Source organism: Streptomyces sp. NPDC041968, assembly GCF_055589025.1.
On record NZ_JBVJCB010000009.1, the window covers coordinates 113,936 to 171,606 of the forward strand.

Genomic DNA, 57,671 nt, shown 5'->3' on the forward strand with positions numbered 1-57,671 from the left:
TCGCCGCTGTCCGCGACGGTCACGGCCACGTCGACCACGCCGTCGAGTTCCCTGATCGCGGCCTCGACCTCGCCGAGTTCGACGCGGAAGCCCTTGAGCTGGACCTGGTCGTCGGCCCGGCCCGTGAAGAGCAGCTCGCCGTCGAGGGTGCGACGCGCGAGGTCGCCCGTGTGGTACATGCGGGTGCCGTCGCCCGTGAAGGGGTTCGCCACGAACCGGCCCGCCGTGAGCGCCGGCCGGCCGAGGTAGCCGAGTGACACCTGGTCACCGGCGACGTAGAGGGCGCCCTCCCGCCCGGGCGGCACCGGCCGGAGCCGGTCGTCGAGCAGGTAGGTGACCAGTCCCGGCAGCGGACCGCCGATCGGGCTGGCGTCGGCGCCGGGGGCGAAGTCCTCGTCCGTGAGCACCCGGTGGGTGACGTGGACGGTGGTCTCGGTGATGCCGTACATGTTGACCAGTTCGGGAGCTCGGACGCCGTGCCGCCGGACCCAGTCCCGCAGCCGTGCGGTCTCCAGCGCCTCGCCGCCGAAGACGACCAGGCGCAGTGCGGGCAGCGGCTCGCCGGAGTGCCGGTCGGCCTCGGCGAACCGGTGGAACGCGGACGGCGTCTGGTTGAGCACGGTCACGCCGCGTTCCCGGACCAGACGGTGGAAGTCGACCGGGGAGCGCGTGAGCCCGTACTCCGGGACCAGCAGCTCACCGCCGTGCGCCAGGGCACCCCACAGCTCCCAGACCGCGAAGTCGAAGGAGAAGGAGTGGAACTGGACCCACACGTCGCGCGGTCCGAACCCCATGTCCGCGCGGGTGTTGGCGAGCAGTGCCACCACGCTGGAGTGGGGGACGACGACGCCCTTGGGCCTGCCGGTCGATCCGGAGGTGTAGATCACGTAGGCCGGGTCGTGGCTGCCGGGCCCCGACTGCGGTTCCGCGTCGGCCGGTGGAGACTCCTCGCCCTGCACCAGGAGGCGGGCCGTCGGCAGGCCGGCCCGGGACAGCAGCCTGGTGAAGCGGTCGCGGTGTTCCGGGGCCACGAGCACGACCTGCGGAGCGGCGTCGGCGAGGATGTACCGCAGCCGTTCGTCGGGGTACGCGAGGTCCAGCGGTACGTAGGCGCCGCCCGCGCTGACGACGGCGACCAGGGCGACGACCTGCTCGACGGAGCGCGGGACGGCCACGGCGACCCGGGTGCCCGGCCCGACCCCCGCCGCGCGCAGGACCGAGGCGAGTGCGCTCTTCTCCCGTGCCAGGTCGCCGTAGGTGAGGGACCGTGTGCCGCCGTCGAGGGCGCAGTGGGTGACGGCGGTGGCGGCGGGGTCGCGCCGGGCGGCGGTGTCGAAGAGGGCGCCCAGGGTCGTGGGGGCGATCCGCTCGGGCTTGCGGGGCTGCCGGGGCGCCAGTTCACCGACCGGGGCGTCGGGCCGGGTGAGCAGGCCGGTGAGGGCGCGGGTGAAGGTGCGCAGGATCGTCTCGGCGCCCTTGCGCGGCAGCAGCGCGCCGTCGTGGATCAGGTTGAAGCGGGGGCGGCCGTCGGGGGTGCGTTCCGCCACCAGGGTCAACGGGTAGTGCGGGGCGCCCTCGTTCGTGATGCCGGTGACGACCAGTGTGTCACCCGGCCGTCGCAGGTCGCCCACGTCGGCCGCGACGTCGAAGACCACCAGCGTGTCGAAGAGGGGGCCGGCGCCGGCCCGGCGGGTGAGGTCGGCCAGCGAGACGTGCTGGTGCGGCAGGACCGCGCTCTGGTGCTCCCTGACCGAGGCGAGCAGCTCGCGTGCCGTGGTGTCGCCGGTCCACCGGGCGCGCAGGGGGATCGTGTTGATGAACAGGCCCACCATGTCCTCGATGCCGGGCACGTCCGCGTCGCGTCCGGAGACCGTGGACCCGAACACGACGTCCGTGCCGTGCAGGATGGTGCCCAGGGTCAGCGCCCACGCGCTGTGCACGGCCACGCTCAGCGGCACGCCGGCCGACCGGACGGCCGCGTCGAGGTCGTCCGCCGGCTCCACGGCGACGTCGGCGAACCGGTCGGACGGCGTGTGCCCCTCGGCGACCAGCGAGGGGCCCGGGAGGCCGGCCAGCTGGGTGCGCCACACGCGCTCGCTCGCCGCGTCGTCGCGTCCGGCGAGCAGGCGGACGTAGGCGGGAAAGCCGCCGAGCGGGTACACGGACCCCGGCGCGTGGTACTCGGCGAGCAGCGTGCGGAGCATCGGCGGCACCGACCAGCCGTCGGCGATGATGTGGTGCACGGTCTGCACCAGGACGTTCCTGCCGGGCCCCCCGCGGACGAGGATGTAGCGCATCAGCGGGCCGGTGGCCAGGTCGAAGCCGGCGCGGCGGTCCCGTTCGGCGTGCGCGCGGATCTCGTCGTCGGTGATGCCGGGGCGGTCCAGGAGGGTGAAGGGCGCTGCGACACCGCCGTCCAGTACGGAGACCACCCGGCCGTCAGCGAGGGGTACGAAGCGTGCGGCCAGGTTCGGGTGGAGGGCGAGCAGCCGGTCGGCCGCGGCGGCGAGCCGGTCGGCGTCGATCTCGCCGTCCAGGGTCAGCAGCTGCTGCTCGACGTAGCTGCCGGCCGAGTCGTCGTCGTAGACGGAGTGGAAGTAGAGGCCCTCCTGCAAGGGGGTCAGCGGGAGGATGTCCCGCAGCGCCGGCCCGTCCAGGGCGTCGACGTCGGCCTGGGTGAGGGACAGCGGGCGGAAGTCACTGGGTGAGTGACCGCCGTGGTCGAGCGCGGCCAGCCCGGTGAGGGCCTCCGCGTAGTACGCGGCGAGCACCGCGATGTCCTCGTCGGTGAACATGCCGTCGGGCCAGGAGACGGTGGTCACCAGCTCGTAGGCGCCGTCGGCGGTGGGTTCGGCGATCGCGTTGAACTCCAGGGCACGCGGCAGGCGCATCCGCGGGTCGCGCCTCTCGCCCAACTGGTCCGTGGTCCCGGCGAGTTCCCAGTCCCCGGAGCCGCCCGCGTCGAAGCGGCCCAGGTAGTTGAAGAGGATCTGGGGCGCGGGCGCCTGGAACTCGGCGTGGGCGAGGTACCGCAGGGCGCCGTAGGAGACGCCGTTGTACGGCACCCGGGCGAGGTCCTCCTTGACCGCCTTGAGCGCGGTGGCCAGGTAAGCGGGTGCCGTGGGGTCGGGGGCCGCGCCGGGGTCCACGGTGACCGGGAAGAGGGTGGTGAACCAGCCGACCGTCCGGGACAGCTCCGGCTCGAACCCTGCGGAGGGTGCCACGAACCGTCCTTCGCGGCCGTGTCCTTCGAGTTCGACGTGCGCGAACGTCTGGTCCTGGCCGAGGTCCCGGCGCCGACGGGCCAGGGCGACGGCCAGCGCGGTCAGCAGCACGTCGTTGACGCCGGCGTGGAACTTCGCGGGTGTCTCGCCCAGCAGGGCGGCCGTGACCTCGGGGCCGACCGCCACGGTCCGGGTCCTCTCCCGTGCCACGGTGTCCGCATCGCCGAGGGGCCGCCTGCCCAAGGGCAGGTCCGCGCCCGGCAGGGGGCGCCGGTAGCAGGCGCTGTCCGCGTCGAAGGCCGCACGCTCCAGCAGCCGGGTCCAGCGCCGGAACGACGTGCCCACGGCGGGCAGTTCGATCGGCGCGCCCGAGGAGAGCTGCCGCCAGGCGGTGGCCAGGTCCTCCATCAGGACCCGCCAGGAGACGCCGTCGATCACCACGTGGTGGACGACCACGACCAGCTGCCGTGCCTCCCGCCGCCAGACGGCCCGGAGCATCACGCCGCGCTCCGGGTCCAGTCCGCCGGTGGCGAGCGCGACGCACGCGTCGAGGGGCAGGTCGCTCTCCTGCCACCGTACGACCGGCCGGGCCGCCTCCGGGACCACGAAGCTCCAGCGCTCACCGCGCACCAGCTCGGCGCGGAGCATGGCGTGGTGGCCGACCAGCGCGGCGAGGATCTCTTCGAGAGCGGCGGGGGTCAGCGTGGTGGGGGTGTTCAGCACCAGCGACTGCACGAAGCCGTCGATCGCGTCGGTGGTCTCGCCGAGCCACTGCACGATGGGCGATCCGACGACGGAGCCGGTGGCGACGTCGTGGTGGTCCACGACGGCCGTGTCCTCGCGGGTCGCCACCGCCGCCAGCGCGCCCACCGTGCTGTGGGTGAAGATCTGCCCTGCCGTGACGTGCAGCCCCGCGTCGCGCAGGGCGCTCAGCAGCGAGATCGCGAGGATGCTGTCTCCGCCGAGCTGGAAGAAGTCCTGGTCGACACCGACCTGCTCCAGCCGGAGCAGGGTCGCGACCGCCGTGCACACCGCGCGCTCCTCGTCGGTGGCGGGCGGGACGATCGAGGCCGTCGCGAGCGCGGGCTCGGGCAGCGCGTGGCGGTCCAGCTTGCCGTTCGCGGTGAGCGGGAACTCCGTCAGCACGACGATGTGGGCGGGCACCATGTACTCCACCAGGTGCGCGCCGGCCCACGCCTTGACGTCGGCCGCCCGCAGGTCCTCGTGCCCGGCGGCCGGGATGACGTACCCCACCAGGTAGGTGCCGCCGGCGCTGTTCTTCTTCGCGACGACGCAGGTGTGCCGCACTCCGGGGTGCTCGGCGAGGCCCACCTCGACGTCCTCGATCTCCAGCCGCATGCCGCGGATCTTGACCTGGTTGTCGGCCCGGCCGAGGAAGTCCAGCGAACCGTCGGGGGCGAAGCGGGCGAGGTCGCCCGTCCGGTACAGCCGGGACCCGTCGTCCGCGAAGGGGTTCGCCACGAACCGGGACGCCGTCAGGCCGGGTGCGTTCACGTACCCGCGTCCCAGGAGGAAGCCGCCGACGTAGAGTTCGCCGCCGACGCCGACCGGGACCGGGCGCAGTTCGTCGTCCAGGACGTACAACTGGGTGTTGGGGTTGGCCTTGCCGATGGACGTGGACAGGCGTTCGGCGGCGCCCCGGTAGATCACGTGCGAGACGCCGATGGTCGTCTCCGCGGGGCCGTAGCCGTGGTACATGGGGATGTCGAGCCGGGTCCGGAAGCGTTCGTACAGCTCGGGTGTCAGCACCTCGCCGCCGCACCAGACGTGCCGCAGGCTGTCGAGGCGCCCGGAGCCGCCGGCGATCTCCAGCAGCACGTCCAGCATGGACGACACCAGGTACGTGAAGGTGACGCGCTGCTCGGCGATCACGCTCAGCAGGTGGTGCGGGTCGCGTTCGCCCCCGGGGCGCAGGACCACCAGCCGGGCGCCGGACACCAGCGGCAGGAAGATCTCGTTGACGGATATGTCGAAGGACAGCGGCGCCTTGAACAGCGAGGCGTCGTCGTGGCCGAACCCCAGGATCTCGTGGACCTGCCACAGCAGCCGCTCGCTGATCGCCTCGTGCCGGATCATCGCGCCCTTGGGGCGCCCGGTCGAGCCCGAGGTGAAGATCACGTAGGCCAGGGCGTCGCCGGGGACGGCGACTTCGACCCCGTCGGCCGGCCGGGAACCGAACCGCCAGGCACCGAGGTCGACGGCCACGGCCTCCGGCTCCCCCGCCGCGTGCTCGCCGGAGCCGTTGAGCTGGAGCACGACCCGGGCGTCCTCGATGACGACGGCGCGGCGGGCGGCGGGCCAGTGCGGGTCGAGGGGCACGAAGGCGCAGCCGGCCCGGAGCACACCGAGGAGCCCGATCACCATGTCGGCGGAGCGTTCCAGCGAGATGCCGACGACCTGTTCGGCGGTGAGCCCGCGTTCGACCAGGTGGTGGGCCAACTGGCCGGACCTCTCGGCGACCTCGCGGTAGGTCAGCGTCCGGTGCTCGTCGACCACGGCGACGGCATCGGGCCTGGCCCGTGCCTGCTCCAGGAACATCTCCACGAGGGTCGGGCGGACCCGGTCGGCCCGGGTGTCGTTCCACTCGGCCAGTCGCCGGCGCCGCTCCGCCGGGGTGGACGGGCCGATGGTCCCGAGGGGCCGGTCCGGGAAGTCGGCGAGGTCGTCCAGCGCGAGACGCGCGTCGTCCGGTGCGACGCCGGGCGGCAGCGGCACGCTCCGGTCGTCCTCCCCGGCGGGCGGGCCGTCCTGTCCGGCGCCGTTGTCGGCCCAGCCGAGCACGTCGGCGAACAGGGTGGAGGGGGTGAGGTCGAGGCCTTCGGGGCTGCGGCCCGTCGCCCAGTACGAGAGCCCGATGGCGCACGCCCGCGCGATGGTCCGGTCGGGGAAGTCGCCGGTGCGCCGGCGTATGTCGTGCAGGTGCGTGGGAGAAAGCCGTACGAGACGAGCGCTCGGTTCCATCATCGAAGACTCAACGCCCCTTCAAAGGAATGACGGCAGACCAGCAGACCAACGGGATTCAGGCTTCGCTTGCTAACTTCCTTCTCGCCAGGCTCGCCACAGCCGTGCGTAGCGGCCGCCCAGTGCGACCAGCTCCTGGTGCGTTCCCTGTTCCACGACGCGCCCCGCGTCGAGCACGGCGATCCGGTCCGCCGCCATCGCCTGGGTCAGCCGGTGCGCCACGAACAGCGTGGTCCGGCCGGCACAGGCCGCCAGCACGGCCCGTTCCAGCTCGGCGGCGCCCTCGCTGCCCGCCTCCGCGGTCGACTCGTCCAGCACCACCACCGGCGACCGGCTCAGCACCAGCCGGGCCAGGGCGATCTGGGCGACCTTGGTGACGTCGAGGCGCTCGCCGCCCTCACCGACCGGGGTGTCCACTCCCCGGGGCAGCGCGCCGACCCACCCGTCCGCACCGACCGTGCGCAAGGCGTCCATGAGTTCGGCGTCGGTCGCCTCGGGAGCGGCCAGCCGCAGGTCGTCGGAGAGCGGACCGGAGAACACGTGCGTCTCCTGGGTCAGGATGCTCACCAGGGCCCGCGCCCCGGCCTCGTCCAGGTCCGCGAGGTCGGTCGGCCCGATGCGTACCGATCCGGACCGGGGGGTCCCGACGCCCGCGATCAGCGCGGCCAGGGTCGACTTGCCGGCGCCCGTCGCCCCCACGAGGGCGAGCGAGCCCCCCGCCGGGATCGTCAGGTCGACGTCCCTGAGTACCGGCTCCTCGCTGCCGGGGTAGCAGAAGGTCAGTCCCGTGACCGTCACGGGGCGGGGGGCGACGCCGGCCCGCGCGACGGACGCGTCGCCCACCAGCCGGCCCTCGCCGTCCTCCCCGAGCACGCCCACCAGCCGGGTCAGGCTCGCGCCCGACTTCTGCGCCTCGTCGAAGGTGAACATGATGGCGCCCAGCGGGGTGAAGAGCCGGTGGAAGAGCAGGGGGGCGGCCGACACCTCACCCAGGGTCGCGGCGTCGGCCTCCAGGAGGGCGTACCCCACCACGAGGATGAGGGTCAGGCCGATGAACTCGGCGCGGTTCTCCCGGCCGACGAAGCGGCCGAAGAACCGGAACACCTCGATGCCGAGGTTGCGCACCCGCCACGACTCCGCGGTGACCTTCTCGCGGAAGACGCCTTCGAGCCGGTACGCCCGCACCGTCTCGATGCCGTTCAGTCCGCTGATCAGGGCCTGTGCCCGGTCGGCCTGGGCCACCCGCTGCCTGCGGTAGAGCGGGGCGGACCGGGGCAGGTACCAGCGCAGGGCCAGGGCGTAGGCGGGCAGCGCGCCGGCGCCCGCGAGGCCCAGGCGCCAGTCCAGCCCGAACATGCCGGCCGTGGCGATGACCACCAGGACCCCCGCCGAGAAGACGGTGGGGACCGCCGTCCTGATGCCCTTGGAGATCACGGCGACGTCGTCACCGACCCTGGACAGCACGTCCCCGCGGCCGACCTGCTCGACCCGGGTACTGGGCATGCCGAGCACCGCCCGGACGGCGCCCTCCCGCAGCCGGGCGAGCAGGTCGGCGCCCAGCCGGCCGATCAGGTAGGTCGACACCGCGGTGGCCGCCGCGCCGAGCAGCGCCGCGGCCACCATCAGGGCCCCGATCGTGACCAGGACCGACTGCGACCCGCCCTCGACCACCGCGTCGACCACCCGGCCGAGCAGCAGCACCGGGAGTACCTGGAGCGCCGCTCCGGCCACCGTCGTCAGGACGGTGGTGAGGGTCAGCCAGGGCACCTCCCGGCAGTGGGCCGCGACCCATCGGCCGGCCTCGCGTCCGGTCGCCGTACGCAGGGCCGCCGGAGCGACGCGCGTGTCCGTGCCGGTCACACCTACCCGGCCGACTTGACGAGTTCGTCGATGGCGTACGGCATCGACAGCAGCGTCCCCTGGGAGATGGCCGCGCCGACGGCCGGGCCCTCGCTGTCGAGCAGGTACGACACCTTGCCGTTCTTGACGGCGTCCAGGTTGGCGAAGAGCTTGAACTTCTTCAACGCGTCCTGGTCGGCCTTGTCGTTGATGACGAAGACGCGGTCGACGTCGACCAGGTCGACGCGCTCCGGGGAGAGCTTCGTGTAGAAGTTGCCGTCCGCGACCTTGTCGATCTCCGTCTGGTACCCGTAGCCGATGCCCGAGACGAGCCGTCCGCGTACGTCGGTGGAGGTGAAGGGGGCCACCGAGTCCTCGTACCAGGAGAGCACCACGGCGGTCTGTCCGGCGAAGTCGGGGTGGTCCTTCTTGGCCGTGTCGAGCTTGCCCTGGATGTCGGCCACCTTCTTCTCGCCCTCCTCGGCCTTGCCTAGCGCCTTGGCGATGTGCAGCGCGTTGTCCTGCCACGGAGCGCTGAAGGGCTCCTTCTCGGCCTTGGTGCGGCCCACCGTGGGGGCGATCTTCGAGAGCTTGTCGTAGGCGGCCTGGTCGATCTCGGAGTAGACCGCGATGATCAGGTCGGGGCGCAGGGCGGCGATCTTCTCGAAGTTGGGTCCGGAGTCGCCGTTCTTCATGACGACCTCGGGCTGGGTGTCGCCCCACTGTTCCTTCACCCAGGGCCACTGGGTGTTGATGTCGGGGCTCTGGCCCGCCGGGTTCGGGTACTGGTCGACCATGCCGACCGGCTTGATGCCGAAGGCCAGGACCGTCTGGTCGTCCGTGTAGCCCACGGTGACGACCCGCTCGGGAGCCTCGGTGACCTTCGTCGTGCCGAACGCGTGCTCCACGGAGACCGGGAAGGCGCCGGCGGCGGCCGAGGTGTCGTCGCCCGCGTTGTCGGCCGGGTCGTCCGAGTCGGAACCGCAGCCCGCGAGGAGCCCGACACCGAGGGCGGTGGCGGACAGTGCGGCCGCCCATCGCCGCCGGGGCTTCGTACGCGTCGTTCTAAGGAGGAGCATCCGCAGATCCCTTGCTGTCGCGCTGTCCACTGCGCCCCCGTCTAAGGGCAGCAAACCTTACCGCGCCGGAGTGAGGTTAGCCTACCCTCACCGCCTACAACTCCGTTGCCTCTTCGCCGAGTTCATTGTGGGTGCGTCCGATCGGCACGATCAGCGGCCGGTCGCCCACGGGGTCGTCGATCACCCGGGCACGCAGACCGAAGGCCTCGCTCAGCAACTCGGCGGTGACGACGTCCCGCGGGTGTCCCTGCGCCAGGATCGCGCCCTCGCGCATCACGACGAGGTGGTCGCTGTAGCGCGTGGCGAGGTTGAGGTCGTGCAGCACCATGACCACGGTGCGTCCCGACTCGTGCAGGTCGTCCACCAGGTCGAGCACGTCGATGGCGTGCGCCAGGTCCAGGTAGGTGGTCGGCTCGTCCAGGAGGAGCAGATCGGTGCCCTGCGCCAGGGTCATCGAGATCCACACGCGCTGGCGTTGGCCGCCCGACAGCGAGTCCACGGGCCGGTCGGCGAGGTCGGACACCCCGGTCATCGCCAACGCGCTCTCGACCACGGCGGCGTCGTCCGACGACCACTGCCGCAGCCAGCTCTGGTGGGGGTGCCGGCCCCGGGCGACGAGGTCGGACACCGTCAGTCCGTCCGGCGCGACGGGTGCCTGCGGCAGCAGACCCAGCTTCTTCGCCACGTCCCTGGTCCGGAGGGTGCCGATGTCCTCGCCGTCCAGCACGACCGTCCCCCTCGTCGGCTTCAGCAGCCGCGACAGGGTGCGCAGGAGCGTCGACTTCCCGCAGCCGTTGGGGCCGATGATCGTGGTGATCACCCCGGGCGGGATCTCGACGTCGAGCTCGTCGATGACGGTCCGGCCGCCGTACCCGACCGTGACGCCCCTGGCTGTCAGCCGTGAGACGTCGTCGACCCCGGACTCCACGCAGGCGATGGACTGTACGACCACAAGGCCCCCTCTTTAGGCTTGCCTTACTTTGTACCAGCTATCTGCGGTTCGCCCGTACCAGCAGATGGACGAGGAAGGGGCCGCCGATCGCGGCGGTCACCACGCCGACCGGGAGCGAGACCGGCAGCGCCGTGCGCGCGACCAGGTCGGAGCCGATCAGCAGCAGCGCCCCGACCATGCCGGAGGCCGCCATCGGCGGTGTCGGGCACCGCGCCAGACGCATCGCCACCTGCGGCGCCACCAGCGCGACGAACGGGACCGGGCCCGCCGCGCTCACCGCCACGCCGGCGAGCAGCACCGCACACAGCAGCAGCACCGCCCGCACCGCCGAGTACCGCACGCCGAGGCCCGCGGCGATCTCGTCGCCGAAGTGCAGGGGCTTGAACTGGAAGGAGACGCACGCGACGACGACGAGCAGAGCCAGCGTGCCCCAGACGGCCACCCGGACCTCGTCCCACGACCGGTTGTCGAGGGAGCCGACCAGCCACGCCTGGGCCCGGGCCACGTCCCTGATGTCGGCCGTGACCAGCAGCCAGGTGGTGATCGCCTGCATCGCGGCGCTCACCGAGATGCCGATCAGGATCAGCCGGAAGCCGTCGATCCCCCGGCGCCAGGCCAGGAAGTACACGAGCAGGCCGGTACCGAGACCTCCCGCGAGGGCCGCCGCGGACAGGCCCACGGCGTCGGCGATCACCGCGGCGGTGCCGCCGGAGACGGTCACGAGGAACACGGCGACCGCGCTCGCGCCGCTGGTGATGCCCAGGATGTCCGGACTGGCCAGCGGATTGCGGGCGATGGCCTGGGTGAGCGCCCCGGACACCCCGAGCGCGATCCCCACGACGAGCCCGGCCAGCGCCCGGGGCATCCGCAGGTCCATGATCACGAACTCGTCCACCTGCTCGCCCCGGCCGAAGAGGGTCGCGACCACCCGGGACAGGCCGATCGGGAAGTCCCCGACGCCGATGGACAGGCAGAACACCAGGAAGGCCGCCGCCGCCAGCAGCAGGGTGACGCCGGCGATCCGGGGCCGCCACACGAAGGACACCCGGCCGAACCGCACACCCGGTGTCAGCACCGGCCCGGTGCGCGCCGCGTCCCGCCGCACGTCCGCTCCGCTCGACTTCACTTCCGCCCCGTTCACGCGTTCTTGAACTTCCCGAGCCACACCAGGGCCGCGAAGAACGGCGCGCCGAGGAGCGCGACGAGGACTCCCGCGGCCAGCTCCGACGGCCGTACCACCAGTCGCCCCACGATGTCGCAGACCAGCAGGATCACCGCGCCGAGCAGACCCGCGTACGGCACCAGCCAGCGGTAGTCCGGTCCGGTCAGGTACCGGGCCACGTGGGCCACCATGAGGCCGATGAACGCGATGGGGCCGCACGCCGCGGTGGCCGCGCCGGCGAGCAGGGTGATGGCGAGGATGCCGACGGTCCGGGTCAGGGCGACGTTCACCCCGAGGCCCCGCGCCACGTCGTCGCCCAGGTTGAGCAGGTTGACCGCGGGCAGGGTGGTGAGGGCGAGGACCAGTCCGGCCGCCGTGAAGGCGGTCACCGGCCAGATGACGTCGAAGCCGACGCCGGCCACCGAGCCCGCGTTCCAGAACCGCAGCGCGTTCAGCGAGGCCTTGTCCGTCAGCGCGACGGCCGTGGTCATCGCCGCGAGGAACACCGTGACGCCCTGCCCGGCCAGGGCGAGCGTCAGGGGGTTGCCGGCCCCGCGGCCGATGCTGGCCAGGCCGAACACGACGGCACCCGCGACCGCCGCACCGACGAAGGCCAGCCAGACGTACTGCATCGGGTCGGTGAGGCCGAACAGGGCGATCCCCGACACGACGGCGAAGGAGGCACCGGAGTTCACCCCCAGCAGACCCGTGTCGGCGATGGGGTTGCGCGTGTAGCCCTGGATCAACGCCCCGCCGATCCCGAGGGCGACGCCCGCCACCACCGCGAGCACCGTGCGGGGTACCCGCACGGTGCGCACGATGAGCCTGATCTCGGTGAGCCGTTGATCGGCGTCGGGCGCGGAGAACAAGCCGTGCCACACCTCGGCGGGGCTCAGGGCGCGTGCGCCGACGGCCAGCGACGCGGCACCCGCGACCACGAGGAGGAACGCGAGCACGCCCAGCCCCGCCACCCGCTTCCGGCGGGCCTTCGCCGTCCCCCCGGGCGCGGGGCGGGCAACCGCAGTCGTGGTCATGGCGACGTACACTAACGCGCCGTGCTGCCGGTTCCGTCGGCGACCGTACGGACCTCGTCGGAGGCGGCCTTGACGCCCCGGGCGAGGAGCGACTCCAGGATCTCGCCGACCCTGATGGCGGTGTTGGACAGCAGCGACGACGTGATGCCGTGGGTGTGCTCCGTGCCGCCCTGGAGGTAGATGCCGCAGCGCAGGTCCGGGTCCGTCGCGACGCGGTAGTCGCGCTCGACGCGGACCAGTCCGTCGTCGTCGCGCAGGCAGCGCTCCGCGACCTCGCCGAGGAGGCCGAGGGGGTCGGCCGGGCTGTATCCGGTGGCGAAGACCACGACGTCCGCGTCCAGGAGGGTCTCCTCGCCGGTGACGAGGGACTTCACGGTGGTACGGACCCGGTCCGGCGTCTCCTCGACCTCGGTGAGCCGGGACACGTTGAGGAACCGCAGCCGTTCGGTCCCGAGCACCTTCTCCCGGTACATCTGCCGGTACAGGTCGTCGATCAGGTCGATGTCCACCACGGAGTAGTTGGTGTTGCCGTGGTAGTCCATCAGCCGGCGTTTGACGCTCCCGGGTGCGGCGAAGTACTCGTCGACCGCGGCGGGGTCGAAGATCCGGTTGGCGAAGCCGCTGTCGTCGGCGGGGCTGTAGCCGTAACGGGTGAAGACCGCGCAGACCTCCGCGTCGGGGAAGCGGCGGTGCAGGTAGGCGACGTTCTCGGCGGCGCTCTGTCCGGCTCCGACGACGACGAACCGCGAGGGGGAGGTTCCCTCCAACCCGTCGACCCGCGCGAGCAGTTCGGAGTTGTGCCAGACGCGGTCGCCGCGCTCGACGCCCTCCGGCAGGAGGGGGCGCAGCCCGGTGCCGAGGACGAGGTTGCGCGCCCGGTGGACCTCCAGCCCCTCCCCCGAGCGGACCGTCACCTCCAGGTGCTCCACGGCTCCGTCGCGCACGACGGGTGCGACGCCGACCACCTCGTGACCGTAGGAGACCAGGTCGTCGACCTTGGCCGCCGCCCACTCGAGGTAGTCGTGGAACTCCACCCGGAGCGGGAAGAGGTTCTTGTGGTTGATGAAGTCGATCAGCCGCCCCTTGCTCTGCAGGTAGCAGAGGAAGCTGAACTCGCTGGCCGGGTTCCGGAGTGTCACCAGGTCCTTGAGGAAGGACACCTGCATGGTCGCGTCGTCGATGAGCATGCCGCGGTGCCAGCCGAAGCGCGGCTGCTGCTCGAAGAAGCGGGCGGTGACCGCCTCCTGCCCGCCGACGCCCGCGTTGTGCTCGCTGAGCGCGATGGCCATGGCCACGTTGGACGGGCCGAAGCCGATGCCAATGAGGTCGTGGACCGGTGGTGCGTCATCAGGAAGAACCTGTGACATGTCACTCCCATCGTGCGGGACAGTCGCCTGTCGGGCGTGGGGGACGGAACGGGATGTGCCGACGGAACGCTCCCGTCGGAAACTTAGGGGAGCCTAAGCTAATGCCGCCGGACTGTCGATAGGGCGAGACGCGGTCGGTGACCTCAACTCGGTTCTCTCGGCGAGGTGTTGTGGGCTAAGGCAAGCCTTGCTTTACTTGCGGAGCCGTTTCCTGCCCTGAGGAGGAACCCCATGCGGGTCGTCATGTTCGGTTACCAGACCTGGGGCCACCGCACCCTCCAAGCCCTCCTGGACTCCGAGCACGACGTGGTGCTGGTCGTGACGCACCCCAAGAGCGAGCACGCCTACGAGAAGATCTGGAGCGACTCCGTCGCCGACCTCGCCGAGGAGCACGGTGTCCCGGTGCTGATCCGCAACCGCCCGGACGACGAGGAGCTGTTCGAGCGCCTCAAGGCGGCCGAGCCGGACATCATCGTGGCCAACAACTGGCGGACGTGGATTCCCCCGCGCATCTTCGGCCTCCCCCGGCACGGCACGCTCAACGTGCACGACTCGTTGCTGCCGAAGTACGCCGGCTTCTCCCCGCTGATCTGGGCCCTGATCAACGGCGAGACCGAGGTGGGCGTCACCGCGCACATGATGAACGACGAGCTGGACGCCGGCGACATCGTCCGGCAGGAGGCCGTGCCGGTCGGACCGACGGACACCGCCACCGACCTCTTCCACAAGACCGTCGACCTCATCGCCCCGGTCACCGTCGGCGCCCTCGGCCTCATCGCCGCCGGGCAGACCGAGTTCACCCGGCAGGACCGGTCGCGGGCGAGCTTCTTCCACAAGCGCTCCGCCGAGGACATCCGCATCGACTGGAGCTGGCCGGCCGAGGACCTGGAGCGGCTGGTCCGCGCCCAGTCCGAGCCGTACCCGAGCGCCTTCACGTTCCACCGGGGCAGGCGACTGGAGGTGCTCGCAGCCGTCGTCTCCCAGGGCCGCTACGGCGGTACACCCGGTCGCGTCTTCTACCGCGAGGGCGACGGCGTGGTGATCGTGGCCGGGGCCGACGCCCGTACCGGTCGCAACCACGGCCTGGCCATCACGCGCGTGCGGACCGAGGACGGACGGGAGTTGTCCGCGGCGGAGTATTTCACCTCCATGGGCGGCTATCTGACCAGCCGCCCCTGACCGGACCGGACGGCCGGGCCCCGCACCGGCCGCGGCCGTGGTCGGACAGGCCCTGGCCGTCACCGGGAGCCGGGACGACGCGCGGCGGGTGGGGTCCGGCGGATCGGACGCGTCACGCCGACCGCCGGACAGCCCGTGTCGGACTCAGCCGCCGCTCTTCCGCCGGAAGGAGCGCTGGCTGGAAGCCGGACCGTGTGCGCCGCGGATCTTCGAGGAGTCCACGTTCGCGGCACGCCCCGCTTCGTCCGCCTGCTTGCGCTTGCGTTCCAGGGCTTCCCGGAACTTGCCCTTCAGGTCGTACTGACCCTCCTCGTCGGGCGCCAGGGCGGGGTTCTCGGCCTCGGCCGACTCCGAACCTGCTTGCGATGAGTCGTCTGCAGCCATGGTGACCTCCTGGGTTAGGACAACAGGATCACAGCTTGTCATGCCGACGACCGTCCGAGGAACGAATACCGGACGCCCGGCCGCCTTCCCGCGCACGGCGAGGGGCCGACGCGGGTGGCCGCGCCGCCGACGGCGCCTGCCTGCCGCCGGTCAGCGGCGGTCGCCGCGGGGCACCGTGAACGCACCGGGTGGTGCCGGGATTTCGACCGTGTGCTGACGGGTGCCGGTGTGTGCCGGCGTGTGCCGACCCGGATGCAGCTCCCGATGCAGAGCGCGGTGAACCCCACGAGGATCTCGCAGTCGCCGTCCGCGCAGCCTCCGGTGTTCCGCCGTCGGCGGCCCTGGTCACCGGGGCCCGGCCGGCGCGCGTGGAGGTCGCCGACGCGCGGAGGTCGCCGACCCACTCCACCAGGACCTCGGACGGCGGCCGCGCCGTGGGCCCGGTCGGCTCCTGCCCGTCGCGCCGGCCCGGCCGTGACGACACACCTCGAGCGCGGGCACCCCACCGCAGGACCCCGCTGGATCGCCCGCCCTCCGATGCCTGCCTAAGGTGGGACGGGCCCGACGGAACCGTGGTTCCAGCGGACCGCAGGAAGGTGGCTTCATGGGACGCAGCGTCGACTCGATCCGACGGGCCGCCCTGGGCTCCCTGGGTGCCGTGCTGGTGGTGGTCGGCATCGCCCTGCTGGTACTGCCCGGACCGGGCCTGCTGCTGGTGTTCGCCGGGGTGGTGCTGCTGTCACGCGCCGTCCCCGCCCTGGACCGGTTCGTCGCCCCCGTGCGCCGTCAGGCGATGCGTGCGGCCGAGGAGAGCGTCTCCTCGCGCTGGCGGGTGGCCGGCTCCGTGCTGGCGGGGCTGTGCCTCGTGGGCGCGGGCCTGGCGTGGGGCCTCCTGTCCTGGTTGCCGTTCTCCGGATGGGGCACCGGCGCGAGTCTGATCATTTCCGGTTTCGTCCTCTTCGCGCTGCTCCTGTGGAGCCACCGTCGCGTGCGGGCGGCCCGCCGCGACGACCCGCCCACGGCCGAGTGACGGCAGCGCGGGGCTCAGCGAGGAGGCGGTCCGCGCCGAGCACCGTTGACCAAACGGAACAGCGTTCCGTATATTAAACGGGACGACGTTCCGGTTATTGCCTCGCAGCCGGCGCGATCCTTCACGAGCCCCTCCACGAGTCGTCGGCCGGCCCGGACCGGCCGCGGCGTCCACCGAACGGACGTACGCCATGAGTACACCGACCACCGCGGCCGCCCACCGCGTCCCGCCCGCCCCCGTCCTCTCGGTCAGCCCGGTCGTGCTGCCGTCCCCCGGCCGGGCGGTGGACCTCGAGGTACGGGTCTCCGCGCCCCTGACCGGCGGCGAGCTGCCCATCATCCTGCTCTCGCACGGGCAGGGCCCCTCGAACCACCTGTCCTCCCTGAACGGCTACGCGCCCCTCGCCCAGTACTGGGCGGCCCACGGCTTCGTCGTGATCCAGCCCACCCACCTCAGCTCCCGGACCCTGCGCCTGGCCCCCGACACCCCCGGCGCGCCGCTCCACTGGCGGTCGCGGGCGGAGGACATGACCCGCGTCCTCGACCGACTGGACGCGCTGGAGGCCGCCGTCCCGCAGCTCCGTGGACGACTGGACGGCAGCCGGGTCGCCGTGGCCGGCCACTCGATGGGCGGGCACACCGCGAGCCTGCTGCTGGGCGCCCGCCTCACCGACCCGGACGACGCGACGGAGGTGGATCTGAGCGACCCCCGCATCACGGCGGGTGTCCTGCTCGCCGCTCCCGGCCGGGGCGGCGACTCCCTGACCGAGTACGCCGCGCGGGACCTCCCCTTCCTGCACAGCACCGACTTCTCCCGGATGACGACCCCCGCCCTCGTGGTGGCCGGCGAGAAGGACGCGTCCGCGCACCTGACGGTCCGCGGACCGGAGTGGCACACCGATCCGTACGTCCTCTCCCCCGGCCCCAAGACCCTGCTCACCCTGTTCGACGCGGAGCACGGCCTGGGCGGCGTCGCCGGGTACGACGTCGCCGAGACCACCGACGAGAGCCCCGGGCGGGTGGCCGCGGTGCAGCGCCTCACCTGGGCCTATCTCCGCAGCGAGTTCCACCCCGGAGACCCGGCCTGGAAGGAGGCGTGCGACGAGCTGACGGCGGGAGCCGACTCGTTCGGACGGATCCAGTCCAAGTAGGCCGCCGACGGCCGGCGGCCCGCGCGGGCCGCCGGCCCCGGAAAGCCCGCTGGTAAACTCGAGGCCACGCTTCGAGGCGCCCGGGTCCGTACCGAGGGGTACGGACCCGGGCGCGTTCCGGGCGCCTGATCAGGAAGGTCGTCCCCCATGCACGCGAAGCCGTCCGCCCGAGAAGCCTCCTCCGGGGGCGGTACGCCCTCGCGGGCGACAGCACCCCGGGACCGGGGCCGGCCGCCCCGGCCCGCCCCGGCGGACACCCCGCCGGCCCCGTCGTTCGACTCCCTCGGACTGCCGTCGGCCCTGCTGGAGACGATGACCGGCCTCGGCGTGACGCACCCCTTCCCGATCCAGGCGGCCACCCTGCCCGACGCGCTCGCGGGCCGCGACGTCCTCGGCCGCGCGCGGACCGGTTCCGGCAAGACCCTGGCCTTCGGGCTGGCCCTGCTCACCAGGACCGCGGGGCGGCGGGCCGACTCCAAGCGGCCCCTGGCCCTGGTCCTGGTGTCGACGCGGGAACTCGCCCAGCAGGTGAGCGACGCGCTGGCGCCGTACGCGCGGACGCTGGACGTGCGGCTCGCCACGGTGGTCGGCGGGCTGTCGATCAACCGCCAGGCGGAGCTGCTGCGCGGCGGCGCGGAAGTGGTCGTCGCGACACCGGGGCGCCTCGCCGACCTGGTGTCCCGCCGGGACTGCCACCTGGACCGCGTGCGGATCACCGTGCTGGACGAGGCCGACCAGATGTGCGACATGGGGTTCCTGCCCCAGGTCACGGGCATCCTCGACCAGGTGCCGGGCGACGGGCAGCGGCTGCTCTTCTCGGCCACCCTCGACGGCGACGTCGACGCGTTGGTGCGCAGTCACCTGCACGACCCGGTCCTCGTGTCGGTCGACCCGGTGTCGGGCTCCGTCGCCACGATGGAGCACCACGTGCTGACCGTCCATCCGGCGGACAAGTACGCCCTCGCGACCGAGATCGCCGCCCGCGACGGCCGGGTGCTGATGTTCCTGGACACCAAGGCCGGGGTCGACCGGTTCCTCCGTCAGCTCCGGGCCGCCGGCGTGCGGGCCGCCGCCCTGCACAGCGGCAAGTCGCAGCCGCAGCGCACCCACACGCTCGGCCAGTTCGTGGACGGCGATGTCACCGTGCTGGTGGCGACCAACGTCGCGGCGCGCGGCATCCACGTCGACGCCCTCGACCTCGTCGTCAACGTGGACCCGCCGGCCGACGCCAAGGACTACCTGCACCGCGGCGGGCGCACCGCGCGCGCCGGCCAGTCCGGACGCGTGGTCACCCTGGTCACCCCCGACCAGCGACGCGACGTGAGCCGGATGATGTCGGAGGCGGGAATCCGGCCGACGGTCACCCCGGTGCGCTCCGGCGAACAGAAACTGACCGACATCACCGGCGCGAAGCGCCCTCCGACCGCACCGCGGTCCAGCGGCGGCAACGCCCCCTTCCGCGGCCTCGGCACCACGCCGGGACGCGCCGCCAAGGAGTCGCGCAAGACCTCCGAGGCCCGCAAGGCCGCCGAAGCCAGGGCAGCGGCCCGGGTACGCAAGGGCCGCTGACCGCCACCCGACACCGCCCGCCGCCCGCCGCCCGCCGCCCGCGCACCATGTGAGGGCTGGCTTCGGCGCGTCCGGAGGGCCGCCGGCGCTCCCGGGACGCCGAGAACTTTGAACACATCGATGACAAAGTATGGACATGCCAAGCGGAAGTCTCCTACCTTTGCGGCGGAACTGAAGCCACTCCGCTCAAGACCGGAGCGATTTCCGGCACGGTCCGGTCCCCACGCCACGGAGGACCAATGCCCCAACGCCTGTTCTCGCGTGCTCGAAGAAGCCTCATCCTCCTGCTGACGTCGGCCGTCGCGACCGGCGGCGTCCTGGCCGCCCCGGCGTCCGCCGCCCCGGCCGACATCCCTCCGCAGGAACCCGGGGTCACCCTGCGCGTGTTCGACGTCCAGACACCCCTGAACGAGCTGTGCACCCTCAAGCCGGGCCAGACCCCCAACCACGACGAACTGATGCCGACGGTCGACTGGTCCACCACCGACGACTTCGGCGGCATCGCGGACAACTTCGTCTCACAGGCCTCCGGTTACCTGGTCGCGCCCCGCGACGGCACCTACGTGTTCCGTCTCACCAGCGACGACGGCTCACGGCTGACCCTCGACCAGGCCACGGTGATCGACCACGACGGACTGCACGGCGCCGAACCCAAGGACGGCGCGGTCGACCTCACCGCGGGAGCGCACCCGCTGCGCATCGACCACTTCGACCGCGGCGGCGGGCAGCAGCTCCAGCTGTCCTGGAAGCCGCCGGGCGAGAGCGAGTTCACCGTCGTACCCCGCGAGGCACTGAGCACCGACGCCGGGGTCGTCCGGGTGACGGCGCCGGGCCGCAAGGAGTGCGAGGCCGGTCGGGACACCCCGGGCGACGGCCTGCCGCTGACCTCCGTACGCCCCGACCTCACCCTCACCGACCTGCGCCCCGACGGATTCGAACCGCAGGTCAGCGGCATGGACTGGCTGCCCGACGGACGCCTCGCGATCAGCACCTGGGGCGGCACCGACAACGTTGCCGGTGAGGTGTACCTGCTCGACAACGTCACCGGTGCGACCAGCCGGGACAAGGTCACCGTCAAGAAGATCGCGAGCGGGCTGCGCGAGCCCATGGGCATCAAGTACGTCGACGGTTCGCTGTACGTCTCGCAGAAGCACGAACTGACCCGACTGGTGGACGACAACGGCGACGACGTGGCCGACGACCTGCGCACGGTCGCCACCTGGCCGTACGGCGGCAACTTCCACGAGTTCGCGTTCGGTCTGCTCTACCGCGACGGCTACTTCTACGTGAACCTCTCCGTCGCCATCGACCTCGGCGGCGCCACCACCACCCCGCAGCCCGCGCCCGGCCGCGGGACGACGTACAAGATCAGCAAGAGGACCGGGAAGATCAGCCCGGTCGCCGGCGGACTGCGAACCCCCAACGGCATCGGCTGGGGCCCGGACAACGGCCTCTTCGCCACCGACAACCAGGGCGGCTGGCTGCCCTCCTCCAAGCTCGTCCAGGTCAAGCAGGACCGCTTCTTCAACCACTACACCGAGCCCGCCGGGCCCTTCGAGGACTCCCCCGTCACGAAGCCGGTGCTGTGGCTGCCGCAGAACGAGATCGGCAACTCGCCCTCCACCCCGCTGCTCGTGAAGAAGGGGACCTTCAAGGGCCAGATGCTGATCGGCGACGTCACCTACGGCGGCCTGCAACGCGCCTACCTGGAGAAGGTCAAGGGCCAGTACCAGGGCGCCGTCTTCCGCTACACCCAGGGCCTGGAGGCCGGCGTCAACCGGATCAGCGTCGGCCCCGACGGGGCGATCTACGCCGGCGGCCTCGGCGCCGACGGCAACTGGGGACAGGAGGGCAAGCTCAAGTTCGCCCTGCAGAAGCTCACGCCCAACGGCGGCAACACCTTCGACATCCAGAAGATGCGGGCCGTACCCGGCGGCTTCGACCTGACGTACACCCAGCCGGTGTCCGCCGAGACCGCCGCGGAGCTGGCCGCCCGCTACGAGGCCCAGCAGTGGCACTACACCCCCACCGCCGACTACGGCGGCCCGAAGATCGCCGAGGAGCGGCTGTCCGTGCGCTCCGCGACGCTCTCCCGGGACGCCCGGACCGTCCGGCTGCGGCTGGACGGCCTCAAGCCGGACCGCGTGGTGCACGTGCGCTCCCCGCGCCCCTTCACCTCCGCGTCCGGTGAAGCGCTCTGGAGCACCGAGGCCTGGTACACGCTGAACGCGATGCCCGGCAAGCAGCCGCCCGCCGCCACCCTCTACGAGGCCGAGGAGGCGAACCTGACGGGCACGGCCGGGATCGGCACCGACCACGTCGGCTACTCCGGCAGCGGCTTCGTCGACCAGTACGCCACCGAGGGCAGGGTCGCCACCACGTTCGACGTGACGGTCCCGAAGTCGGGCACGTACGACGTCAACCTGCGCTACTCCAACGGTCCGAACCCCTTCGAGGGAACCAAGTCGCTGTCCCTGTACGCCAACGGGAAGAAGGTGCGGCAGACCCACCTCGCCTCCACCGGGGACTGGGACACCTGGTCCACGCGGACCGAGCGCCTGCGCCTGCGCGCCGGCCACAACACGGTCTCCTACCGGTACGACGCGGGCGACACCGGTCACGTCAACCTCGACCTGATCACCGTCCACCCGCAGGGTGCCCGCGTCGCCCTCTTCGACGGCACGGCCGCCTCGCAGGACCAGTGGCAGCACACGGACGGACGGCGCACGGCGTGGCCCCTGTCCGAGGAACGGTCGATGGAGGTGTGCTGCGGCGACCTCCGCACCAAGGACGCCTACCAGGACTTCGCCCTCCACGTGGAGTTCCGCGTCCCCCTGCTGCCCCCGGACGTGACCGGGCAGGACCGCGGCAACAGCGGCATCTACCTGCAGGACCGCTACGAGCTGCAGATCCTCGACTCCTTCGGGGACACCTCACCGGCCACCAACGAGGCCGGCGCCTTCTACCAGAAGAAGGCGCCCGACATCAACGCGGCCACGGCCCCGGAAACGTGGCAGACGTACGACATCGTCTTCCGCGCCGCCCGCTTCGACGACACCGGTCGCAAGACCGCCGACGCCCGGGTGACGGTGGTCTGGAACGGCAAGAAGGTCCACGACGACGTCGCCCTCGACGGCCCCACCGCGGCGGGCCGGGCCGAGACGCCGGCCGCCGGGGCGATCCGGCTTCAGGACCACGGGAACAAGGTCCGGTTCCGCAACCTCCTGATCGAGCCGCTGGACTGACCGCGGCCGTGCGGGGTGGCTCCGGACGGCCACCCCGCACGCACCGCTCCTGGTCACCGGCCGGCCCGTGTCCTCCGGGCGCCTCTGGGTAGGGTGAGTGGGAAGTCCTGCCGTGAGTCGAACAAGGAGCGGAATTGAGCGAGCCGGCGTCCGTCGCCCTGCAACTGGAGATCGCCCGGGAACTGGAGGTCGCCGAGACCTTCGACGCCGAACGGGAGATCGAGCGCCGGGTGGCCTTCCTGACCGAGCGCCTGACCTCCACCGGTCTGCGCGCCCTCGTGCTGGGCATCAGCGGCGGGGTCGACTCGACCGTCGCGGGCCGTCTGTGCCAGCTGGCCGTCGAACGGGCCCGGGCCGAGGGCCACGAGGCGCGCTTCTACGCGATGCGGCTGCCCAACGGCGTCCAGGCCGACGAGCACGACGCCCAGCTCGCGCTCTCCTTCATCAAGGCCGACCAGGTGCTGACGGTGGACATCAAGCCCGCGAGCGACGCCACCCTGGAGGCCCTGCTCGCCGCCGACGTCGCCTTCCGCGACGCCCACCACCAGGACTTCGTGCACGGCAACGTCAAGGCCAGGCAGCGCATGATCGCCCAGTACGCCGTGGCCGGCGCGCACAACGGCCTCGTCGTCGGCACCGACCACGCCGCCGAGGCGGTCTCCGGGTTCTTCACCAAGTTCGGCGACGGCGCCGCCGACGTCGTCCCGCTGACCGGTCTCACCAAGCGCCGGGTGCGCGCCGTCGGCGACGCGCTGGGCGCCCCCGCCGAACTGGTGCGCAAGGTGCCGACGGCCGACCTGGAGACCCTCGACCCCGGCAAGGCCGACGAGGACGCGCTCGGCGTGACCTACGACGAGATCGACGACTTCCTCGAGGGCAAGCCGGTCGGCGAGGAGGCCTTCGAGAAGATCGTCAGCCGCTACCGGCTGACCGACCACAAGCGCAGGCTGCCCATCGGGCCGTGAGGCCCCCCGGCGGGCCGAGGACGTGACCTGCGGGGAGAACGGCGGACGATGCTCCGCCGTTCTCCCCGTACGTGTGTCCGGACCACCCGGGCAGGGACGGGCACCGTACGGGCAGGTGGTCGCACAATTGGTGCGAAATGTCACTTACCGCTCTAATCTGTCGACTGGAAGGCTCGGACAGTCGACGGCCGGTTCAGCCGGCGGAAGGTGCGCTTCCATGGCTGAACGGCTCAAGCGGTCCGGCTTGCTCGGCGAACTGTCGGCCGAGTTCGCCGGCACGCTCATCCTCATCCTCTTCGGCTGCGGCGTGGTCGCCCAAGTGGCCGCGGGCGGTGCCCTCACCGACCCCGAGGGCGGACTCGGCGACCACGACAGCATCGCCTGGGCCTGGGGGCTCGGTGTGACGCTCGGCGTCTACGTGGCCGCACGGCTCAGCGGCGCCCACCTCAATCCCGCGGTGACCGTCGCCCTCGCCACGTTCAAGGGGTTCCCCTGGCGCAAGGTGGCCCCGTACGCCCTGGCCCAGACGGCCGGCGCCTTCGTGGCCGCTCTGCTCGTCCGCTGGAACTACTCGGAGGCGCTGGCGAAGGCCGACCCCGGCCACACGATCAAGACGCAGACCGTGTTCTCCACGCTCCCCGCCAACGGGAACACCGCGCTCCCGGTCCACGAGTGGGGCGCCTTCCGCGACCAGATCATCGGCACCGCCCTCCTGCTGCTGCTGATCCTGGCCATCACCGACCTGCTCAACACACCCCCGGGCGCGAACCTGGCCCCCTTCGTCATCGGCCTGGTGGTGGTCGCCATCGGCATGGCCTGGGGCACCAACGCGGGCTACGCCATCAACCCGGCGCGCGACTTCGGCCCCCGGCTGGCCAGCTTCCTGACCGGATACGGCGGGGCCTGGCGGGACCAGTACGGGAACCTCTACTTCTGGGTGCCGATCGTCGCGCCGCTGATCGGCGGCGTTCTGGGGGCGGGGCTGTACAAGGTCTTCGTCGGCCGGTTCCTGCCGACCGCGGAGCCGGAACCGACGGGGCGCGTACCGGCGCCCGAGGACTGACACCGGCCGGAGAGGCGACACACCATGGCGGACTTCATCGGCGCGGTGGACCAGGGAACCACCAGCACCCGATTCATGATCTTCGACCACGGCGGCAACGAGGTGGCGAAGCACCAGCTGGAGCACGCCCAGATCCTCCCCCGCTCCGGCTGGGTGGAGCACGACCCCGTGGAGATCTGGGAGCGCACCAACTCGGTCATGCAGAACGCGCTGCGCCACAGCGGGCTGTCGGGTACCGACCTGGAGGCCATCGGCATCACCAACCAGCGGGAGACCACGGTGGTCTGGGACCCGCGCACCGGGCGTCCCTACTACAACGCCATCGTGTGGCAGGACACCCGCACCGACGCCATCGCGGCGCACCTGGAACGCTCCGGGCGGGGAGACGTCATCCGCCGCAAGGCCGGACTGCCGCCGGCGACCTACTTCTCGGCCGGCAAGATCCAGTGGATCCTCGAGAACGTCGACGGCGTGCGCGAGGCGGCGGAGCGGGGCCATGCCGTCTTCGGCAACACGGACGCCTGGGTCCTGTGGAACCTGACCGGCGGTCCCGAAGGCGGTATCCACGCCACCGACGTGACCAACGCCAGCCGCACCATGCTGATGAACCTGGAGACGCTCGACTGGGACGACGAACTGCTCGGCTTCTTCGACATCCCCCGGGCCATGCTGCCCGCCATCCACCCGTCCTCCCACCGGGAGGCGTACGGCGTGGCCCGGACCTCCCGGCCGCTGCGCGCCGCCGTCCCCGTCTGCGGCGTGCTCGGCGACCAGCACGCCGCCACCGTCGGCCAGGTCTGCTTCGCGCCCGGCGAGGCCAAGAACACCTACGGCACCGGCAACTTCCTGCTGCTCAACACCGGCACGGAACCGGTCCGCTCTCAGCACGGCCTCCTCACCACCGTCGCCTACCAGTTCGGCGACGGCCCGGCGGTCTACGCCCTGGAGGGTTCCATCGCGGTGACCGGGTCCGCCGTGCAGTGGCTGCGTGACCAGATGAAGATCATCAAGACCGCCGCCGAGAGCGAGGAACTCGCCCGTACCGTCGACGACAACGGCGGCATGTACTTCGTCCCGGCCTTCTCGGGCCTGTTCGCCCCTTACTGGCGCTCCGACGCCCGGGGAGCGATCGTCGGTCTCGCCCGCTACAACGACAACGCGCACCTGGCCCGGGCGACCCTGGAGTCGATCTGCTACCAGAGCCGCGACGTCGTCGAGGCCATGGAGCAGGACTCGGGGGTCCACCTCGACGTGCTCCGGGTCGACGGGGGCGTGACCTCCAACGACCTCTGCATGCAGATCCAGGCCGACGTCCTCGGTGTCCCCGTCAGCCGGCCCGTCGTCGCGGAGACCACCGCGCTGGGGGCGGCGTACGCCGCGGGGCTGGCCACGGGCTTCTGGCGGGACACCGACGAGCTGCGCGGCCATTGGCAGGAGTCCAGGCGCTGGGAGCCCCAGTGGGCCGAGGACCGGCGGGCGGCAGGCTACGACGGGTGGAAGCGGGCGGTACAGCGCACGCTCGACTGGGTCGAGGTGCCGTGACGCCCCGGCCCGGCCGTGACCGGCGCCGGGCGTCCTGTTCTCCCTCCTCTCGCGCCACTGGAGGTGCGATGATCTGAGCGTCGGCGCTCGCCCTTGGGAGCGCGAGACGAAGGCGGGGCGCGGAGGACCCTCTGTGGTCGTTCCTCGGTGGACCGTCCTTCCGGCAGACGGTGAGGAGACGCAGTGTTCGGTCCGGACGAGAACGGCTGCGCCGGAGAGCAGGCCTCGGGGATGCCCCGCGAAGTGGACAGGATGCTGGGTGCCCTGGGGGGTGCCGCCTACGTCGTGGACGAGCAGGGGCGCATCGTCGCGGTGAACGCCGCCGCCGAGCGGTCGCTGGCCCGTCCCGCCGGTGAACTCGTCGGCTGCGACGCGCACGACCTGCTGCACCGCAGCGCTCACGGCGAACCGTTGCCCAGGGCCCGGTGCGGCATGCGGCAGGCGTTCCTCTCCGGACGCACGGTCCAGGGCGAGCTGGACTGGTTCCTGCGGGGGGACGAGACCCTGATGCCCGTCGCGTGGCTGATCACTCCCTGCCGGATCGGCGACGACGAGAAGGGGACGCTCGTCGTCTTCCATTCGCCGGCTCTCCACGACGTCCCGGGCATCGCACACGGCTCGGGGCAACTCACGGAACTGGATCGGCTGGCCCTGCTGGCCGAGACGACCACCCAGCTGACCTCCACCCTCTCCGTCGACGAGGCCATGCGCCGACTCGTGGCCCTGGTGCTGCCCCGGCTGGCCGACTGGGCGGTGATCGACCAGATCACCGAGCGCGACGAGGTGTGGCGCACCGCCGTGGTGCACGCGGAGGGCGGGGCCCTGGTGCACCGGCCGGACCTCGAGGGCCCCATGGCCCCGGTGCCCGAGGCGTCCACCATGCCGCTGTCCCGGGCTCTGCGGGGTGTCGCCTCGACGGTGACCGACTCGCGGGCGTACGAGCGGTCCCCCGATTCCGGTATCGCCGTGGAGCAGCGCCGCCTGTTCGAGTCCACGGGGATCCAGTCCGCCGCCATCGCGCCGATCCGGGGCCTGCGCCAGGTGCTGGGCGCGCTGACCCTGGGGCGCGAGGCGGGTTCGCGGGAGTTCACGGCGGCCGACCTCACGCTGTTGGAGGACATCACGCGTCGTGCGGGCCTGGCGCTGGACAACGCCCGCCTCTACGAGCGGCAGCGCAAGGTGGCCGAGACCATGCAGCGCTATCTGCTGCCCCAACTGCCGCGCGTGCCGGGATTGCAGATGACGGCCAGGTACCTGCCCGCGCCCGACGCCTCCCATGTCGGCGGTGACTGGTACGACGTCTTTCCGCTGAGTGACGGCGGCACGGCGCTGGCCGTCGGAGACGTCGTGGGACACGACCTGGAGGCCGCGGCCGGCATGGCGCAGGTCCGCAACATCCTCCGTGCCTACGCCTGGGCCCACCAGGGGCCGCCCAGCGAGATCGTCCAACGCGTCGACCAGTCGATCCTCCGCATCACCGACGTGCCCATGGCGACGATGACGTTCGCGCGGATGACGGTCCGCGAGGACGGACAGTGGGCACTGGCCTGGTCGAACGCCGGGCATCCGCCGCCGCTGCTGATCACCGGGGAAGGAGTGGCCCGCTACCTGACGGGCGGTCACGGCCTGTTGCTCGGCACCGGTACCGAGCAAGCCCGTCCGGACGCGTCGGCGCTCCTGCCGCCCGGGGCGACGCTCGTGCTGTACACGGACGGACTCATCGAGTCCCCGGGGCACTCCCTCGACGAGGGACTGGAGCAACTGCGGCGCCACGCCGCGGTGCTGGCCCGCCGCCCGATGGAGTCGTTCACCGACGAGCTGCTCAGGAGGGTGCGGCCCCCCGAGAACGACGACGACGTCGCCCTGCTGGCCGTGCGGCTGGGTGCCCCGGGCTGACGGCCGCGGGACCTAGGCCGCCTGTGTAGGTTCACCCGCGGCAGAGGACGTGCGCCGTCCCTCTAAGGTGATCCCCATGTCTGCCAGATTGAGTTCCGCGAGGACCCGTGCCGCGTTGCACACGTCCGCGCGTGTCTCCACCGAGTTGCTGCTGATATTCGTCCTGCTCGCGGTGGCCCTGTGGCTCCTCGGCCGTATGTGGTCCGTCGTGTGGCCGGTGGCGATCGCCCTGCTGCTGACCACGCTGACCTGGCCGTCGGCCCGGTTCCTCCGGCGGCACGGATGGGCGCCCGCGCTGGCCGCGTCGGCGGTGACCGTGGCGTTCCTGCTGGCCGCCGTCGGTGTCGTGGCGCTGATCGCGGTGCCGATGTCCTCCCAGACCGACGAGTTGACCGACGGCGTGATGGAGGGCATCGAGCGGTTGCGCGAGTGGGCCGCGGGACCGCCGCTGAACATCGGCGACGCCCAGATCACCAGTGCGGTCGACACGGCCATGGCCCGTGTCCAGGACAGCGTCGGCAGCATGGTCAGCACGGTGGCCACGGGGGTGAGCGCCGTGGTCAACGGTCTGATCACCGCGATCCTCGCGGTCTTCCTGATGTTCTTCTTCCTCAAGGACGGGCCGCGGTTCCTGCCGTGGCTCACCCGCCAGTTGCCCGGCCGGCTCTCCACCGACGTACCGGCCGTGGCCGCGCGCGGTTGGGAGACCCTGGGCTCCTTCGTCCGTTCGCAGGCGCTGGTGGGTCTGCTCGACGCGGTCTTCATCGGCCTCGGGCTGTGGATACTGGGCGTGCCGCTGGTGCTGCCCCTGGCCGTGCTGACCTTCGTGTCCGCGTTCGTGCCCATCGTGGGTGCCCTGTTCGCGGGCTTCGTCGCGGTCCTCATCGCCCTGGTGTCCAACGGTCTGACGGACGCCCTGATCGTGCTGGCGATCATCGTGGTGGTGCAGCAGTTGGAGGGCAACGTGTTCCAGCCCATGATCCAGAGCCGCGGGCTGGGTCTGCACGCGGCGGTGATCCTGCTGGCGGTGACGCTGGGCGGCAGCCTGGCCGGAGTGGTGGGCACCCTGCTCGCCGTACCGGTCGCCGCGTTGATCGCGGTCGTCTGGAACTACGTGCGCGACCAACTCACCGACACCCCGGAGGAACCCGCGACGACCGACGCCTGAGGCCGGCCGCCGCCCGCCCTGGGTGCACGTCGACCCCGGCGGCCGGTGCTGCCAGCTTGCGGCCGTGCATCTCTTCTCCGTCAACCGACCCGGGACGCGGTGACCTACCGGGAGGTCGTCGAGCCCCCTACGGGTGAGGACCCGCTCGACGCGCTGACGGTCCGGCTGGCGGCCGCGTACGAGGAACCGTGGCTGCTCAGGTTCCACCTCGACGACGTCGGTGCGGCCGCGGGCCGTGCCGCCGCACTCGCGCCTCCCGCGGCACGGGTCGCCACCCGCGGGGAGGTGCTCACGGTGGACGACTACCTCAGCGCGTACGTCCTGGAGTGGACCCTCCACCACCTCGACCTGATCGCGGACCTCCCGAACGGAGACGCTGTCGGTCGGCACCGGACGGCGTGCTCCGAGCGGAGCGCAGCAAGGCCGCGCTGGGAGAACTGGCCGCGCGCCTCCCCTTCGCCCTCGGCTGAGGACGCCCGCCGTGAGCCCGGTGGGTCGTCCGAACGGACGATGCCCCTGTCGTCCGTACCGTCCGCCCAACGGAGCCACAGCGCCGACCGGCGGTCCCGCCCCGCGGGGGGAGGCTGGTGGCACTCGCCCCTCGACACCTCGGAGTCGTCGCACCATGCACCGTCCGATCCCCCGTCCGACTGCCGCGCCCGGCGGTCCGGTGCCGTCGTCATGCCCCGTACGCGTGACGGGCGGGCAGCGGTGAACCGGCGCGTCGCGGGCCCCCTCGCCGTGCTGGCCGCCGTCACGACGGCCCTGGCCGGATGCGCGCCGGGCGACGGCACCGAGGCGGAGCCGCCGGTGTCCGCCCCGCCCGCGGCGACCGGCCCCCGGGCACCGGAGGCCGGCCCGGGCCCGCCCCGCACACCCGAAGGCACGCTGCTGGTCACCGACTTCGGCGCGGACACCGTCACGTTCGTCGACCCGGCCCGGTCGGGCGCGGCGGCGGACCTGGGCTCGGTGCGGGTGGGGACCGCCCCGTACGGGGTCGCCCTCGACGACGAGGGTACGGCGTGGGTGGCGACGGCGGAGGGGGTGGCCGCGGTGGACACCCGCGCCCGCGAGCGCACCGCGCTGATTCCCTACACGACCGACACGGGCCCCGTGGCGACCGGCGAGTACCGGGGCGGCGGCATGGGCATCGCCGTGTCCCCGGACGGAGGCCGGGTCTACGTCGGCGTCAACGTCCCCGGCGGCGACGGCGCGCTGGAGGTCGTCGACACCGAGCGGCGGAAGGTGACGGAGACCGTTCCGGTCGGCCGCCGGCCCTTCGACGTCGACGTGTCGCGCGACGGCCGGCACGTCTACGCCACCAACCACGACTCCTTCGACGTCACCGTCGTCGACACCGGCGACTGGACGGCGCGCCGCGTCGAGGTCGCGCCGTACGGCACAAAGGGCGGCCTCGGCTCCTGGCTCAAGCCGCACCACACCGCCGTACGGCCCTCGGACGGCGCCCTGCTGCTGCCCTTCGAGGGGGAGCGTCTCGCCGTGGTCGATCCCCGCACCGGGTCCGTCCGGATCGAGGGCATGACCGCCAACACCCACCAGCACGGGGTGGCGGTCGGTGCCGACGGCACCCTCTACGCCGTGGGCACCGGCCCGATCGACCCGTCCGAGGACGACGGCCCGTCCCTGACCGTGCGCCGGCCCGACCGGCACGAGCGGGTCATCCCCCTGGACGGCCCGCACGAGACCGTCGTCCCCTCGGCGGACGGCCGCACCGCCTACGTCTCCGGCGGCTTCACCCGGGACGGCTACTGGAACGGTCTGAGCGTCGTCGACACCGGCTCGGGCCGGGTGACCCGCCTGCCCGTCGGCGAACGGCCCCTGGGCATCGCGCTCCTGTGAGACGGCCGCACCGTGCCTCGGGCACCACCGCCTCCGGTGGCGCCGCTCAGCGGGACGGGCGCACCGGGGCGCTGGCCGTCCCCCGTTCCCGGCCGCTCAGCTCGGCGTCCAGGGTCTCCTGGGCGACCCGCATCGCCTCCGCGTACCGAGGCTGCCCCATGCGCCGCCAGGCCACCTCGGGATCGACCTGTTCGACGTGGCTCACCACCCACCAGATGTTGCCGAACGGGTCCCGGACCCTGCCCCCGCGGTCCCCCCACGCGCTGTCGGCCACCTCGGTGACCACCTGCGCGCCGTGCTCGACCGCGGCGGCCATCGCGGCGTCCGCGTCCGGCACGTAGACCCGCAGCAGCGCGGGCATCACCGGCCAGTCGGACCGCCGGTCGAAGGCCAGCACCACCGTGTCACCGACCCGGATCTCACCGTGCCCGACGGAGCCGTCCTCGACCTCCACCCGGCCGAGCTCCTCACCACCGAACGCGGCGGTGACGAAGTCGAGCAGCGCGCCGGTGTCATCGGTGACCACCCACGGCGCGACGCTGGTGTACCCCTCGGGTGCGGTGTGCTTCATCGGACACGTCCCTTCTCTCGGTGCGATGTGGTGCGAACGACGCTAACCGGGAAGTAGGCCGGTTCCGGTCCTACTTGCCACGGCGCGACGATGCCGCGCTCGTCGGTGGATCGAAGGGAGCGGTCGCCGCTACGTTGGCTGCGGCCCTGATCACTCGCACCGAGAGGACACCATGCCCGCCGACGACGGCCCGTACGAGATTCTTGACGACCGCTTCCGCACCGGGCGCTGTACGAACGGTGACAACAGGCTGGAGGTCCTGTACGACGACTGCCGGTGGGCCGAGGGGCCGCTGTACCTGCCCGCCTGGCGGCAGTTGATCTGGAGCGACATCCCCAACGACCGCATCCTGCGCTGGGACGAGGCCACCGGCACGGTCGGCGTCTTCCGTACGCCGGCCGGGCACAGCAACGGCAACACCCTCGACCGGCGGGGCCGGCTGGTCACCTGCGAACAGGGCAACCGCCGTGTCACCCGAACGGAGCCCGACGGGACCGTGACCGTGCTCGCCGACCGCTTCGACGGCAAGCGGCTCAACAGCCCGAACGACTCCGTCGTCCGTTCCGACGGCACGATCTGGTTCTCCGACCCGGACTTCGGCATCATCAGCGACTACGAGGGCCACCGGGCCGAGTCCGAGATCGGGGCGTGCAACGTGTACCGGATCGACCCGGTCTCGGGGGACGTCCGGCTGGCGGCCGGCGGTTTCGAGGGGCCCAACGGTGTCGTCCTGTCCCCCGACGAGAGGCGGCTGTACGTCTCGGACTCCCGGGCCGCGCGGATCCACGTCTTCGACATCGGCGAGGACGGCACGCTGTCCGACGGGAAGGTCTTCGCCGAGGCCCGGGGCGACGTGCACTTCGACAACATCCGCTTCGACGACGAGGGCCGGCTCTGGGCCGCCGCACTACACGACGGCGTCCACTGCTACGACCCCGACGGCACCCTCATCGGCCGGCTGCGTGTGCCCGAGCCCGTCTCCAACATCGCCTTCGGCGGCCCGAAGAACAACCGCCTGTTCATCACCGCCACCACGTCCCTGTACTCACTCGTGATGTCGGTGACCGGCGCGCCTCGCCTGTAGGCCCTCGGCCGTCCGTGTCCCCGGCCGAGCGGGGGCACGGGCGGTCACCGCTGCCGGGCGCGGTACAGGTCGCGCAGCAGGGCGATCTCCGCCCCGTGGTGGAGCACTTCCTGGTTGACCCACCAGACGATGTCGACGAACGGCTCCTCCGCGTCGCTCCCGTGGGGACAGGTGCACCGGCCGACCTCGTCCGGCGCCGCGTCGTCGGCGCCCCCAGCGCGTCCCGCCGGGCGGCGGCGCCCGTGGCGAAGGCCGCGTCCGCTTCGGTCGCGCTGCCGCACACCGCGTGGTCGTCGCGGGTGAGCGAGTGGGTGCCGGAGGTGGTGTCGGCCCGCAGGAAGAGCATCTCGCCGAGATGGCTCAGCCGCCAGGCGAGGGTCGTCAGGGGGCGGCGGCGAGGGATGCGGGTACGGCGCCGTGTCCCTGTCCCACTCGCCGGCGCCGGTCAGCCCGGTCGCGCGCGGCCCCGGCCCGTCCGCCCGCAGCCTGACCGGCCAGCAGCGGTCCGGCGCGGGTTACCAGAAGTACTCCTCGTCCGTCAGGAGGCTCACCCCCGTCTCCGTGCCGTCCCCGCTGTCCATGACCGGCCCGGCCACGCGGTCGGAGAGGCGCCGGCAGGCGAAGTCGAACTGTTCCAGCAGGGGAACCAGACGGGACGGTGTCCTCCGTACACTCCTGCGTCGCGACGAAGGGCCCGCGCCCCCGAGGGGGCTGCCGTGCCGGGCCGCCGGCCCGGCACGGCGGCCGGACGCCCCGCGCCCCGCTTTCCGCCCGCCGGTAAGGGGGTGAACCGCTGTGCGGGGCCCGGTCGTTGCGGCGTAGGTTGTGACGACGTAAGCACGCCTCGGCTGAAAGACGGACCGTACCCATGAGCGACCCCGTGACGACACCCGGCTCCGCTGCGCACCAGAGGATCGACACCTCGGTGCCGCACTCGGCCCGGATCTGGAACTACTGGCTGGGCGGGAAGGACAACTACCCGGTCGACGAGCAGGCCGGCGACGCGTACACCGCGGTCTTCCCCGGCATCGTCACCATCGCCCGCAGCAGCCGTGCCTTCCTGCGCCGCAACATCACGTACCTGGTCGCCGAGGCGGGTGTGCGGCAGTTCCTCGACATCGGGACGGGTCTGCCGACCGCCGACAACACCCACGAGGTCGCCCAGCGCATCGCTCCCGAGTCCCGGATCGTCTACGTGGACAACGACCCGATGGTCCTCGCCCACGCCCGCGCGCTCCTCTACTCCACCCCCGAGGGTGCGACCGCCTACATCGACGCCGACGTGCTCGACCCCGAGAGCGTCCTCGCGGACGCCGCGAAGACGCTGGACTTCACACAGCCGGTGGCCCTCATCCTCAGCAACATCCTCGGGCACATCGCCGACCACGACCGGGCGCGGTCCGTCGTCACCAGGCTGATGGAAGCGCTGCCGTCCGGCAGCTACCTCTCCGTCAACGACGGCTCCCGAGGCATCGACCCGGAATTCGAGCAGGCGCAGGACGCCTACAACGAGAGCGGCGCCGCCCCGTACGTCCTGCGCACCGTCGAGCAGATCACCGCGTACTTCGACGGCCTGGAGCTCGTGGATCCCGGGGTCGTTCCGGTCACCCAGTGGCGTCCGGACGCCGACTCCCCCGCCCCGGAGCCCATCGGCGAGCACGGCGGCCTCGCCCGCAAGGTGTGACACCGCCCTGACGGAGTCCGTCACCGGCGGCGGGAACGCGCCGGGCGACGGGCCCGACCGCCGGTCCCGGCACCCGATCCCGAGGAGTGCGCGCATGCCCGCATGGTCATTGCCCGAGACGTTCACCAGCAGCTCCGGCGCAGTCCGGTGGAACCGGCTGGGCGAAGCCGGCCGGCCGGCGCTGGTCCTGCTGCACGGCACGCCGTTCTCCTCGTACGTCTGGCGCGCGGTGGCCCGCTCGCTGGCGCGTGAGCATCAGGTGTTCGTCTGGGACATGCCGGGCTACGGGGCGTCGGAGAAGTCCGCGGGCCAGGACGTGTCCCTGGCCGCCCAGGGCCGGGTCTTCACGGAGCTGCTGGCCCACTGGGGCCTTCAGCGGCCGCTCGTGGTCGCCCACGACTTCGGGGGTGCCGTCGCGCTGCGGGCCCATCTGCTGCACGGCGCCGGCTACCGGGCGCTGGCCCTGGTCGATCCGGTCGCGATGGCCCCCTGGGGTTCGCCGTTCTTCCGGCTGGTCCGCGACCACGCCGAGGTCTTCGAGGCGCTGCCGCCGCCGCTCCACCGGGCGCTGGTCCGCGAGTACGTCGGTTCCGCCAGCAGCCCGGGGCTGCACCCGGCGGTCCTGGACCGGCTGGTGCGGCCCTGGCTCGGCGAGGCGGGGCAGCCGGCGTTCTACCGGCAGATCGCCCAGGCCGATCAGCGCCACACCGACGAGATTCAGGAGCGGTACGCGGACATCACCGTCCCGACGCTGGTCTGCTGGGGCGAGGACGACGCGTGGATTCCGGTGGCGAAGGGGCGTGAACTCGCCGCTGCCGTGCCCGGTGCCCGATGGGAGCCGATCGCCCACGCCGGTCATCTCGTCCAGGAGGACGCGCCGGCCGAGCTCACGGCCGCGCTGCTCGCCTTCCTCGGGCGACTTCCCTGACGGCTGCGCGGCACTCGGGAGGCCGCGAGGGGACCGGACATGCCTCGGGGCACGGTGCCCGGGAACCAGTGGTTCCCGGGCACCGTGCCCCGTTCGGCGGTCTCCCGGTCAGGCGGGGGTGATGTTCTCCGCCTGCGGGCCCTTCTGGCCCTGGGTGATGTCGAAGGTGACGGCCTGGCCTTCCTGCAGCTCGCGGTAGCCCTGGGCGTTGATGTTGGAGTAGTGCGCGAAGACGTCGGGACCGCCGCCGTCCTGCGCGATGAAGCCGAAGCCCTTTTCAGAGTTGAACCACTTGACAGTTCCGCTGGCCATGCCTTTTGCCTTTCAGCCGTTATCGGATTCGCACCGCGCGAACCCGGAGGTGGTCGTCCTGGTCCTCCGGCATTGCACAGCAAACCGCCCGCACTCCGGGGCGGGCGGTCTGGGCGAACCACGACATCTGCTGCTGACGCTACACGGCATGTCCGAGCCTCACCAGTGAGTAAGGGGTGTGAGCGGCAACGATGTTGCCGAACCGAGGCCCGGAAGGTGCCCGGGGGCGGTGTCACACCCCGGTCATCAGCCGGGCATGGCACAGGAGGCGCTCCTCGACCTGCTCCGCGGTGGCGGCACCGGAGGTGATCTCGATGCAGTAGCCGTCCTCCAGGGTCCGACCCGCGCCCGTGGGATCGGTTCCGCCCCGGCACCACGTCGCACGCCTCGGCGGGGACGGCCTGAACCCGGGCCGAGGTGCCGCGTCCCTGGGCCATACGGGGGAGACGGCGAGGCGGCCGCACACCCCGGTTCCGTTAGTGGTCAAGCAATGAGTAGTCCACACAACGGAGTCGGAGATCGATATGACCGTCAGGAATGCGCTGGCCAAGGTGATCGGCGCGGTCGTCTGCACCGGCCTGCTGGGAACGGGGTGCGCCCGGCAGCAGCCGGCGGCGGCCCCACGGGACTCGCAGGCGCCCGACAGGTCCGCCTCCCAGCCGACCTCGCCCCGCCCCGCTCCCCCGCGTTCGTTCCGCAGCCCCCTGCCGGGACTCGGTCCGTCCCTGCGGGCCCGCATCCCCGACGCCTCCCGGCAGGCCCTGGTGGTCACGGGCGCGACCAGGACCTCGAACCGGGCACGGGCGGTGCTCTACGAGCAGGACCCCGCGCGGGGCTGGCGTGCCGTCGCCGGTCCCTGGGCGGCCCACAACGGCCTGCGCGGCTGGACCGAGGAGCACGAGGCGGGCGACCTCCGCTCGCCCGTCGGCGTCTTCCGTCTGAGCGACGCCGGTGGGAGGCTCCCCGACCCCGGTACCCGGCTCCCCTACGACCAGGACCCGGAGTTCGCCGTGTCGGGCACCGGGCATCTCGGGGAGCCGCTGGAGGGTTCGTTCGACTACGTGGTCGCCATCGACTACAACCGGGTGCCCGGCACCACCCCCCTGGACAAGACGCGACCGCTGGGCGAGGACAAGGGCGGCGGCGTCTGGATCCACGTGGACCACGAGGGACCGACGAACGCCTGTGTCTCCCTGAGCGAGGAGCACATGCGCGCGTTGCTCAGCGCCCTGGACCCGGAGAAGGAGCCGGTCGTCGTGATGGGCCCGGAGTCGGTCCTGGAGCGGTAGCGCGCGCACCGGCGCCGCCGTGCCGTGGACGCCCGGTGCCAGACGCCGACGGAGCCCTTGGTGACCCGTACCGGGGCGAGCGTACCGGCCCGGTGCGGAACGCCGGCGGAGCCCCTGGTGGCGTGGGCCGGGCGGGCGTACCGGTTCGTCCACGCGGTCTTGACGGGGCGGACCGCGCTCGGCCTACTGGAGGCGAGCCGGACGTGTTCGGGGGACCGGTCCGGTCTCCGGCCGGTGTCGGTCCCCGCCGGGGCGGCAGGTCAGGAGTGCGACAGTGCGGCGTCGATGGGCAGCGGCGGCAGTCCTGCTGGCCTGGGCGCTGCTGCGTCTCCTCGCCGCGCAGCGAGCGGGGATCCCGGAGGCGGAGCCCACCCCGGGCTCCGCCCACGTGGCCGTGGTGGTGGTGGTCGAGACGGCCGGGGAGCCGGGTCCGGGCGAGGAGGACCCCTCGCTCCGCCAGGTCGCCGTCCGCTCGCCGAGGACCGCCGGGAGGGTGGCCTGGGATCACGGCGTCGCCGCCCCCGCCCCGGTACCGACGTGCGCCGGGGGACGGGACGACGGTGGCCTTCGCCGGCCGCCGGCCCCTGGGCGGGGCGCGGACGGGCCCGCGCGGGGCGCACCCGAACTGCAGACGTTCCGCTGCTGAACCACGGCGGTACCGACGAGGCCTGCGCCGCGCGGCCCGTGTACTGCCCGCCGAGACGCGGTGTCCAGCAGGCCTTCGTGTGTCCGGAGAGTTCCGACGACGCAGGAGGCGGACGCATGTCCGAGAAGCGCATAGACGTGATCGTGCCGGGAGAGCTCGGCACGGACGACCGCAAGATCTGGCGGGAGATGAGAGCCGCCTCCGGAGCCCCGGCCAATCCGTTCATGGACCCCGCGTTCACCGTGGCGGTCGGACGGGTCAGACCGCGGACACGGGTGGCGGTGCTGCGGGAGGAGGGATGCCCGGTGGGGTACTTCCCGTACGAGCGGGCCTTCGCAGGCCGGGGACGGGCCCTCGGGCTCGGGGTGTCGGACAGTCAGGGCGCGGTCCTGCGGCCCGGCATCCGTCTCGACGCCCGCGCCCTGTTGCGGAGCTGCGGTCTGTCGTCCTGGGAGTTCGACAACCTGGAAGCGGGCCAGGCCCTGTTCCTGCCCCACGCGGTCGAGGAGCTGGCCTCACCGGTCGTCGACCTCGGTGACGGATTCGAACGGTATGCCGAGGGCCTGCGCCACGGCTCGCCCGGTTTCTTCCGGCAGACCCTGGCCAAGGAACGCAGACTCGCCCGCCAGGTCGGCGAGGTGCGCTTCGTGTTCGACGAGCGGGATCCGGCGGCGTTACGGGCGCTCATGGGGTGGAAGTCCGCCCAGTACCGGCGCACCGGCCGGCGGGACCGGTTCGCCCAGGCCTGGATCATCCGGCTGGTGGACATCCTCGCCCGCGGCGAGGACCCCGGGTGCCGCGGGGTGCTGTCCGTGCTCTACGCCGCCGGCCGCCCGGTGGCGGCCCACTACGGGCTGCGGTCGCCCACGGTGCTGTCCTGGTGGTTCCCCGCGTACGACCGGGCCTACGGCAAGTACTCCCCCGGCCTGCTGCTGCAGTTGCGGATGCTGGAGGCGGCGGCCGCCGACGGGATCCGCCTGGTCGACCTGGGCAGCGGGCCGGCCCGTTACAAGGAGTCGTTCAAGACCCGCGACCTGACGGTGTACGAGGGCGCGGTGGTCCGCGCCGGGATGGGCGGCGCCGTCCACCGGCTGGGGCGGGAGCCGGCGCGCGCCGCCCGCCGCTTCGTTCGCGAGCGTCCGGGCCTCGCCCAGGGCACCGCCCGGACGCTGGAAGCGCTGGGCCGCTTGCGCGTCCGTTGACGGCGGCCCGGCCGGGAGGACCGTGGTGCGGGCCCGGGGGCCGTGGTGCGGGCCGGCCCGGCACACGGCCGTTCCCCGTGTGCCGCGGTCCGGGGCTCGTGCGCTCAGCCGGTGGGCGGCATCTCGGTGGGCGTCGAGTCCAGGCCGGGCCGGCGCTCGCGCCAGGCGCCCCGGGTGAAGTCGGGGACGTCGACCGGACGTCCGTCCCTGGCCAGCGACATGACGCTCAGGGGGACGGGCGAGCACCAGGCGGCCGAGTCGTAGACGTCGATGTCCGGTACCAGCCCCGCCCGCATCGACTGGACGGTGCGCCACTGGAGCACGTAGTCCATGCCGCCGTGCCCGCCGTTGTTGGCGGCGTCGTCACCGACCTTCTGCCACAGCCAGTGGTCGTACTCCTTGCGGTAGCCCTCGAAATCGCGCCAGGTGTGGCCGCTGTGGTCCGGTTCGGCGTAGATCCGGGCGCCGGTCGGGGCGGGTCCGGCGTAGTCCTCGACGATCCCCCGGCTGCCGGCGAGCGTGTTGATCCGGCTGTAGGGGCGGGGCGAGCTGACGTCGTGCTCCGCGCGGATCGTCCTGCCCTTCGCCGTCTCGATCATGCAGGTGACCAGGTCGCCGTTGACGTAGGTCTCCTTCCAGGAGGGGTGGTCGCGGGGTACGAAACGCGCGCGGTAGTCGGCCAGGCCCCTGGGGGCGGTGGCGGTGGCGCGCAGGGTGGTCATGCGGTCGCCGCGGTTGACGTCCATGGCGGCCGCGATGGGGGCGAGGCCGTGCATGGCGTAGAAGGAGGCCGTGCTGCGCGTGTGCCAGAGCCGGCGCCATGAGTCGGTGTAGTAGGTGTCGGAGAAGAGGAGTTCGCGCAGGTCGTGGAGGTAGCCGCCGTGGCCGTTGGTGATGTCTCCGAACAGGCCGTCGTGCGCCGCCCTGAGCATGGCCAGCTCGTTGCGGCCGTAGCTGCAGTTCTCGGAGAGGAACAGGTGCCTGCGGGTGCGCTCGGAGGTGTCGACGAGGTCCCACAGCTGGCGCAGTTCCGTCGCGACCGGCAGCTCCACCATGGCGTGCTTGCCGCTGAGCAGTGCGGCTCTGCCCTGTTCGTGGTGGAACTCCCAGGGTGTGGCGATGTACACCAGGTCGATGTCGTCGCGCCGGAGCATCCGGGCGTAGGAGTCGGCGGAGCCGCCGTATTCGGCGGGGCGCGGGCTGCCTTTGCTCTCCAGCCGGTCGGCGGCGCGCTTCGCGCGGTCGGCGCGGATGTCGCAGACGGCGGTCACGGTGCAGCCGGGCACGGCCGCCCAGCCGGTGATCATGCCGCCGCCCCGGTTGCCGAGGCCTATGACACCGACGCGGACGGTCCGGTGCGCCTCGAACGGCACCCCGATCATCGACTTCTGGCCGGGCCTGCGGCCGGGAGCCCGCTCGGCCGCCGACGCGGTGGGGGCCGAGGCGGTCATCCCGGCCGCGAGGGCGCCGGTGGCGACGGCTCCGCCCAGGAGCAGTCGGCGTGAGACAGCGGGTGTTTCGGACATGACGGCAACACTCCTCGTGGGCGGTCGGCATCACGGGCGGGGCAGTGTCGGGCGTTGTCGGGCGCGGTCGAGCACGTTCGGGGCATGACTCTGCGGTCTCCGCCCGTCCATGTCAATACGTGCTTGATGCGCAGCAGTTCCGAGCACTTCCGCGCACCGACGGTGTCACATACCGTCCTGCACCACTCCGCGCGTCGAGAGCGTCACGGGGTCCTTGTTGGTGAAGTCGCCCGGGGGAATGCCCGGGTGGTGGCCCTCGCGCGCGGGCGGGGCCTGGTCGCTGGGGCCCAGGGTGAGCCGGGAGACGATGCGGTAGCGGTCGCCGCGGTAGAGGGAGTGCACGTACTCCACGGGACGTCCGCGCGTGTCGGTGGTCAGGCGCTCGAAGAGCAGCGCCGGGGACAGCTCCGGCACGTCGAGCAGGTCACCCTCCGCGCGGGTCACCACGGTGGGCTCGATCGACTGCACGGCCTCGCTGACCCGGACGGCGTGCCGCTCGCTCAGGTGCTCGTAGAGGTCGCCCTGCTCCAGTTCCTCACTGGTCAGGTCCGCCACGAGGCCGGCCGGAACGTGCAGGTACTCGATGGCCATGGGCGAGCCGTCGACCAGCCGCAACCGCGCCACGTAGTGGATCCGCGCGGCCGGCGACATGCGCAGCTTGCGGCCCACCCGGGCCCCCGCGGGCAGGGTGCGGACCTCCAGGAGCCGGCTGGTCCAGGCGCCCGCGGCCGGCGGAAGGCTGAAGGCCGTCCGGGCCGACACCAGCTCCTGGGTGATCTTCTCGGCGGCGACGAACATGCCCCGGCCGTGCTCGCGCACCAGCAGGCCGGCGACCACCAGTTCGTCGACCGCGGCCCGCAACGTCGGCCGGGAGACACCCAGTTCGGCGCAGAGGGTGCGCTCGGAGGGGATCGCGTCCCCCGGGCGCCGTTCCTCGATGAGTTCCAGGACGGCGTCACGGACACGCTCGCGCTTGAGCACCGCTCCGGAGGCGGCGGCGTCGATCTCCATGCAGTACTCCCGTAACTGGTCTGCTGGTCAGCAGAGCTTACCTGTCCAGGTCGACGGCAAACCAGCCACACAATGCGATCTTCGGCCGAAGTCACGTGTATACGCGAGGGGTTGACGGCCTCATTGGTCCATGCCACCTTCGTCCAACGCCGACTGGTAAGCCTCTGGGCCTCTACTGGTCAAGTGCGGGTGTGCCGTCCTTTCCGCTCGTCGCCCGCCGGCTCGCCGTCCCTTCCAGCTCTCCCAGAGGTGAACCGTGAAGTACCGCTCGCTCGCCCTGTTCTCCACGCTGGTGCTCAGCGCCGGGCTTGCCGCCTGCTCTTCGTCCGGTGACGCCTCGGACGGCGCCGGCGGCGGCCCGACCGCCCTGGACGTGTGGCTGATGCGCGACAGCGTCTCGGCCGAGTTCCAGAAGGACTTCGAGACGGGCTTCGAGAAGTCCCACCCCGACATCGACCTGAAGATCCAGATCCAGGAGTGGGAGGGCATCGGCGAGAAGGTCACCGCCGCCCTGGCCAGCAACGACGCTCCCGACGTGATCGAGGTCGGCAACACGCAGGTCGCCCAGTACGCGCAGAGCGGCGGCCTCACCGACTTCACGGACCGGGTGGACGAGCTGGGCGGGGGCGACTGGCTCAAGGGCCTCGCGGAGCCCGGGTCGTACGGGGGCAAGCAGTACGGCATCCCGTACTACGCCGCCAACCGGGTCGTGATCCACCGTACCGACCTCTTCGAGCAGGCCGGCGTGGACGCCGCCGGGATCAAGACCCGGGAACAGTGGGTCGCCGCCACCCGCAAGCTCGACCGGGGCGGCACGCAGGGCATCTACCTGCCCGGGCAGAACTGGTACGTCCTGTCCGGCTTCGTCTGGGACGAGGGCGGCGACCTCGCCGCCGAGTCGGAGGGCCGGTGGAAGGGGGGCCTCGACAGTCCCGAGGCGCTGCGGGCCATGGACTTCTACCGACGCCTCCAGGCACTCGGCAAGGGTCCCAAGGACTCCGACGAGGCACAGCCGCCGCAGGCGGAGGTGATGGCCAAGGGGCAGGTCGCCCAGATCATCGCCGTCCCGGGCGGTGCGAAGGTCATCGAGGAGAAGAACCCCGAACTCAAGGGAAAGCTGGGCTTCTTCCCGATCCCCGGCAAGAGCGCCGACCGGCCGGGCGCCGTCTTCACCGGCGGTTCCGACCTCGTCGTCCCGGTGGTCGCCGCGCACCAGGAGGAGGCCTTCACCTTCATCCGGGAACTGACGGGCGACGCCTGGCAGAAGAAGCTCGCGGTCGCCATGAGCTACGTGCCGAACAAGACCACTCTCGCGGACGCCGTGTCCGCCGATCCCGGCACCGCGGCGATGGCCGCCGGCGCCGCGAACGGACACGCCACCCCCAACACGCCCCAGTGGGCGGCGGTCGAGGCCAAGAACCCGGTCAAGGAGTACATGACGGCCGTCCTCACCGGACGTGACGCCCGGTCCGAGGCCGCGAAGGCCTCCCAGACGATCACCGACACGCTCAACAGCGACTCCTGACCGCGACCGCCCCCGACACTCCGAGGACCAGGAGGCACCGTGTCGACCGTCCGTGAGCGCAGCGTGCCGCGCGACGTCAGCCGCCGCCCGCCCCCGCGCGCCGCCGGACGGGCGGGCGGGGCCGGCCGGGGATCACTCTGGCCGTACCTGCTGATCGCGCCCGCCGTGCTCGGCATGCTCTACCTGCTGGTCTACCCGCTGGCCCGCGCCGTGCTCATCTCCTTCCAGGACTTCCGGCTGCGCCAACTGATCCTCGGAGACGCCGACTTCGTGGGGCTGCGCAACTACCGGACCCTGCTGAGCGATCCGCAGTTCTGGGAGGTGGTGCGCCGGACCTTCGTGTTCATGGCCGTCAACGTGGTCGCGATCATGGTCCTGTCGACGCTGGTCGCGCTGATGGCCGAGCGGCTGGGCAGGGTGGCCAGGACCGTGCTCCTCAGCTCACTGGTCCTGGTGTGGGCGGTGCCCGTGGTGGCCGCCACCACCGTCTTCCAGTGGCTGTTCCACTCCGAGTTCGGCATCGTCAACGAGACCCTGACCGGCCTCGGGCTCGGCTCGTACGAGGGGTACACCTGGTTCGCCCACGGTGGTACCGCGTTCGCCATCGTCGTCCTGCTGATCGTCTGGCAGTCCGTGCCGTTCGCCGCGATCACCCTCTACTCGGCCCTGATCACCGTGCCGGCCGAACTCCACGAGTCGGCCCGGATGGACGGCGCGAGCGGCCCGCGCGTCTTCCGCTCCGTGACGTTCCCGCTCATCCGGCCGATCTTCATGCTGGTCCTGTCCCTCGAGGTGATCTGGACGTTCAAGGCGTTCGTGCAGATCTGGGTGATGACCCGCGGCGGGCCGGGCGAGGCCACCACCATCCTGCCCGTGTACGCCGTCCAGACCGCGCTGGCCGGCCAGCGCTACGACCTGGGTTCCGCGGCCTCGATGCTCACGGTCCTGCTGATGAGCGGCGTCCTCGTCGCCTACTTCCGCCAACTGTTCCGTCAGGAGGGTGAGCAGCTGTGAGCACCACGCGCCCCTCGGTGCGCCGGGCGGTACGACGCCTGCCGCTCAACGCCGCCGCCGCGCTCACCGTGGTGGTCTGCCTCTTTCCCGTGTACTGGATGGTCACGACCGCGTTCAAACCGTCCCCGGACATCCAGTCCTACGACCCCCGGCTGCTCCCCCGCGCCTGGACCCTCGACCACTTCCGGCAGGCGGTCGGCGCCGACGGGTTCGCGCTCTTCTGGCGCAACAGCATCCTGGTCACCCTCAGCGCCGTACTGCTCGCCCTGCTCGTCGCCCTGGGCGCCGCCTACGCCGTGGCCCGCATGCGCTGGCGGGGCCGCCGGCAGTTCGTGCTCGCGGTGTTCATCGCGCAGATGGCGCCCTGGGAGTCGCTGATCATCCCGATCTACATCATCTCCCGCGACACCGGCATGCTGGACCGGCTCCCGACGCTGACCCTCATCTACTTCATGATCACGCTGCCGTTCACGGTGGTCGTGCTGCGCGGCTTCATCGCCGGCATCCCTCCCGAACTGGAGGAGGCCGCGCAGGTCGACGGCTGCACGAGGGCCGGCGCCTTCCGCAAGGTCGCCTTCCCGCTGCTGGCGCCCGGCCTGATGGCCACCTCGCTGTTCGGCTTCATCACCGCCTGGAACGAGTTCACCTACGCCAACTTCCTCATCATCAAGCAGCAGGACAGCCGCACCCTCCCGGTCTGGCTCTCCTCCTTCCAGTCGACCTTCGGCACCGACTGGGGGGCCACCATGGCGGCGTCCACGCTCTTCGCGCTGCCCGCGCTGGTCGTCTTCCTCGCCCTCCAGCGCCATGTGACCGCCGGACTGGCCTCCGGAGGCGTCAAGGGCTGACCGCGCACTCCGTCCCCGTCCCCCCGCGCACCGCCGAGCAACGGAGCCGTCCCGTGGACCTGCCACGCCCCGAACTGGCCCTCGTCCCCCGCCCCCGCCGCATCTCCACCCGCTCCGGCCGCTTCCGGCTGGACGCCACGACCCGCCTGCGGGTCACCCCCGGAGCCGAACCCGCGGCGGCCCTGCTGCGCACGCTCCTCGCCCCGGCCACCGGACTGCGCCTGGAGACGGCCGCCGACGGCGCCTTCGTGCTCGCTCTCGATCCCGCCCTGACGGGTCTGGGCGACGAGGGCTACGGACTCACCGTGAGCACCCAGGGCGCCCTGTTGCGCGCCGCCCGCCCCGCCGGGCTCCTGCGCGGCGTGCAGACGGTGCGGCAACTCCTGCCCTACGCCGCCCTGTCCGGACGTCCGGTGCGCGGTGTGCCGTGGGACCTGCCGGCCGTGGAGGTCACCGACGTGCCCCGCCACCCCTGGCGCGGCTCCATGCTCGACGTGGCCCGGCACTTCCAGCCGGTGTCCTACCTGCGGCGCTACGTCGACCTGCTGGCGCTGCACAAGCTGAACGTCTTCCACCTGCACCTCACGGACGACCAGGGCTGGCGGATGCCCGTGGCCGCCCACCCCCGGCTGACCGAGGTCGGCGGACGGCGGGCGGAGTCCATGGTGGGCCCCGCCGGCAGCGACCGTTTCGACGGTGTGCCGCACGGCGGCGCGTACACCCGGGCGGAGCTGACGGGGCTGGTCGCGTACGCCGCCGAGCGGGGGGTGACCGTGCTTCCGGAGACCGGCGTGCCCGGACATGTGCGCGCCGCCCTGGCGGCCCACCCCGAGCTGGGCACCGACCCCACGCGTCGGCTGGACGTGTGGACGCGGTGGGGGGTGTGCGAGAACGTCCTCGGCACCGACGACCACGTCCTCGACTTCTTCCGCACCGTCCTGGACGAGGTGATGGACGTCTTCCCCTCGCCGTACGTCCACCTCGGCGGCGACGAATGCCCCACGACGGAGTGGGAGCGCAGCCCGGCGGCCCGGGCCCGCGCCGCCCGCGAGGGGCTGCCGGGGCCCCGCGCGCTGCACCCGTGGTTCATCGCCCGGATGGCCGAGCATCTCCTGCGCGCGGGCCGCAGGCCGGTCGTGTGGGCGGAGAACGGTGTCGCGCTGCCCCTGGACTGCACGGTGATGAGCTGGCGCGAGCCGGACCACGCCCGCGCGGCGGCCGAGCGCGGCCATCAGGTCGTCCGCGCCGACCACCGGGCCACCTACTTCGACTACGCACGCACCCACGGCCCGCAGGAGCCGCCCGCCCAGCCCGGCCCGGTCGTCGACCTGCGCGCCGTGTACGACGTCGGCATCGTCCCGCCGGTCCCCGACCCGCAGGTCGCGGCGCGGGTGCTCGGCGCCCAGGGGCAGTTGTGGACCGAGTTCGTCCGGACGCCCGAGCACATCGAGTACCTCACCTACCCGCGCTTGTGCGCCCTCGCCGAGCAGGTCTGGGACGGCACCTCCGGCTGGCTCGACTTCACCACCCGGCTGGCGGGCCACCGGGCCCGCCTGGACGCCCTGGACGTCCCGCACGCCGACCCGCCGGCCGGTGTCCCGGCGCCGCCGAGCATGGGCGGCGTCCGCTGAGCACCGGCGGCGGCCCGTCGACGCGCACCGACGCTCCCGGCGCCCCTGCCGCCCCTTTCACGTTCCCCCACTCACGCACCGCACCGAAGCTCCCGCAGCCGCGGGGGCCCCACCGAAAGGATCCCGGATGAGAACCCGACCCACCGTCGGCCGCGCCCGGCTGGCGCTCGCCCTGGCGGCACTCATGGGCGGCGGCGCCCTGACCGCCCTTCCCGCCGCCCAGGCGGCTCCCTCCGCCGCCGGTGTCACCGTCCAGTACCGCACCAGCGCGGGCGGAGCCACCGCCGACCAGACGGAGCCCTGGCTGAAGATCCGCAACACCGGCTCCACGGCCGTGCAGCTCAGCCAGGTGAAGGTCCGCTACTACTTCAAGGCGGACGCACCGAACGCGTCGTACCGCTTCGCCTGCTCCTGGGCGGTGCGGGGGTGCTCCGCCATCACCGGCACGTTCGGCACCCTGGCCAACCCCACCGCGACGGCCGACCGTTACCTGGAGATCGGCTTCACGGCGGCGGCCGGGACGCTGGCGCCGGGCGCGGACACCGGCGACATGCAGCTGCGCTTCCACCAGACCAGTTGGCAGACGGTCCGGCAGAGCGACGACTACTCCTTCAACGGCGCCCAGACCTCGTACGCGAACTGGAACAAGGTCACGGCCCAACTCGCCGGCGCCACCGTGTGGGGTACGGCGCCCGAGGGCAACGACCCCACGGACCCGACGGATCCACCGGACCCGACGGACCCGCCCGGTGGCGGGCAGACCCTGTTCGACGACTTCACCTACACCTCGCACACCGACCCCTCGATCTCCGCGCACGGCTGGAGCGTCCGGTCGAACTCCGGCGGCCCCGGCGTCCCGGGCGCCACCTGGGACCCGTCGAAGGTCACCTTCGCCTCCGCCGGCGGCAACTCCGTGATGAACCTGGAGACGTCCACGGCGGGCACCGGTGCCTCCACCACGCACACGGAGGTGCTCACCAAGGCCACGAAGTTCCGCAACGGCACCTACGCGGCGCGGGTGAGGTTCTCCGACGCCCCCAAGTACGGGCCCGACGGGGACCACCTGGTCCAGACGTTCTTCACCATCAACGACCTCAAGGCCCCGATGGCCGACGACTACGCCGAGTACGACTTCGAGTACCTGCCGAACGGCGGGTGGGGCGAGCCGTCGAACATCCTGTACACGACCTCCTGGGAGACCTACAACCCCGATCCCTGGCAGGCCGTCAACCAGCACTCGGAGCAGCGCGTCAGCTACGCGGGCTGGCACGACCTCGTCGTCACCATCGACAACAGTGCCATCACGTACTACGTGGACGGGCAGCACTTCGGCACCCATGACGCGCAGTACCTGCCCGAACGGCCGATGTCGATCAACTTCAACCAGTGGCTGATCGACCTGAACGGCCAGACGTCGACGACCCCGCGCGCCTACGACCAGCAGGTCGACTACGTCCTGCACGTCAAGGACCAGGTGCTCACCCCGGCCCAGGTGGCCGCCAAGGTCTCCGCCTACCGCGGCGCCGGCACGGCGTTCGTCGACGAGGTCCCCTCGTCCTGATCCCCGGCGGGGACGGTCAGAACAGCCGCTCCTGCGCGGCGCAGGACCGTCCCCGCCGCTTGCGGCGCGGAGCGCTCGGGGCGGGGGCCGGGTCCGCGTCCCCGAACAGCGGGGCCGTGCCGTACTCATCGGGCTCGGCCGGGACGGTGGCGGGGCCGGTGCCCACGTTGAGGACCAGCGGCGCCTCCAGGTCGAAATCGCCCGGGGTCATCGCCACCCACTCACGGTCCTGCCGCTCACCCACGCACCGACACCTCTCTCGCGCCGCCCGCCGCGACCACGCGACGCTACCAGCCCCGCGACCGGAGGGTGATCACGCCTCCCGTCGGGTTCACCCGTCCTTCCCGGCATCCCGCTACGGACTCGCCCTGACCGGTCCGCGCCGGACGCGCGTCCTCCATCGATGATCAGGTGCCCACGGGGCGGGAGTTCATGAGGGCGCCGTGCGCCGGGGCTCCCCAACGGGCCCGCCGTACCGGCGCGGTGGCCCCGGGCGGCACCCGGGGCCGACCCCGGTCGGGCCGGTGGCCGGCGCCGGGCACTGGTGCGGCCCCGCGTACGGGGGAGAACGCGGGGCCGCACCAGCAAGCTAGCGGACCGGCCCGGCGTCTGCCAGCCCCGGCCCGGCCCGAACCGGCCGGGAACCGGTCACGCGGGGGCGGCCCGGACGGGCGGACACGGCGCCGGCCCTGCCCGTTCGGGCAGCTGCCTCTGCCTCGGGGGCTCCTGACGTTCCCGGAACGGGGCGTTAACGTCCCTCCGTGAGTACCAGGTTCCGGCGAGCGCCCCGGTGAACGACGAACGGCTGACCGTGGCGGAAGCCGCCGACGCCTCGGACGAACGGCCCCCGGAACGACCTGAGCAGCCGCGCCAGCCGGGGCCGGGCCAGGAGGAGCGGCCGGAGCGGGCCGCGAGGCGAAGGCGCCGCGGACCGGTCCTGTTCACCCTGCTCCTGCTCCCGGGACTGGTCACCGTCATCGGTGTGGCCGCCTTCCTCGCGCTCACCGGCGGTCCGCCGTCATCGGGGCCGGAGGACCCCGACGCGGACCAGGCGGCCGAGGTCGGCATCGACCCCTCCTACGTCCCGTGGCTGCGCCAGGCGGCCACCACTTGCACGCTGCTCACGCCGTCCCTGCTGGCCGCCCAGATCGACCAGCTCTCGGGCTGGAGCGACGGCACGGACGATCTCTCCGGCCAGAAGGGCATCGCCGCCTTCACGGACACCGAGTGGCGGACCTGGGGCAGGGACGACGACGGCAGCGGCAAGGCGTCACCGCGTGATCCGGCGGACGCCATCATGGCCCTCGGCCGCCGGGACTGCTCCCTGGCGGCCGAGGTCACCGCACTGCGCACCGCGGGCGAGGTCAACGGTGACCTGGTGGACCTCACCCTCGCCGCGTACGCGACCGGAGCGGACGCCGTGGCCGAGGCGGGACGGGTGCCGCCCACCGCCAGGACCTACCTCGCCGAGGTCCGGGCCCTGCTCCCGCGGTACGAGGCGCTCGACCGGGCCGACTCCGGCGGCGGTGCCGGCACGGCGACGGGCGTGCTGCCGGCCGCCCCGGTGACCCCGTTGACCGTCACCTCGCCGTACGGCTCGCGGGAGCACCCGCTGACCGGGGTGACCAGACTGCACACGGGGGTGGACTTCGCGGCGCCCCAGGGAGCCCGGGTCGTCGCCGCCCGGCGGGGCCACGTCGCCTTCGCCGCGTACACGAAGGCGTACGGCAACCGTGTCGTGGTCGACCACGGGACCATCGAGGGCAAGCGGCTGGAGACCACCTACAGTCACCTGTCGTCCCTGGACACCGCCGTGGGCCGGACGGTGGAGGCCGGGACCCTGATCGGCCGGGTCGGGTCCACCGGCCTGTCCACCGGCCCCCACCTGCACTTCGAGGTCGTGCTCGACGGGTACTACACGGATCCGCGGCCCTGGCTGGCGAACGGCGGGTAGGACGCCCCGTCCGGATCGCTCCGGTCGGCTCCGCCCACGGGGTTTGATCCGGCGGATCGTGTCGACGCTCACCACATGAGCCAGTCGAAGCGCGAGACAGAGCGAAAGTACGAGCCGGCCGCCTCCGGCGCCGACGGGCTGCCGGACCTCACCGGTACCGGCCCCGTCGCCTCGGTCACGGCCGCCGGGCCCGAGGAGCTGGACGCGGTCTACCACGACACCGCGGATCTGCGGCTGGCCGGGGCGTCCGTGACGTTGCGCCGCCGGACGGGCGGAGCGGACGCCGGCTGGCACCTCAAGCTGCCGCTCGGCGGCGACAGCCGGGAGGAGGTCCGGGCGCCGCTGTCGGACGACGTGCCCGAGGAGCTGCGCGACCTGGTGCTCTCCCGTACGCGGGGCGCCCGGCTGCTTCCGGCCGTGCGGATCCGGTCGACCCGCTCCCTGCGGCAGCTGCGCGACGCCGAGGGCACGGTGCTCGCCGAGCTGAGCCTCGACGAGGTGCGCGCCGAGTCCCTGCGGGCCGGCGGCGGGCACGCCGAGTGGAGCGAGCTGGAGGTCGAGCTGGCCGACGGCGCCCGTACCGCACTGCTCGACACGGTGGAGAAGAAGCTGCGCAAGAAGGGCATCAGGCGGTCCGACAGCCCTTCCAAGCTGGTGCGGGCGCTGCGGGAGACCGGCCTGGAGCCCGGCCCGGCGAAGCCCGCGACCCCCGGGGCGACCCCGGGCTCTCCGGGCTCCTACGTGCTCGCGTACCTGCGCGAACAGGTCGACAGGCTGGTGGCGCTGGATCCCGCGGTCCGCCGTGACCTGCCCGACGGGGTGCACCAGATGCGGGTCACCTGCCGCCGTCTGCGGAGCTGTCTGCGCTCGTACCGGTCCGTGCTCGACCGGCGGGCCACCGATCCGCTCCGCGCGGAGCTGCGCTGGCTGGCGGGGGAACTGGGGGTGGCGCGGGACCAGGAGGTGCTGCGCGAACGCATCGGCGCGGCCCTGGACCTGCTGCCCGGCGATCTCGTGCTCGGTCCCGTCGCCGCCCGGCTGCGGGTGTGGGACGTCTCCGGGGACGACGAGACGCGCACGCGCACCCGGGAGGCCCTGGCCTCGTCCCGCTATCTGCGCCTGCTGGACGCGCTGGACGACCTGGTCCGGCGGCCGCCCCTGCGCGTGAAGGCCGCGGGGAAGCCCGGCCCGGTCATGGCCAAGGCCGTCCTCAAGGAGTACGACCGCTTCGCGGCACGCACGGCCCGGGCGCTGGAGCTGCCGCCCGGGCCGTCGCGCGACGCGGCGCTGCACCAGGCGCGCAAGGCGGCCAAGAAGGTCCGCTACGCCGCCGAGGTGGCGCGTCCGGCACTGGGCAAGCCCGTCGCCCGGCTGGGCCAGCGTGCCAAGGCGGTGCAGAAGGTGCTCGGTGACCACCAGGACGCCGTCGTCGCACAGGAGACCCTGCGGGGGCTGGCGGTGGCGGCGCACGCTGCGGGCGAGTCCGCGTTCACCTGGGGGCTGCTGCACGGCCGGGAGGGTGCGCGGGCCGAGGCACGCCAGGCGGAGGTCCCGTCGGCGTGGCGGGCGGCGTCGGACCCCGCCCTCCGGGCGCCGCTGACGCACTGATCCGCACAGCGTCCGCCGGGCGCCGGGCCGGGTGGCCGGCGCCCGGGGCGCTCCGTGCGGTGCGGGCCCCCGCGGTGTCAGTCCGTGCGGTGTCAGTCCGTGCGGTCGGGGTGGATCCCGGGGCCGTCCCCGTGCCCGGCCAGCGGGGTCGGCGAGAGGTCGACCGCTTCCTCACCGGCTTCGAGCAGGGTGTCCGCGGCGCCCACGATCAGCGGGTCGGGCCGCCCCACCGCCTCCAGGTTCTTGGCGGGGTAGTCGCAGCGGTCCAGCAGGCTGCGCATGGCCTCCAGCCGGCCCCGGCGCTTGTCGTTGTTCTTGACCACCGTCCACGGTGCGTGCGGTGTGTCGGTGGCACGGAACATGTCGACCTTGGCCGCGGTGTAGTCGTCCCACCGGTCCAGCGAGGCGAGGTCGGTCGGCGACAGCTTCCACCGGCGCACCGGGTCGACCTGGCGGATGGCGAAACGGGTCCGCTGCTCCGCCCGGGAGACGGAGAACCAGAACTTCACCAGCATGACGCCGTCGTCGGTCAGCAGACGCTCGAACAGCGGAGCCTGCTCCAGGAACTGGCGGTACTCGGTCTCCGTGCAGAAGCCCATGACCCGCTCGACGCCCGCCCGGTTGTACCAGGAGCGGTCGAAGAAGACGATCTCGCCGCGGGCGGGGAGGTGCGCCACGTAGCGCTGGAAGTACCACTGCCCCGCCTCCCTCTCGGTCGGCTTGTCCAGCGCGACCACGCGCGCGCCGCGGGGGTTCAGCCGCTCGGTGAAGCGCTGGATGGTGCCGCCCTTGCCGGCCGCGTCGCGGCCCTCGCACAGGACGACGACCCGCTGCCCGGTCTCCTTGACCCAGCGCTGCATCTTCAGCAGCTCGATCTGCAGGACCCGCTTCTGCCGCTCGTAGTCGGTCCTGCGGACCTTGCGGTCGTAGGGGTGGTTCTCCCGCCAGGTGTCGACGGGCGTACCCTCCGCGCTCAGCAGGATCGGCTTCTCCGGCCTCCGCTCGTCGACGCGCAGGCCCGCGAGGAGGTTCTCCTCGGCCGGTTCGCCACCGGCGTCGCGCGTCTGCGGCGTCCCCTCGTCCTCACGCTCGGAATCCACTGCGCTTCTCCCCTCGTCTCGCCGGCCTCACGCCGCGTATGCCCGGTCCCGCACCGCGCGCACCGACCCGGCGGGGGTGCGGATCGCCTTGACCCGGTAGATGGTGCGGGCGGGGTCGGTCAGCGGCTCGCCCAGGCTTATCCGGCCCGCCGCGTGCAGCTTGTCGCACTCCGCGGTGGGCAGCGCCGCGTAGCAGCCGCCCCGGCCCGTGGCGGAGTCCAGCGGCCGCCAGTAGCTGTATCTGCGCCGGCCGCCCTCGCGCACCGTGACGAACACGGGGGTGCGCGGGTCGGCGACGATCCGCAGGACGTCGGCTTCGGCGGGGCTGAGCGGGCCACCCGGGCGGGGCCCGCGTCGACCGGTCGCACGGGAGGGGGCGGTCTGCGCGTGGACGACGGTAAGCGGCATCGGCTGTGGCCTTTCCGGAACAGGGACTCGAGACCGCCTACCCGCTCCGGCCGGTGTTGATCTCGCTTGGCCGCATTCTTGTGCACGGCACTGACAATCCCGTCCCCGCTCCGCGGGGCGACGCCGTGTTCAGCCCTGGGGCACAGCCGCGGGCCGCAGGGGGTGGGGGTTGAGGCGGGCGAAGCCCTCCTGCCGTTCGTAGGGGAAGTACGGGTACGGGGCCGTGGTGGCGCTCGCCGCGTCGAGCCTGGCCACCTGGTCCTCGGTGAGGGACCACCCGACGGCCCCGAGGTTCTGCCGCAGCTGCTCCTCGTTGCGGGCGCCGATGATCACCGAGGAGACGGTGGGGCGCCGCAGCAGCCAGTTGATGGCGATCTGCGGGACGGTCCGGCCCGTCTCCTCGGCGACGGCGTCCAGGGCATCGACCACCCGGTACAGGAGCTCGTCGGCGACGGGCGGGCCGTAGTCGGCCGTGGCGTGCAGCCGGCTGCCGGCCGGGAGCGGGCTGCCGCGGCGGATCCGGCCGGTGAGCCGGCCCCACCCCAGCGGGCTCCAGACCACGGCTCCGACGCCCTGGTCCTGGGCGAGCGGCATCAGCTCCCACTCGTAGTCCCGGCCGACCAGGGAGTAGTAGACCTGGTGCGCGACGTAGCGCTGGTGTCCCCGGGTGTCCGCGTCGGCCAGCGACTTCATCAGCTGCCACCCGCTGAAGTTGGACACGCCGGTGTAGCGCAGCTTGCCCGCCCGTACGAGGTCGTCGAGCGTGGAGAGGACCTCCTGGACGGGGGTCCCGGCGTCGAAGGCGTGCAACTGGAAGAGGTCGATGTGGTCCGTGCCCAGCCGGCGCAGGGCCCGGTCGACGGCGGTGATCAGGCGGGCCCGCGAGGTTCCCGCCTCCGCGGGCCCGTCGCCGGTCGGCAGGCCGGCCTTGGTCGAGATGATCACCTGGTCGCGGCGACCCTTCACGGCGGCTCCGAGGACCTCCTCCGACGCGCCGCCGGAGTAGACGTCGGCGGTGTCGAACATGGTCACGCCCGCCTCCAGGCAGATGTCGACCAGTCGGCGCGCCTCCGATGCGTCGGTGGTGCCCCAGGCGCCGAACAGTTCTCCGCGCCCGCCGAAGGTGCCCGCGCCGAAGCTGAGTGCCGGGACCATGAGTCCGGACGCTCCCAGTCTCCTGTGTTCCATGACCGCGTCTCCTCGTCCGGCCGTCCGTCGCGTCGCGGAGGTGCGGCGCGCTGGGGACGGCGTCTACTAACGGGACTTCCGTTCCGTTAGGATGTCCACACCCTAACAGCAACCCGATCGTTAATGGAACCGGAGTACCGTTATGACATCCGAAGAGAGCGGCCCGGGCACCGCCCGCCCGGGGGGCCGGACCGCGCGCGTGCGGTCCGCGGTCCTGCGGGCCGCCGGTGACGCCCTGGCCGAGCACGGCCTGGCCGGCCTCGACCTCGCCGACGTGGCCCGCCGCGCCGAGGTCGGGAGGACCACGGTCTACCGGCGCTGGGGGACCCCGGCCGCCCTGGTCGCGGACCTGCTCGCGGACATGGCCGAGCAGTCGCTGCCCCGCACGGAGACCGGCACCCTGCTCGGCGATCTGCGCGCGAACGCCCGGCTGGTCGCGCGCACACTGGCCGACCCGCGCCAGGGGGCGCTCTTCAAGGCGGTGATCGCCGCCGCGACCTGCGACGCCCAGACGGCCACCGCCCTCCACCGCTTCTACGACCTCCGCGTCTCGGAGTGGGAGCCCTGCGCCCGCCAGGCCGTCGAACGCGGCGAACTGCCCGCGGACACCGACCCGCGCGAGGTGGTCCGTGCGGTCTCGGCCCCCCTCTACTACCGCCTGCTGACCACCGGGGAGCCCCTCGACGAGGCGGCGGCGGACCGAGCCGCCGAAGCGGCGGCAGCGGCGGCCCGCGCCGGAGCCTTCCGCTCCGGCGCGAGCTGACGAGAGGCCACGGCGCCACGGCCCGCGCCGTCCCCTCCGCGGGCACCCGGAATCCGCCATTGCCGTCCAGGCCCCGGTCGCACGCGGGGCCCGTGACGATCGGGCGCCGCCCCGGGCGCACCCGGGCGCTGTCATGCGGGAACACCGACCACCACCCTTTGTGACGGTGCCATCACGCATCCTTCACCGTACGCACACTTCCGGCCGAGCCGTGTTCCCGGCGTTCCGCACGGTGCAGACGGTGCGTCATGGCCGTGCCTAGTCTCCCGGGCCATGCGATCCACACGAACGAGGCGCTTCGGCCTCGCCACGATCATCGCCCTCGCCCTCGCCCTGTTCGGCCTGGCGCCCTCCGCGAGCGCCGCCGACCCCGCCCCGGCGGAGCTGACGTTCACCACCGACGCGGCGACCACCCAGCCCGGCGGCACGGTGAACCTGTCGATGACGATCAAGAACAACCGGACGTACGACATCTGGTTCGTCTACCAGACGATCGACCCGACCTGGCTGACCACCCAGCGGCCCGACCTCAAGTACAGCTTCACCGGGTGCAGCCTGGCCTCGGAGGCCGGCGCCGTCCCGTGCTCCGGCACCGGCCCCGCCAACCTCGGCACCAACTACGGCGCCACCATCCCGCCCGGCCAGAGCCGCACCGTCACCCTGACCCTGCAGGTCGGCGCCGACTCCGGCTGCAACGGCAACATCGGTTTCTACTCGTACTACTACGCCGAGTTCAGCGACAGCACGAGCGTCAACGGGGGCCCGGTCTACACGCCCGAGACCCGCGTCCTGTGCGCCTGACCGCACGTCTCCCGCAGCGCTGAGCGCCGACGTCGTCCGACCCGAGGCGGGTCGGACGACGTCGGCGCGCGGGTGCGCCGGTTGACCTGATCTCGCTCCGGCGCCGGTCAGCGCCCTGGTTGAGACCATTGACACCCGCGCGCCACGGAGGCCGGAGTTCCGGTCCGCCTCCGGCCGACTCGCAGCAGCCCACAGGCCTGCCGGGGCGGTCCACCGGGCGGAACACGGCGCTTGCCGCAGGCCCGGAGCGCCGTCCGTTCCGGGCAAATGGACACATGCGCTTTTCCGTCAAGTTCCGTAGCAGGCACACAAAAGCTCCACACGCGCCTCACTATGTGACGCGACGGAAACGTCGACGACCGGCGTCTCAGGGGGGCGACGGCGTGGTCACGGGGTGGGGCTGGTTCCGACAGGAGCCCGTCCGCCCCTGCCCGGGGGAGGGAATCTCACCGCATGAAGCGGACCATTCGCACCACGGCGCTCGCCCTGAGCGCGCTGACCGCCTCGCTCGGCCTGTCGGCCGGTCCGGCACGGGCCGACGCCCCGGCCCCGCGGATCGACCTGCGCGTCCTGGTCGTGAGCGACGGTGGGCCGGCCACCGACGCCATCGCCGCCGAACTGGAGACCGCGGGCACGCCGTACACGGAGGTCGACCTCCAGGACGCCGGCCGCCCCGTGATCGACGCCGGGTTCCTGGCGGACACGGTGGACGGACGCCCGCGTGCCAAGTTCCAGGCCGTCGTCCTGCCCAACGACAACCCCTTCCCGGCGAACTCCGCCGAGATGACCGCGCTCGTCTCCTACGAGCAGACGTACGCCATCCCCCAGGTCGACGCCTACACCTACGCGCGTCCCGAGGTCGGGCTCCAGTACGCGGTGGGCGCGGGGTACGCCGGGAGCGTCGACGGGGTCAGCGCGGAGGTGACCCCGGCGGGGCTGGCCGGACCCTTCGGATACCTCGAAGGCGCCGTTCCGTTCGAGGACAACTCCCCCACCGTCGGCGAGTCCTACGCCTACCTGTCGACACCCGCGCCGGGGGCCGACTTCGTGCCGTACGTCCAGGCCGCGATACCCGGACGCGCGACCAAGGGCTCCCTGGTGGGCGAGTACCGGCACGACGGCCGGCGGGAACTCGTCGTCACCTTCGTCTACAACCAGCACCAGCAGCAGTTCCGCCTGCTCGCCCGGGGCATCGTGGAGTGGATGACCGGCGGGGTCCATCTCGGCGCCGACCGCAACTACTTCGCCGTGCACGTCGACGACGTCTTCGCCGCCGACGACCGCTGGGACACCCGGCTCAACTGCACCCCCGGCGACGTGGACTGCCCGCCTGGCGAGGGCACCCCCAACCCGATCCGCATGGTCCCCGCCGACGTCGACCACGCCACCGCCTGGCAGGACAGCCGGAACTTCACGCTCGACATGGCCTACAACGGATCCGGAAGCGTCGACCACCGTCAGGACAACGGCGGCGCCGACCCGCTCGCCGACCGGCTGATCGCCGAGCGCGACGACTTCCGCTGGATCAACCACACCTACACGCACGCCTTCCTGGGCTGCCGCCAGGACGTCAGCGTGGTCCCGTGGAAGTGCGCGACCAACCCCGACGGCAGCACCCAGTGGGTGAGCCGCAACGAGATCGCCGACGAGATCGCCACCAACCGCGTCTGGGGCGAGAGCGCCGGACTGCCGCTGCAGGACGACGAGTTGGTGACCGGCGAGCACTCCGGCCTGAAGGTCACCCCGCAGCAGCCCGTGGACAACCCGAACCTGGGCCCGGCCCTCGCGGACAACGGCATCGCCTGGCTCGCCTCGGACAACTCCCGCGACCCCGTGCAGCGGCAGGTCGGCAGCGCCACCACCGTCTCCCGCTACCCGATGAACGTGTTCTACAACGCCGGCCGGGCCGCCGAGCAGGTCGACGAGTACAACTGGATCTACACCAGCCGAGCCCAGGGCGGCAGCGGCATCTGCGAGGACAACCCCGCCACCTCCACCTGCCTGCCCGCACCGCTGGACACCGCCACCGGCTACGCGGGGCACATCGTGCCGCTGGAGACGCGCATCGCGCTCGGGCACGTGCTCTCCAACGACCCCAAGCCGCACTTCATCCACCAGTCGAACCTGGCCGAGGACCGCATCGCCTACCCGGTCCTCGACGGCGTCCTGGGCGGCTACGACGACCTGTTCGCCGAGAACACGCCCGTGGTGAACCTCCGCATGGAGGACATCGGCGTCGAGATGCGGCGCCGCGCCGCCTGGGACGCCGCGGTCGACGCCGGCCAGGTCACCGCGTACCGCGTCGGTGACGCCGTGACCGTCGAGGC

General features: G+C 72.5%; 43 protein-coding genes and 2 pseudogenes (2 of these 45 running past the window's edge). 28 read left to right on the forward strand and 17 right to left on the reverse strand.

Annotation, left to right across the window (positions count from 1 at the left end):
* The 7 genes from ACZ6EG_RS22355 to ACZ6EG_RS22385 all read right to left on the reverse strand — a co-directional run.
* On the reverse strand, positions 1-6,209 hold the 5' portion of the coding sequence (locus ACZ6EG_RS22355; protein WP_469606900.1) for a non-ribosomal peptide synthetase. It extends 4,708 nt beyond the left edge of the window; only the first 6,209 of its 10,917 coding nucleotides appear in the window; the start codon lies at positions 6,207-6,209; its stop codon lies off the left edge, out of view.
* Positions 6,210-6,278: 69 nt separating this feature from the next.
* The gene (locus ACZ6EG_RS22360) at positions 6,279-8,066 is read right to left on the reverse strand and encodes an ABC transporter ATP-binding protein (protein WP_391970478.1); all 1,788 of its coding nucleotides are present in this window, start codon (positions 8,064-8,066) and stop codon (positions 6,279-6,281) included.
* Positions 8,067-8,068: 2 nt separating this feature from the next.
* Complete coding sequence (locus ACZ6EG_RS22365; RefSeq protein ID WP_391970479.1) at positions 8,069-9,124, reverse strand: iron-siderophore ABC transporter substrate-binding protein; 1,056 nt, start codon at positions 9,122-9,124, stop codon at positions 8,069-8,071.
* 94 nt (positions 9,125-9,218) lie between these two features.
* Positions 9,219-10,076 (reverse strand): ABC transporter ATP-binding protein, encoded by an 858-nt coding sequence (locus ACZ6EG_RS22370; protein WP_469606904.1) that lies wholly within the window; start codon positions 10,074-10,076, stop codon positions 9,219-9,221.
* A 37-nt stretch (positions 10,077-10,113) separates the two neighbouring features.
* Entirely contained in the window at positions 10,114-11,202 is a 1,089-nt protein-coding gene (locus ACZ6EG_RS22375; protein WP_391970702.1) for a FecCD family ABC transporter permease, read from the reverse strand.
* Between the two features lie 11 nt (positions 11,203-11,213).
* Positions 11,214-12,272: a FecCD family ABC transporter permease gene (locus ACZ6EG_RS22380; RefSeq protein ID WP_469606907.1), complete on the reverse strand. Its 1,059-nt coding sequence runs from the start codon at positions 12,270-12,272 to the stop codon at positions 11,214-11,216.
* 11 nt (positions 12,273-12,283) lie between these two features.
* Positions 12,284-13,639, reverse strand: coding sequence for a lysine N(6)-hydroxylase/L-ornithine N(5)-oxygenase family protein (locus ACZ6EG_RS22385; RefSeq protein WP_391970482.1), 1,356 nt, complete (start codon positions 13,637-13,639; stop codon positions 12,284-12,286).
* 231 nt (positions 13,640-13,870) lie between these two features.
* Between ACZ6EG_RS22385 and ACZ6EG_RS22390 the strand changes: the two genes are divergently transcribed.
* Positions 13,871-14,818, forward strand: a complete 948-nt coding sequence (locus ACZ6EG_RS22390; protein WP_391970483.1) for a methionyl-tRNA formyltransferase — start codon at positions 13,871-13,873, stop codon at positions 14,816-14,818.
* Between the two features lie 144 nt (positions 14,819-14,962).
* On the opposite strand, the gene ACZ6EG_RS22395 is transcribed toward ACZ6EG_RS22390, so the two are convergent.
* Positions 14,963-15,202 carry a DUF5302 domain-containing protein gene (locus tag ACZ6EG_RS22395; protein WP_356610248.1) on the reverse strand — a complete coding sequence of 80 codons (240 nt, stop codon included), beginning with the start codon at positions 15,200-15,202 and terminating at the stop codon, positions 14,963-14,965.
* 604 nt (positions 15,203-15,806) lie between these two features.
* On the opposite strand from ACZ6EG_RS22395, the gene ACZ6EG_RS22400 reads away from it, so the two are divergent.
* From ACZ6EG_RS22400 to ACZ6EG_RS22450, 11 genes and pseudogenes are all read left to right on the forward strand, one after another.
* On the forward strand, positions 15,807-16,232 hold the full coding sequence (locus tag ACZ6EG_RS22400; protein WP_391970484.1) for a PGPGW domain-containing protein: 426 nt from the start codon (positions 15,807-15,809) through the stop codon (positions 16,230-16,232).
* Positions 16,233-16,422: 190 nt separating this feature from the next.
* On the forward strand, positions 16,423-17,382 hold the full coding sequence (locus tag ACZ6EG_RS22405) for an alpha/beta hydrolase family protein (protein ID WP_391970485.1): 960 nt from the start codon (positions 16,423-16,425) through the stop codon (positions 17,380-17,382).
* 147 nt (positions 17,383-17,529) lie between these two features.
* Entirely contained in the window at positions 17,530-18,951 is a 1,422-nt protein-coding gene (locus ACZ6EG_RS22410) for a DEAD/DEAH box helicase (RefSeq protein ID WP_469606916.1), read from the forward strand.
* Between the two features lie 239 nt (positions 18,952-19,190).
* On the forward strand, positions 19,191-22,196 hold the full coding sequence (locus ACZ6EG_RS22415; protein ID WP_469606918.1) for a 3-keto-alpha-glucoside-1,2-lyase-like domain-containing protein: 3,006 nt from the start codon (positions 19,191-19,193) through the stop codon (positions 22,194-22,196).
* A gap of 134 nt (positions 22,197-22,330) precedes the next feature.
* Positions 22,331-23,161 carry an ammonia-dependent NAD(+) synthetase gene (nadE, locus tag ACZ6EG_RS22420; protein ID WP_384696671.1) on the forward strand — a complete coding sequence of 277 codons (831 nt, stop codon included), beginning with the start codon at positions 22,331-22,333 and terminating at the stop codon, positions 23,159-23,161.
* 217 nt (positions 23,162-23,378) lie between these two features.
* A complete protein-coding gene (locus ACZ6EG_RS22425; RefSeq protein ID WP_391970488.1) occupies positions 23,379-24,224 on the forward strand; it encodes an MIP/aquaporin family protein in 846 nt (281 codons plus the stop codon).
* A gap of 24 nt (positions 24,225-24,248) precedes the next feature.
* Positions 24,249-25,766, forward strand: a complete 1,518-nt coding sequence (glpK, locus tag ACZ6EG_RS22430) for a glycerol kinase GlpK (RefSeq protein ID WP_356610241.1) — start codon at positions 24,249-24,251, stop codon at positions 25,764-25,766.
* 231 nt (positions 25,767-25,997) lie between these two features.
* Complete coding sequence (locus tag ACZ6EG_RS22435) at positions 25,998-27,662, forward strand: SpoIIE family protein phosphatase (RefSeq protein ID WP_391970703.1); 1,665 nt, start codon at positions 25,998-26,000, stop codon at positions 27,660-27,662.
* 76 nt (positions 27,663-27,738) lie between these two features.
* Entirely contained in the window at positions 27,739-28,830 is a 1,092-nt protein-coding gene (locus ACZ6EG_RS22440) for an AI-2E family transporter (protein ID WP_469606924.1), read from the forward strand.
* 81 nt (positions 28,831-28,911) lie between these two features.
* Positions 28,912-29,300: pseudogene (locus ACZ6EG_RS22445) on the forward strand (maleylpyruvate isomerase N-terminal domain-containing protein); the annotation flags it as partial.
* 211 nt (positions 29,301-29,511) lie between these two features.
* Complete coding sequence (locus ACZ6EG_RS22450) at positions 29,512-30,690, forward strand: YncE family protein (protein ID WP_469606927.1); 1,179 nt, start codon at positions 29,512-29,514, stop codon at positions 30,688-30,690.
* Between the two features lie 46 nt (positions 30,691-30,736).
* Here the strand turns inward: ACZ6EG_RS22450 and ACZ6EG_RS22455 are convergent, their stop codons facing one another.
* Positions 30,737-31,261, reverse strand: coding sequence for a VOC family protein (locus ACZ6EG_RS22455; RefSeq protein ID WP_469606930.1), 525 nt, complete (start codon positions 31,259-31,261; stop codon positions 30,737-30,739).
* 172 nt (positions 31,262-31,433) lie between these two features.
* Here ACZ6EG_RS22455 and ACZ6EG_RS22460 point away from each other — a divergent pair, with 172 nt between their 5' ends.
* Entirely contained in the window at positions 31,434-32,345 is a 912-nt protein-coding gene (locus ACZ6EG_RS22460; RefSeq protein WP_391970492.1) for an SMP-30/gluconolactonase/LRE family protein, read from the forward strand.
* Positions 32,346-32,389: 44 nt separating this feature from the next.
* Here ACZ6EG_RS22460 and ACZ6EG_RS22465 read toward each other — a convergent pair.
* Positions 32,390-32,926, reverse strand: a pseudogene (locus ACZ6EG_RS22465) (DinB family protein).
* 287 nt (positions 32,927-33,213) lie between these two features.
* On the opposite strand from ACZ6EG_RS22465, the gene ACZ6EG_RS22470 reads away from it, so the two are divergent.
* Both ACZ6EG_RS22470 and ACZ6EG_RS22475 read left to right on the forward strand, forming a co-directional pair.
* A complete protein-coding gene (locus tag ACZ6EG_RS22470) occupies positions 33,214-34,029 on the forward strand; it encodes an SAM-dependent methyltransferase (protein ID WP_391970493.1) in 816 nt (271 codons plus the stop codon).
* Positions 34,030-34,123: 94 nt separating this feature from the next.
* Positions 34,124-34,957, forward strand: coding sequence for an alpha/beta fold hydrolase (locus tag ACZ6EG_RS22475; protein WP_469606935.1), 834 nt, complete (start codon positions 34,124-34,126; stop codon positions 34,955-34,957).
* 108 nt (positions 34,958-35,065) lie between these two features.
* Here ACZ6EG_RS22475 and ACZ6EG_RS22480 read toward each other — a convergent pair whose 3' ends face one another.
* On the reverse strand, positions 35,066-35,269 hold the full coding sequence (locus tag ACZ6EG_RS22480) for a cold-shock protein (RefSeq protein ID WP_003978336.1): 204 nt from the start codon (positions 35,267-35,269) through the stop codon (positions 35,066-35,068).
* A 524-nt stretch (positions 35,270-35,793) separates the two neighbouring features.
* Here ACZ6EG_RS22480 and ACZ6EG_RS22485 point away from each other — a divergent pair.
* From ACZ6EG_RS22485 to ACZ6EG_RS22495, 3 genes are all read left to right on the forward strand, one after another.
* Positions 35,794-36,558, forward strand: a complete 765-nt coding sequence (locus ACZ6EG_RS22485) for a L,D-transpeptidase family protein (protein WP_469606940.1) — start codon at positions 35,794-35,796, stop codon at positions 36,556-36,558.
* Positions 36,559-36,832: 274 nt separating this feature from the next.
* On the forward strand, positions 36,833-37,204 hold the full coding sequence (locus ACZ6EG_RS22490) for a hypothetical protein (RefSeq protein WP_469606943.1): 372 nt from the start codon (positions 36,833-36,835) through the stop codon (positions 37,202-37,204).
* 116 nt (positions 37,205-37,320) lie between these two features.
* Positions 37,321-38,406, forward strand: coding sequence for a GNAT family N-acetyltransferase (locus ACZ6EG_RS22495; protein ID WP_469606946.1), 1,086 nt, complete (start codon positions 37,321-37,323; stop codon positions 38,404-38,406).
* A 104-nt stretch (positions 38,407-38,510) separates the two neighbouring features.
* On the opposite strand, the gene ACZ6EG_RS22500 is transcribed toward ACZ6EG_RS22495, so the two are convergent.
* Positions 38,511-39,932 (reverse strand): Gfo/Idh/MocA family protein, encoded by a 1,422-nt coding sequence (locus ACZ6EG_RS22500; protein WP_391970498.1) that lies wholly within the window; start codon positions 39,930-39,932, stop codon positions 38,511-38,513.
* Positions 39,933-40,097: 165 nt separating this feature from the next.
* Positions 40,098-40,943, reverse strand: a complete 846-nt coding sequence (locus ACZ6EG_RS22505; RefSeq protein ID WP_469606949.1) for a GntR family transcriptional regulator — start codon at positions 40,941-40,943, stop codon at positions 40,098-40,100.
* Between the two features lie 256 nt (positions 40,944-41,199).
* Between ACZ6EG_RS22505 and ACZ6EG_RS22510 the strand changes: the two genes are divergently transcribed.
* The 5 genes from ACZ6EG_RS22510 (at position 41,200) to ACZ6EG_RS22530 (ending at position 47,522) form a co-directional block, all read left to right on the forward strand.
* Positions 41,200-42,468 carry an extracellular solute-binding protein gene (locus ACZ6EG_RS22510; RefSeq protein WP_469606952.1) on the forward strand — a complete coding sequence of 423 codons (1,269 nt, stop codon included), beginning with the start codon at positions 41,200-41,202 and terminating at the stop codon, positions 42,466-42,468.
* A 39-nt stretch (positions 42,469-42,507) separates the two neighbouring features.
* Positions 42,508-43,482 carry a carbohydrate ABC transporter permease gene (locus ACZ6EG_RS22515; RefSeq protein WP_391970501.1) on the forward strand — a complete coding sequence of 325 codons (975 nt, stop codon included), beginning with the start codon at positions 42,508-42,510 and terminating at the stop codon, positions 43,480-43,482.
* Positions 43,479-44,330: a carbohydrate ABC transporter permease gene (locus ACZ6EG_RS22520; protein WP_356610225.1), complete on the forward strand. Its 852-nt coding sequence runs from the start codon at positions 43,479-43,481 to the stop codon at positions 44,328-44,330. Before ACZ6EG_RS22515 ends, ACZ6EG_RS22520 begins: the two co-directional genes overlap by 4 nt.
* A 53-nt stretch (positions 44,331-44,383) precedes the next feature.
* Positions 44,384-45,961, forward strand: coding sequence for a beta-N-acetylhexosaminidase (locus tag ACZ6EG_RS22525; protein ID WP_391970502.1), 1,578 nt, complete (start codon positions 44,384-44,386; stop codon positions 45,959-45,961).
* 127 nt (positions 45,962-46,088) lie between these two features.
* Positions 46,089-47,522 (forward strand): cellulose binding domain-containing protein, encoded by a 1,434-nt coding sequence (locus ACZ6EG_RS22530; RefSeq protein ID WP_391970503.1) that lies wholly within the window; start codon positions 46,089-46,091, stop codon positions 47,520-47,522.
* Positions 47,523-47,538: 16 nt separating this feature from the next.
* Here the strand turns inward: ACZ6EG_RS22530 and ACZ6EG_RS22535 are convergent, their stop codons facing one another.
* Positions 47,539-47,766, reverse strand: a complete 228-nt coding sequence (locus ACZ6EG_RS22535; RefSeq protein ID WP_366766844.1) for a hypothetical protein — start codon at positions 47,764-47,766, stop codon at positions 47,539-47,541.
* A gap of 546 nt (positions 47,767-48,312) precedes the next feature.
* Between ACZ6EG_RS22535 and ACZ6EG_RS22540 the strand changes: the two genes are divergently transcribed.
* Positions 48,313-49,476, forward strand: coding sequence for a M23 family metallopeptidase (locus tag ACZ6EG_RS22540; protein ID WP_469606959.1), 1,164 nt, complete (start codon positions 48,313-48,315; stop codon positions 49,474-49,476).
* 75 nt (positions 49,477-49,551) lie between these two features.
* A complete protein-coding gene (locus ACZ6EG_RS22545; protein WP_391970505.1) occupies positions 49,552-51,084 on the forward strand; it encodes a CYTH and CHAD domain-containing protein in 1,533 nt (510 codons plus the stop codon).
* A 92-nt stretch (positions 51,085-51,176) separates the two neighbouring features.
* Here the strand turns inward: ACZ6EG_RS22545 and ppk2 are convergent, their stop codons facing one another.
* The 3 genes from ppk2 to ACZ6EG_RS22560 all read right to left on the reverse strand — a co-directional run bounded on the left by ppk2 (position 51,177) and on the right by ACZ6EG_RS22560 (position 53,780).
* Positions 51,177-52,100: a polyphosphate kinase 2 gene (gene ppk2 / locus ACZ6EG_RS22550; RefSeq protein WP_356610309.1), complete on the reverse strand. Its 924-nt coding sequence runs from the start codon at positions 52,098-52,100 to the stop codon at positions 51,177-51,179.
* Positions 52,101-52,211: 111 nt separating this feature from the next.
* Complete coding sequence (locus ACZ6EG_RS22555) at positions 52,212-52,592, reverse strand: hypothetical protein (protein ID WP_356610219.1); 381 nt, start codon at positions 52,590-52,592, stop codon at positions 52,212-52,214.
* A 129-nt stretch (positions 52,593-52,721) separates the two neighbouring features.
* On the reverse strand, positions 52,722-53,780 hold the full coding sequence (locus ACZ6EG_RS22560) for an aldo/keto reductase (RefSeq protein WP_391970507.1): 1,059 nt from the start codon (positions 53,778-53,780) through the stop codon (positions 52,722-52,724).
* A gap of 142 nt (positions 53,781-53,922) precedes the next feature.
* Between ACZ6EG_RS22560 and ACZ6EG_RS22565 the strand changes: the two genes are divergently transcribed.
* From ACZ6EG_RS22565 to ACZ6EG_RS22575, 3 genes are all read left to right on the forward strand, one after another.
* A complete protein-coding gene (locus tag ACZ6EG_RS22565) occupies positions 53,923-54,543 on the forward strand; it encodes a TetR/AcrR family transcriptional regulator (protein WP_391970508.1) in 621 nt (206 codons plus the stop codon).
* A gap of 273 nt (positions 54,544-54,816) precedes the next feature.
* Positions 54,817-55,344: a COG1361 family protein gene (locus tag ACZ6EG_RS22570; protein WP_356610216.1), complete on the forward strand. Its 528-nt coding sequence runs from the start codon at positions 54,817-54,819 to the stop codon at positions 55,342-55,344.
* Positions 55,345-55,797: 453 nt separating this feature from the next.
* Positions 55,798-57,671, forward strand: the 5' portion of a protein-coding gene (locus ACZ6EG_RS22575) for a hypothetical protein (protein WP_391970509.1). It continues 262 nt past the right edge of the window; the window shows 1,874 of its 2,136 coding nt (coding positions 1-1,874); it begins with the start codon at positions 55,798-55,800; the stop codon falls past the right edge of the window.

Excerpts from the sequence above, each read along its gene's own strand:
- ACZ6EG_RS22440 (WP_469606924.1), top strand. The coding sequence starts at position 27,739 with ATGTCTGCCAGATTGAGTTCCGCGAGGACCCGTGCCGCGTTGCACACG.
- ACZ6EG_RS22530 (WP_391970503.1), top strand. The coding sequence starts at position 46,089 with ATGAGAACCCGACCCACCGTCGGCCGCGCCCGGCTGGCGCTCGCCCTG.
- ACZ6EG_RS22400 (WP_391970484.1), top strand. The coding sequence starts at position 15,807 with ATGGGACGCAGCGTCGACTCGATCCGACGGGCCGCCCTGGGCTCCCTG.
- glpK (WP_356610241.1), top strand. The coding sequence starts at position 24,249 with ATGGCGGACTTCATCGGCGCGGTGGACCAGGGAACCACCAGCACCCGA.
- ACZ6EG_RS22545 (WP_391970505.1), top strand. The coding sequence starts at position 49,552 with ATGAGCCAGTCGAAGCGCGAGACAGAGCGAAAGTACGAGCCGGCCGCC.
- ACZ6EG_RS22560 (WP_391970507.1), bottom strand. The coding sequence starts at position 53,780 with ATGGAACACAGGAGACTGGGAGCGTCCGGACTCATGGTCCCGGCACTC.
- ACZ6EG_RS22410 (WP_469606916.1), top strand. The coding sequence starts at position 17,530 with ATGCACGCGAAGCCGTCCGCCCGAGAAGCCTCCTCCGGGGGCGGTACG.
- ACZ6EG_RS22365 (WP_391970479.1), bottom strand. The coding sequence starts at position 9,124 with ATGCTCCTCCTTAGAACGACGCGTACGAAGCCCCGGCGGCGATGGGCG.
- ACZ6EG_RS22405 (WP_391970485.1), top strand. The coding sequence starts at position 16,423 with ATGAGTACACCGACCACCGCGGCCGCCCACCGCGTCCCGCCCGCCCCC.
- ACZ6EG_RS22455 (WP_469606930.1), bottom strand. The coding sequence starts at position 31,261 with ATGAAGCACACCGCACCCGAGGGGTACACCAGCGTCGCGCCGTGGGTG.
- ACZ6EG_RS22485 (WP_469606940.1), top strand. The coding sequence starts at position 35,794 with ATGACCGTCAGGAATGCGCTGGCCAAGGTGATCGGCGCGGTCGTCTGC.
- ACZ6EG_RS22425 (WP_391970488.1), top strand. The coding sequence starts at position 23,379 with ATGGCTGAACGGCTCAAGCGGTCCGGCTTGCTCGGCGAACTGTCGGCC.
- ACZ6EG_RS22435 (WP_391970703.1), top strand. The coding sequence starts at position 25,998 with ATGCCCCGCGAAGTGGACAGGATGCTGGGTGCCCTGGGGGGTGCCGCC.
- ACZ6EG_RS22505 (WP_469606949.1), bottom strand. The coding sequence starts at position 40,943 with ATGGAGATCGACGCCGCCGCCTCCGGAGCGGTGCTCAAGCGCGAGCGT.
- ACZ6EG_RS22380 (WP_469606907.1), bottom strand. The coding sequence starts at position 12,272 with ATGACCACGACTGCGGTTGCCCGCCCCGCGCCCGGGGGGACGGCGAAG.
- ACZ6EG_RS22570 (WP_356610216.1), top strand. The coding sequence starts at position 54,817 with ATGCGATCCACACGAACGAGGCGCTTCGGCCTCGCCACGATCATCGCC.
- ACZ6EG_RS22415 (WP_469606918.1), top strand. The coding sequence starts at position 19,191 with ATGCCCCAACGCCTGTTCTCGCGTGCTCGAAGAAGCCTCATCCTCCTG.
- ACZ6EG_RS22470 (WP_391970493.1), top strand. The coding sequence starts at position 33,214 with ATGAGCGACCCCGTGACGACACCCGGCTCCGCTGCGCACCAGAGGATC.
- ACZ6EG_RS22500 (WP_391970498.1), bottom strand. The coding sequence starts at position 39,932 with ATGTCCGAAACACCCGCTGTCTCACGCCGACTGCTCCTGGGCGGAGCC.
- ACZ6EG_RS22480 (WP_003978336.1), bottom strand. The coding sequence starts at position 35,269 with ATGGCCAGCGGAACTGTCAAGTGGTTCAACTCTGAAAAGGGCTTCGGC.
- ACZ6EG_RS22385 (WP_391970482.1), bottom strand. The coding sequence starts at position 13,639 with ATGTCACAGGTTCTTCCTGATGACGCACCACCGGTCCACGACCTCATT.
- ACZ6EG_RS22495 (WP_469606946.1), top strand. The coding sequence starts at position 37,321 with ATGTCCGAGAAGCGCATAGACGTGATCGTGCCGGGAGAGCTCGGCACG.
- ACZ6EG_RS22555 (WP_356610219.1), bottom strand. The coding sequence starts at position 52,592 with ATGCCGCTTACCGTCGTCCACGCGCAGACCGCCCCCTCCCGTGCGACC.
- ACZ6EG_RS22390 (WP_391970483.1), top strand. The coding sequence starts at position 13,871 with ATGCGGGTCGTCATGTTCGGTTACCAGACCTGGGGCCACCGCACCCTC.
- ACZ6EG_RS22460 (WP_391970492.1), top strand. The coding sequence starts at position 31,434 with ATGCCCGCCGACGACGGCCCGTACGAGATTCTTGACGACCGCTTCCGC.
- ACZ6EG_RS22395 (WP_356610248.1), bottom strand. The coding sequence starts at position 15,202 with ATGGCTGCAGACGACTCATCGCAAGCAGGTTCGGAGTCGGCCGAGGCC.
- ACZ6EG_RS22475 (WP_469606935.1), top strand. The coding sequence starts at position 34,124 with ATGCCCGCATGGTCATTGCCCGAGACGTTCACCAGCAGCTCCGGCGCA.
- ACZ6EG_RS22565 (WP_391970508.1), top strand. The coding sequence starts at position 53,923 with ATGACATCCGAAGAGAGCGGCCCGGGCACCGCCCGCCCGGGGGGCCGG.
- ACZ6EG_RS22450 (WP_469606927.1), top strand. The coding sequence starts at position 29,512 with ATGCCCCGTACGCGTGACGGGCGGGCAGCGGTGAACCGGCGCGTCGCG.